Annotated in this window: 48 protein-coding genes, 1 other RNA gene and 1 pseudogene (1 of these 50 running past the window's edge); 19 read left to right on the forward strand and 31 right to left on the reverse strand. The window is 47.5% G+C overall.

The features are described 5' to 3' along the window. Positions 1–915 precede the first annotated feature (915 nt). The 6 genes from MHN33_RS20590 to MHN33_RS20615 all read left to right on the forward strand — a co-directional run bounded on the left by MHN33_RS20590 (position 916) and on the right by MHN33_RS20615 (position 8713). Positions 916–1269, forward strand: coding sequence for a hypothetical protein (locus MHN33_RS20590; protein WP_239400925.1), 354 nt, complete (start codon positions 916–918; stop codon positions 1267–1269). A gap of 383 nt (positions 1270–1652) precedes the next feature. Then, positions 1653–2900, forward strand: coding sequence for an HlyD family efflux transporter periplasmic adaptor subunit (locus tag MHN33_RS20595; RefSeq protein WP_239400927.1), 1248 nt, complete (start codon positions 1653–1655; stop codon positions 2898–2900). A gap of 10 nt (positions 2901–2910) precedes the next feature. After that, positions 2911–3618 carry an ABC transporter ATP-binding protein gene (locus tag MHN33_RS20600; protein WP_239400929.1) on the forward strand — a complete coding sequence of 236 codons (708 nt, stop codon included), beginning with the start codon at positions 2911–2913 and terminating at the stop codon, positions 3616–3618. Next, the gene (locus MHN33_RS20605; protein WP_239400931.1) at positions 3615–6002 is read left to right on the forward strand and encodes an ABC transporter permease; all 2388 of its coding nucleotides are present in this window, start codon (positions 3615–3617) and stop codon (positions 6000–6002) included. Before MHN33_RS20600 ends, MHN33_RS20605 begins: the two co-directional genes overlap by 4 nt. Positions 6003–6062: 60 nt before the next feature. Further along, positions 6063–7427 (forward strand): sigma-54 dependent transcriptional regulator, encoded by a 1365-nt coding sequence (locus MHN33_RS20610; protein ID WP_239400933.1) that lies wholly within the window; start codon positions 6063–6065, stop codon positions 7425–7427. 5 nt (positions 7428–7432) lie between these two features. Further along, positions 7433–8713: an ATP-binding protein gene (locus MHN33_RS20615; protein ID WP_239400935.1), complete on the forward strand. Its 1281-nt coding sequence runs from the start codon at positions 7433–7435 to the stop codon at positions 8711–8713. A 17-nt stretch (positions 8714–8730) separates the two neighbouring features. On the opposite strand, the gene MHN33_RS20620 is transcribed toward MHN33_RS20615, so the two are convergent. The 3 genes from MHN33_RS20620 to MHN33_RS20630 form a co-directional block, all read right to left on the reverse strand. Further along, positions 8731–9243 (reverse strand): lipocalin family protein, encoded by a 513-nt coding sequence (locus MHN33_RS20620; RefSeq protein ID WP_275442951.1) that lies wholly within the window; start codon positions 9241–9243, stop codon positions 8731–8733. 568 nt (positions 9244–9811) lie between these two features. Next, positions 9812–10147: a zinc ribbon domain-containing protein YjdM gene (locus MHN33_RS20625; RefSeq protein ID WP_239400937.1), complete on the reverse strand. Its 336-nt coding sequence runs from the start codon at positions 10145–10147 to the stop codon at positions 9812–9814. 116 nt (positions 10148–10263) lie between these two features. Further along, entirely contained in the window at positions 10264–11133 is an 870-nt protein-coding gene (locus MHN33_RS20630) for a LysR family transcriptional regulator (RefSeq protein ID WP_239401057.1), read from the reverse strand. 94 nt (positions 11134–11227) lie between these two features. On the opposite strand from MHN33_RS20630, the gene MHN33_RS20635 reads away from it, so the two are divergent. Further along, positions 11228–11734: a lactoylglutathione lyase family protein gene (locus tag MHN33_RS20635; RefSeq protein ID WP_046006031.1), complete on the forward strand. Its 507-nt coding sequence runs from the start codon at positions 11228–11230 to the stop codon at positions 11732–11734. A gap of 31 nt (positions 11735–11765) precedes the next feature. Here MHN33_RS20635 and MHN33_RS20640 read toward each other — a convergent pair whose 3' ends face one another. Then, positions 11766–11960 (reverse strand): hypothetical protein, encoded by a 195-nt coding sequence (locus MHN33_RS20640; protein WP_239400939.1) that lies wholly within the window; start codon positions 11958–11960, stop codon positions 11766–11768. A gap of 136 nt (positions 11961–12096) precedes the next feature. Here MHN33_RS20640 and MHN33_RS20645 point away from each other — a divergent pair, with 136 nt between their 5' ends. From MHN33_RS20645 to MHN33_RS20660, 4 genes are all read left to right on the forward strand, one after another. Beyond that, on the forward strand, positions 12097–12780 hold the full coding sequence (locus tag MHN33_RS20645; protein WP_239400941.1) for a response regulator transcription factor: 684 nt from the start codon (positions 12097–12099) through the stop codon (positions 12778–12780). Next, positions 12773–14155, forward strand: coding sequence for a HAMP domain-containing sensor histidine kinase (locus MHN33_RS20650; protein WP_239400943.1), 1383 nt, complete (start codon positions 12773–12775; stop codon positions 14153–14155). The genes MHN33_RS20645 and MHN33_RS20650 overlap by 8 nt, the downstream gene beginning before the upstream one ends. Before the next feature lie 873 nt (positions 14156–15028). Next, positions 15029–16900: a DUF1800 domain-containing protein gene (locus tag MHN33_RS20655; protein ID WP_239400945.1), complete on the forward strand. Its 1872-nt coding sequence runs from the start codon at positions 15029–15031 to the stop codon at positions 16898–16900. Between the two features lie 11 nt (positions 16901–16911). Continuing rightward, positions 16912–18264, forward strand: a complete 1353-nt coding sequence (locus MHN33_RS20660; RefSeq protein ID WP_239400947.1) for a DUF1501 domain-containing protein — start codon at positions 16912–16914, stop codon at positions 18262–18264. Between the two features lie 93 nt (positions 18265–18357). On the opposite strand, the gene MHN33_RS20665 is transcribed toward MHN33_RS20660, so the two are convergent. From MHN33_RS20665 to MHN33_RS20675, 3 genes are all read right to left on the reverse strand, one after another. Next, a complete protein-coding gene (locus tag MHN33_RS20665) occupies positions 18358–19788 on the reverse strand; it encodes a glycerophosphodiester phosphodiesterase family protein (protein WP_239400949.1) in 1431 nt (476 codons plus the stop codon). 145 nt (positions 19789–19933) lie between these two features. After that, on the reverse strand, positions 19934–21277 hold the full coding sequence (locus MHN33_RS20670) for a DUF2254 domain-containing protein (protein WP_239400951.1): 1344 nt from the start codon (positions 21275–21277) through the stop codon (positions 19934–19936). Next, positions 21270–21719: an MgtC/SapB family protein gene (locus MHN33_RS20675; protein WP_239400953.1), complete on the reverse strand. Its 450-nt coding sequence runs from the start codon at positions 21717–21719 to the stop codon at positions 21270–21272. Before MHN33_RS20675 ends, MHN33_RS20670 begins: the two co-directional genes overlap by 8 nt. Before the next feature lie 132 nt (positions 21720–21851). Between MHN33_RS20675 and MHN33_RS20680 the strand changes: the two genes are divergently transcribed. Continuing rightward, positions 21852–22010: a YqaE/Pmp3 family membrane protein gene (locus MHN33_RS20680; RefSeq protein WP_046006022.1), complete on the forward strand. Its 159-nt coding sequence runs from the start codon at positions 21852–21854 to the stop codon at positions 22008–22010. 69 nt (positions 22011–22079) lie between these two features. On the opposite strand, the gene MHN33_RS20685 is transcribed toward MHN33_RS20680, so the two are convergent. After that, entirely contained in the window at positions 22080–22553 is a 474-nt protein-coding gene (locus MHN33_RS20685; protein ID WP_046006021.1) for a DM13 domain-containing protein, read from the reverse strand. A 167-nt stretch (positions 22554–22720) separates the two neighbouring features. After that, on the reverse strand, positions 22721–23329 hold the full coding sequence (locus tag MHN33_RS20690) for a TetR/AcrR family transcriptional regulator (RefSeq protein ID WP_239400955.1): 609 nt from the start codon (positions 23327–23329) through the stop codon (positions 22721–22723). Positions 23330–23546: 217 nt separating this feature from the next. On the opposite strand from MHN33_RS20690, the gene MHN33_RS20695 reads away from it, so the two are divergent. Continuing rightward, positions 23547–24491, forward strand: coding sequence for an endonuclease/exonuclease/phosphatase family protein (locus tag MHN33_RS20695; protein ID WP_239400957.1), 945 nt, complete (start codon positions 23547–23549; stop codon positions 24489–24491). A 38-nt stretch (positions 24492–24529) separates the two neighbouring features. On the opposite strand, the gene MHN33_RS20700 is transcribed toward MHN33_RS20695, so the two are convergent. Together MHN33_RS20700 and MHN33_RS20705 are read right to left on the reverse strand one after the other, a co-directional pair. Continuing rightward, the gene (locus tag MHN33_RS20700; protein WP_239400959.1) at positions 24530–25873 is read right to left on the reverse strand and encodes a serine hydrolase; all 1344 of its coding nucleotides are present in this window, start codon (positions 25871–25873) and stop codon (positions 24530–24532) included. A gap of 63 nt (positions 25874–25936) precedes the next feature. Further along, the gene (locus MHN33_RS20705; RefSeq protein WP_239400961.1) at positions 25937–27364 is read right to left on the reverse strand and encodes an MATE family efflux transporter; all 1428 of its coding nucleotides are present in this window, start codon (positions 27362–27364) and stop codon (positions 25937–25939) included. Positions 27365–27838: 474 nt separating this feature from the next. On the opposite strand from MHN33_RS20705, the gene MHN33_RS20710 reads away from it, so the two are divergent. Further along, entirely contained in the window at positions 27839–29551 is a 1713-nt protein-coding gene (locus tag MHN33_RS20710; RefSeq protein WP_239400963.1) for a S8 family serine peptidase, read from the forward strand. Positions 29552–29845: 294 nt separating this feature from the next. Here MHN33_RS20710 and MHN33_RS20715 read toward each other — a convergent pair whose 3' ends face one another. Both MHN33_RS20715 and MHN33_RS20720 read right to left on the reverse strand, forming a co-directional pair. After that, complete coding sequence (locus tag MHN33_RS20715; protein ID WP_239400965.1) at positions 29846–30883, reverse strand: acyltransferase; 1038 nt, start codon at positions 30881–30883, stop codon at positions 29846–29848. A gap of 57 nt (positions 30884–30940) precedes the next feature. After that, positions 30941–31825 (reverse strand): acyl-CoA thioester hydrolase/BAAT C-terminal domain-containing protein, encoded by an 885-nt coding sequence (locus MHN33_RS20720; RefSeq protein ID WP_239400967.1) that lies wholly within the window; start codon positions 31823–31825, stop codon positions 30941–30943. Positions 31826–32125: 300 nt separating this feature from the next. Here MHN33_RS20720 and MHN33_RS20725 point away from each other — a divergent pair, with 300 nt between their 5' ends. Beyond that, the gene (locus MHN33_RS20725; protein ID WP_239400969.1) at positions 32126–33664 is read left to right on the forward strand and encodes a choice-of-anchor A family protein; all 1539 of its coding nucleotides are present in this window, start codon (positions 32126–32128) and stop codon (positions 33662–33664) included. A 186-nt stretch (positions 33665–33850) separates the two neighbouring features. Continuing rightward, entirely contained in the window at positions 33851–34507 is a 657-nt protein-coding gene (locus MHN33_RS20730) for a VC0807 family protein (RefSeq protein WP_239401059.1), read from the forward strand. 161 nt (positions 34508–34668) lie between these two features. Here the strand turns inward: MHN33_RS20730 and MHN33_RS20735 are convergent, their stop codons facing one another. The 10 genes from MHN33_RS20735 to MHN33_RS20780 all read right to left on the reverse strand — a co-directional run bounded on the left by MHN33_RS20735 (position 34669) and on the right by MHN33_RS20780 (position 42838). After that, positions 34669–35166 carry a hypothetical protein gene (locus MHN33_RS20735; protein WP_239400971.1) on the reverse strand — a complete coding sequence of 166 codons (498 nt, stop codon included), beginning with the start codon at positions 35164–35166 and terminating at the stop codon, positions 34669–34671. Between the two features lie 51 nt (positions 35167–35217). Next, positions 35218–35841, reverse strand: coding sequence for a LysE family translocator (locus tag MHN33_RS20740; protein WP_239400973.1), 624 nt, complete (start codon positions 35839–35841; stop codon positions 35218–35220). Positions 35842–36467: 626 nt separating this feature from the next. Continuing rightward, positions 36468–37565: a hypothetical protein gene (locus MHN33_RS20745; protein WP_239400975.1), complete on the reverse strand. Its 1098-nt coding sequence runs from the start codon at positions 37563–37565 to the stop codon at positions 36468–36470. Between the two features lie 380 nt (positions 37566–37945). Beyond that, complete coding sequence (locus tag MHN33_RS20750; RefSeq protein ID WP_239400977.1) at positions 37946–38356, reverse strand: hypothetical protein; 411 nt, start codon at positions 38354–38356, stop codon at positions 37946–37948. A gap of 201 nt (positions 38357–38557) precedes the next feature. Further along, the gene (locus MHN33_RS20755) at positions 38558–39031 is read right to left on the reverse strand and encodes a GNAT family N-acetyltransferase (protein WP_239400979.1); all 474 of its coding nucleotides are present in this window, start codon (positions 39029–39031) and stop codon (positions 38558–38560) included. A gap of 70 nt (positions 39032–39101) precedes the next feature. Continuing rightward, the gene (locus MHN33_RS20760) at positions 39102–39512 is read right to left on the reverse strand and encodes a hypothetical protein (protein WP_239400981.1); all 411 of its coding nucleotides are present in this window, start codon (positions 39510–39512) and stop codon (positions 39102–39104) included. Between the two features lie 439 nt (positions 39513–39951). Beyond that, the gene (locus MHN33_RS20765) at positions 39952–40797 is read right to left on the reverse strand and encodes a DUF4365 domain-containing protein (protein WP_239400983.1); all 846 of its coding nucleotides are present in this window, start codon (positions 40795–40797) and stop codon (positions 39952–39954) included. A 120-nt stretch (positions 40798–40917) separates the two neighbouring features. Next, positions 40918–41334, reverse strand: a complete 417-nt coding sequence (locus MHN33_RS20770) for a GFA family protein (protein WP_239400985.1) — start codon at positions 41332–41334, stop codon at positions 40918–40920. A 124-nt stretch (positions 41335–41458) separates the two neighbouring features. Continuing rightward, the gene (locus MHN33_RS20775; RefSeq protein ID WP_239400987.1) at positions 41459–41935 is read right to left on the reverse strand and encodes a GNAT family N-acetyltransferase; all 477 of its coding nucleotides are present in this window, start codon (positions 41933–41935) and stop codon (positions 41459–41461) included. Positions 41936–42055: 120 nt separating this feature from the next. Continuing rightward, entirely contained in the window at positions 42056–42838 is a 783-nt protein-coding gene (locus MHN33_RS20780; RefSeq protein ID WP_239400989.1) for an FRG domain-containing protein, read from the reverse strand. Positions 42839–42980: 142 nt separating this feature from the next. Between MHN33_RS20780 and MHN33_RS20785 the strand changes: the two are divergent. After that, positions 42981–44183: pseudogene (locus tag MHN33_RS20785) on the forward strand (IS4 family transposase). Positions 44184–44373: 190 nt separating this feature from the next. Here MHN33_RS20785 and MHN33_RS20790 read toward each other — a convergent pair. From MHN33_RS20790 to MHN33_RS20805, 4 genes are all read right to left on the reverse strand, one after another. Next, on the reverse strand, positions 44374–44709 hold the full coding sequence (locus MHN33_RS20790; RefSeq protein ID WP_239400991.1) for a hypothetical protein: 336 nt from the start codon (positions 44707–44709) through the stop codon (positions 44374–44376). 140 nt (positions 44710–44849) lie between these two features. Next, a complete protein-coding gene (locus MHN33_RS20795) occupies positions 44850–45680 on the reverse strand; it encodes a GIY-YIG nuclease family protein (RefSeq protein ID WP_239400993.1) in 831 nt (276 codons plus the stop codon). A gap of 59 nt (positions 45681–45739) precedes the next feature. Further along, positions 45740–46069 (reverse strand): hypothetical protein, encoded by a 330-nt coding sequence (locus MHN33_RS20800; protein WP_239400995.1) that lies wholly within the window; start codon positions 46067–46069, stop codon positions 45740–45742. 785 nt (positions 46070–46854) lie between these two features. After that, complete coding sequence (locus MHN33_RS20805) at positions 46855–47856, reverse strand: sphingomyelin phosphodiesterase (protein ID WP_239400997.1); 1002 nt, start codon at positions 47854–47856, stop codon at positions 46855–46857. A gap of 351 nt (positions 47857–48207) precedes the next feature. Here MHN33_RS20805 and MHN33_RS20810 point away from each other — a divergent pair, with 351 nt between their 5' ends. After that, complete coding sequence (locus MHN33_RS20810; RefSeq protein WP_239400999.1) at positions 48208–49104, forward strand: hypothetical protein; 897 nt, start codon at positions 48208–48210, stop codon at positions 49102–49104. Positions 49105–49244: 140 nt separating this feature from the next. Here the strand turns inward: MHN33_RS20810 and MHN33_RS20815 are convergent, their stop codons facing one another. The 3 genes from MHN33_RS20815 to MHN33_RS20825 form a co-directional block, all read right to left on the reverse strand. Continuing rightward, complete coding sequence (locus MHN33_RS20815; RefSeq protein WP_239401001.1) at positions 49245–52439, reverse strand: hypothetical protein; 3195 nt, start codon at positions 52437–52439, stop codon at positions 49245–49247. 914 nt (positions 52440–53353) lie between these two features. Continuing rightward, positions 53354–53450: signal recognition particle sRNA small type (gene ffs, locus MHN33_RS20820), an RNA gene on the reverse strand. Positions 53451–53608: 158 nt separating this feature from the next. Beyond that, positions 53609–54508: a DUF3014 domain-containing protein gene (locus tag MHN33_RS20825; RefSeq protein WP_239401003.1), complete on the reverse strand. Its 900-nt coding sequence runs from the start codon at positions 54506–54508 to the stop codon at positions 53609–53611. Between the two features lie 442 nt (positions 54509–54950). Here MHN33_RS20825 and MHN33_RS20830 point away from each other — a divergent pair, with 442 nt between their 5' ends. Continuing rightward, positions 54951–56096: a patatin-like phospholipase family protein gene (locus MHN33_RS20830; protein WP_239401005.1), complete on the forward strand. Its 1146-nt coding sequence runs from the start codon at positions 54951–54953 to the stop codon at positions 56094–56096. Between the two features lie 13 nt (positions 56097–56109). Here MHN33_RS20830 and MHN33_RS20835 read toward each other — a convergent pair whose 3' ends face one another. Then, on the reverse strand, positions 56110–57671 hold the 3' portion of the coding sequence (locus tag MHN33_RS20835; protein ID WP_239401061.1) for a monovalent cation:proton antiporter family protein. Its footprint extends 439 nt past the window's final position; the window shows 1562 of its 2001 coding nt (coding positions 440–2001); the start codon falls outside the window, past its right edge; the stop codon is at positions 56110–56112.

The following is a 57671-nucleotide window of genomic DNA, read 5'->3' on the forward strand; positions in this document are numbered from 1 at the left end:
GGAACTGAGCGAGCATCCAGCACCCAGAATTACGGTAGTATTTTCCTCTTCTTTAAGGTCCCGCAATGCGTAGCTTAATTTTAGAAAAGTGTGTTCCTGATTACCCATAATTCCTAGTTATCCTTACATTGTTAATGACTCTTGCATGAAACACCAAAAAGCAAGCTCAAGCAACAAAAAAAACATTTCATTATCATATGAAACAAATTTCTTCTTCGTGAAATCGCAATTTCAGTTCCACAAGCCGTCGTGTCAACCCCACTCGAATGGGAAATTCAATTAAATATAATGAGTTATAAACATATCGACTTGTACTTCCTGCCCCTAAATGCCATCAAAAGGTTTAGTATGGACACGCTGACAGAACATAAAAAGAACACAAAAGTAAAATCTTTGTGGTTAGGCAGTACCTTTCGTCGGAGGAATTATTGGCTGTCTGGTCGTTCAGGTTACAACGCAAGTGTCCATAGCTGTAGATGATGTCTGGGTTGGTGAAGTCAGGCTGGGGGTACTAGCTCAGACTTGACCTGACAGTTACCCGTGTTTCAATCAGTGACTGTCAGCCTAAATTTGGGTCAAGTTCCTTTCACCCAGGTCAATTTTTCATCTAATTATGTTTCACGTGGCGTTCTGCCATAGCATTTCCTCCTTGATGAGTTCGGTCATCATACAAAGCTACGAATACAACCTTGCACTTCGTGCCTTTGCGCAGATAAGGCATCGCTTATGTGTTTATTTTTACTCGTCTGACCTGATTGCGCATGGCCTCTCTGGCGTTAAACAGGAACCTCATACTTGGCATTATAGGTGTGATGGGCGTAAGTGGTCTGAATCTGGCGCTGTTTTCAGGGCTGTCGCACACCCCAGTAACAAATGGCGCCTTGATCATGGCGCTGCCCTATCGTCACAACCGTTATGGCTGCGCTGCTAAGCAGAACACTGATAGCCCAGATACAGCTTTTGCAACTGGCGGTCGCTTTTGGCGGTGTATTGCTGGTTGTGGTTAACGGCGACCTGAGAAGTCTTTTAAACTTGCAGCTTAACCAGGACAATCTCACCATCATGCTGGGCATGCTTGCCTGGCCGGGTTATACCGTATGCAGGTCAAAGGTATCGGGCTGGCTGCCGCAGCCGGGGTTTTCTTTGCTTACCACAGCAGTTGGTCTGGTTGGACTGTCTGTCGCAAGTATGTTTCAGGCTGAGGTGCACCCTGTGCAGGAGCTGATGGCACTCCCCTGGCCGATACCAAAAGTAATCGAGGTTAGCTGACCACAACAGGCTAAGAGCAGCGATGAAGTGCCACAATCCTGGGTTTATCCCCTTTGATTTAGAACAACGTTAAACAATGGGCTGTGAATACGGCTCAGTGGGATAGCTAAGATTAACATCACTATGGTTACGCAGTTCCCGACTCTCAAGCGTCCGGGATGATAACTGTATGTGAGTATTGGCGCTACTTTGCACTACTGCGTTGTGTTTGAGTAACTTCTGGCCAGGCCAGCCTTCCCATTTCCAAAAATCGCAATTTCATTTCCACAAATCGCCACGCTAAACCCAGACTCAAAAGTCACACAAAATCATATAATACAATAACTTAAAAATTGGCACATGACTTGTAGTGACTATACCTAAATACCCACAGAGGAAATGGTATGGACATACAGGTCGAACAGAAAAAGAGCATAAAAGTAAACTGGTTGTGGCTGGGTGGTGTTGCTTTGTTTGTCATTATGACTGGCTGGCTGCTTGCCCAGCCAACGGCGCAGGCGTCTCTGGCAACGGGTGATGCCTGGATTGGAGACGTCAGGCAGGGGGATTTGACAATTTCGGTGGCCGGATTTGGTCAGCTAAAGTCACGTACGCCGCGTCTGATCAGTGCAGCCAGTGAGGCCACGGTTGAAGAGATTATACTGCGTCCGGGTGCTGAGGTCACACCCGACAGTATCATTATGCGGCTTCAGGATGCCAATCTGGCGCAGGCACTTAAAGATGCAAAACGGGCGCTGCAACAGGCGAAAGATCAGTATTTACAGGCGGATATTAATCAGCAGCGAGAAATGCTGTCGCACCAGGCAAGCCTGGAGATCTTAAAATCTGAGCTGGAAAGCGCTGAGCTGGAGGTCTCTGCCCAGGCGGGTTTAGTTGAAGATGGCGCGGTGTCTAAGCTGGACTTTCAGCGCACGGTTTTGGAGCATCGTCAGCTTAAGCGGCGTATTGAGATTGAGCAGCGCAGAATTACTCAGCTGCAAACACTGCATCAGGCCAATTTGCAGCTGGCAAGCTCGGATATCGACGCCGCCGAAGAGGCCTATGGGCTTATTCAGCACAGGGTGGACCGCCTGACGGTGCGCGCGGGACTCACCGGCGTAGTACAGCAATTACATGTTGAGCTGGGGCAAAGTGTGCCGCTGGGCGCCCAGCTGGTGCTGGTTGGCAGCACAAAAGACTTATATGCACAGCTGCAAATTCCGCAGGCGTATGCCGAGCAAATAAAGCTTGAGCAGTCGGTACAAGTGAATACCCGAACCGACCTGATAGCCGGCACCATTTCGCGCATTAACCCTGTGGTGCAAAACGGCAACATTGAAGTCGAAGTGGCCCTGCCCGCTGCGCTGCCCGACAGCGCCCGGCCCGAGCTGAATATTGAAGGCACCATTCATATCAACACGCTTAAAGATGCGCTTTATATCGACAAGCCCGTTGGCGCCAAAGCGTTCAGCACCGCCACTTTATATCGCATCGAGCCCAATACCCAACAAGCACAGGCCATTGAGGTACACTATGGCGCCCAGACCGCACAGCATATTCAGTTGCTCAGTGGCGCACAGCCAAAGCAGCGCTTTATTCTGTCGGATATGGCATCCTACCAAGGTGAGCCGGTCGTGTACCTGAGTAAATAAGGAAACAACAATGAACAACAAATGCGTTATTGAACTCAACGATATCACCAAACACTTCCTGCTCAGCGGTATGGAAACCCAGGCCTTACGGGGCGTGAACATGAGTATTAACGAGGGCGAGTATGTGTCTATCTCCGGCCCTTCCGGTTGTGGTAAGTCGACCTTACTTAATATTTTGGGCCTGCTGGATACGCCCAGCAGCGGCCGCTATCAAATAGCCGGTAACGATGTCAGCCAACTCAGTGTTAATCAGCGAGCATCGCTCAGGAACAAGCATATTGGCTTTGTCTTTCAGTCGTTTAACCTCATCGATGAGCTAAGCGTGTTCGACAACCTGGCGCTGCCAGTGAAGTACAGTGAGCAGCCTTTAACTGGTACGCAACTCAAAGAGCGGGTGATGCACTGCCTGGAGCTGGTGCAGATGACCCACCGGGTTGACCACCAGCCCAATCAGCTCTCGGGTGGTCAGCAGCAGCGCATCGCCATTGCCCGGGCGCTGGTTAACCGGCCGGATATTCTGCTCATCGACGAGCCTACCGGTAACCTGGATTCCAAAAATGGTGATGCCGTCATGCAGATGCTGCACGATCTGAATGCGCAAGGCACTACGATGTGTATGGTGACGCACGACCCCAGATATGCCGATATGGCTGGTCGTAAACTCTTCCTGCTTGACGGTGTGATGGTCGACGAGGTGAAACTGGAGATGGCGGGATGATGAAAGAAGAACTCAAACTGGCCGCAGCCAACCTGAAAAAACTGCCTGGCTTCAGCATAACCGTGGTCCTCACACTGGCGCTGACACTGGCGGCACTGTGTGTGGTGATCAACATTAATCATCGGCTGCTGACCAAGCCCTTACCCTACCCCAACGCCGATACTCTGTGGGTGACCGATCAGAGCGAAACCATAAATGGCGAAACACAATACGGTTTTCAGATGCTGCCCACGCAGCTACTGATCTATCAGGATCAACAGTTTATTGACCAAATGGCTATGCTGCACCACACCTCGCCCCGGCTGATGGATGTAGATAACCGCCCCACCGTGGATGTGCTGCGCGTATCACCGGAATTTTTCTCGTTACTGGGTGTGCCCATGCACCTGGGCCGGGCACTGAACGCCAACGAAGGCGTCAGCGATGAGCAAAAGGTGCTGGTGCTGAGCTATCAGGCTTGGCAGGACAACTTTAACGCCGACCCTAAGGTGGTAGGCTCCTTTACCCAGCTTAACCGGGTGGCCTATCAAATCATAGGCGTCGCGGCCGCCGAGTTTGAAGTGCCGGAAATCTTTCGCAGCTTTGCTATCAGCGGATTCAGCAGTTTTCCAGAGGCGCTCAGCACCACCAACAACTGGAACAGCATCAGCAGTCAGTTTAATGGTATTGCCCGCCTCAAGCCGGGAGTAAACCCAGAGCAGGCCAATCACGCGCTGGGCGAGCAGATCAATGCGTTGTATCAATCCCAGGAGAACGTGGCACCCGATACCGCGATCGGCGCACACTTTACACCACTGCGCAGCAGGATCATCGCCGAGAGCGATAGCCTTGCCCTGAGCTTACTATTTTCGGCTGCGGTACTGGTGCTCATTGCCCTGACCAATGTCACTAACCTGTTTTTATCTCGCGGTGCGCAAAAACAACGCACTATGGCCATCCAGGCGGCGCTGGGTGCCAAGCCCCGGCACATCTTTATCAGTATGTTTTGTGAATGCGCGTTACTGATTGGCGCAGCAACGATATTAGGCCTACTTGCCGCGCAGTGGCTGAATGTGTTGCTGGCTGAAGATCTCAGCTACCTGTTTACCCGCATGCAGGCCTTATCGCTCGATGCACCCACCATTGTAGTTGCACTTGTGCTGGCTTTGCTGATCACTCTGCTAGTTGCGGCCATCACCAGCAGCCAGGTTAACTATCAGGCCCTCACCGACGCCCTGCACGCGAGCGGCAAAGGCACTGGCGCGCAAATCTCTGCCAGAACCCGCCATATCCTGGTGGCACTGCAAGTGATGTTTGCCAGTTTACTGCTGTTTCTGGCCGCCAATAAACTGTTGCCCGCCTATCAGGAAATGACCCACCCAACCGGCTTTGAAACTGAATACCTGTACTACGTGCGTGTCGATGGCAGCGCCACTGAAATTGACCAGTTTGAACTGACCCGTCAGGTTAAAAATACCTTAAGTGCGCAAACGGGCATCAACTCTGTGGCTGCCAGCATGACCTCTCCACTGGTGATGGGCTGGAAAAATTACCTGTACGACGAAAACATCGCCCTGCTAGGGATCATGAGCTTTGCGTTTTTAGATGAAGATGCCTTTACCACCTTAGCGTTGCCACTCAGACAAGGGCGCAGCTTTTCCCCCATTGCGGCGTCCGGTGAAGACAACAACGAAATTGTGCTTTCCGAATCACTGGCAAAGCGTCTGTATGGCGAAGCAAGTCCCGTAGGGCAGACGTTATACATAGACCAGCAAACACCCAGAAAAGTGGTGGGCGTCGTCGGTGATGTTTACGTGCCCACCGGCCCGCTTGGTTATGAGCTGGAGCGTTACTATGTGCCGCTCACCGAAGGCAGCAACGCGTTCATTATCAAAGCCGGCGGGCCCTTGTCTCAGTCTCAGCTCAGTGAAGTACTGAGGGACATTCACCCGACCTTAAACTTCTCGGCTTTCAGGAAAGTGGATGATATGCTCAGTCAGCGACTCAGACAAACCTGGCTTCAGGCCATGCTGACTGTGGCTTTGCTAACCCTGACGCTCAGTCTGGCCGGTGCGGGCATTTATGGGGTACTCAGCTACAGTGTGCAGATGCGTCGCTACGAGCTGGGCATTCATTTGTCTTTGGGTGCGCATACCCATAAACTGACCGCCATGATTGTAAAGCAGAGCTTTGTGCCTATTTTTACCGGGCTAGCCGTGAGCCTGTTGTTTACCACGCTGGGCTACCTGCTGTGGTCACGCATTGGCGAAGGACCTGTCGAGGTGAACTGGCTGGCCGTGTTGAGCAGTATTCCAGTTATGTTACTGGTCGCCTTTATTGCCAGCTATCTGCCGGTGCAAAAGGTGATCCGTCAGGATCCTATTCGGGCCCTGAGAAATGAATAATAAATCAAACAATAATCAATGAGGAAATGCAGGCGCACGTTCGCGCCTGCCTGTTACACCATGCAAGGCACCCTACTTATCGTTGACGACAAGGCCGATATTCGCCTCAGTCTGCACCTGTTGCTGAAAAACAGTGGCTTTACCACCATTCAATGCAGCTCGCTGAGTGCGGCTGCACAAACACTCGCAGAACAACCCATTGACCTGGTATTGCTCGACATGAATTATGAGCTGGACACCACCTCAGGTCAGGAAGGGCTTAATTTTTTGTCTGAGCATGCCGTACCTGACCCATCCAGCCCGGCTTTTATTGCCATGACCGCCTGGTCCAGCGTGAACCTGGCGGTAGAAGCCATGCAGCGTGGCGCGGTGGATTTTTTCGCCAAACCCTGGGACAACCACGCCGTGCTGATGATGATTAAAAAACATCTGGGGCTGCGACAGATGACGCGAACTCAGCAAAGCGCTGTACCTGCAAGCAAGCAAACGCTCGATAAAGGACTGCTGTGGCTGAGCCCGCAAATGCAGACACTGAAAAAACAACTAGACCGGGTTGCCCCGACCGGGGCCAATATTTTGCTGCGCGGTGAGAACGGCACGGGTAAATCGCACATTGCACAGTACCTGCACCAGCACAGCGCACGCGCAGGTAAACTGGTCAGTGTTAACATGGCAGCCATCCCCGAAACCTTGTTCGAGAGTGAGCTGTTTGGCCATCTCAAAGGGGCATTCACCGATGCCAGACAGAACCGCGAAGGCCGCTTCAGCCAGGCCAGCGGCGGCACCCTGTTTTTAGATGAAATAGCCACCCTGAGCGAGTCGCAACAAGCCAAGCTGTTGCGGGTACTGGAAAGTGGCGAATATGAACCGGTTGGCTCCGACAAAACCCGCCATGCGGATTGTCGTCTGATCAGCGCCACTAATGCGGATTTAGAGGCACGGCAGGCACAGGGCGCATTTCGCCAGGACCTGTATTTCAGGCTCAATACCATAGAGCTCACAGTGCCGCCACTCAGGCAGCGCGGTGATGAAATCATCCCGCTGGCCAGGCACTTTATTGCGCAGCATGCGCGGCGCTATGATTTACCGCAGCCGGCTTTGTCAGCCTGTGCCTGTAACGCCCTGCAAGCCTACCACTGGCCGGGCAATGTGCGGGAGCTCAGCCATATTATGGAGCGTGCCGTGCTGATGTGTGATGAGGCCGAGCTCAGCGCCCGTCAGTTACCAGTCAAGACGGCCAGTACCGAAGTCGACAGCCCGGTATCGGAGCTGATCACTCTGGAGCAGGCAGAGCAAAAACTCATAAAAATGGCACTGGCTCAGTGCCTCGACAATGTGGAGGATGCCTCGGTTTTACTGGGAATAAGTAAAAGTGCGCTATACCGGCGCATGGATAAGTTCAACATCAAAACCCGACAGCCCTGAACCTGATGTCTCTGAACTACGAGCGATTCACAACGCTATTTTTAACGCTTGTCTGGCTGCTGCTGGCCAGTCTCAGCACCGGGTTACTGCTGAGCCTGGGCAGCGGCTGGCTGGGTGTTGTTACCCTGTGGGTGCTGGTATTGTGCCCGGCGGCATTGCTGCTACAGAGCATAAAACAGCGCCTTGTGCAGCCCTTTTACCACCTGACCACCACAATCGAAGCCATGCGCCTTGAGGATTATGGCCAGCGTTTTTACAGCGCCGACCAAAGCGGGATCCTGGCACAATTACAGGCTGAAACCAGCCAGCTGTGCACGCACTTGCAGGCGTATAAATCGGCACGGGATCATCAGGCTATTTTACTGTTTCGGCTGATTGAGCAGCTGCCCAGTCCGATTGCCATTTTCGACCAAAGCAATGTGCTGGTGCATGCCAACGACGCGTTCTCGAACTGGACCGGCAAGCCCTGGCAAACGCAAAGGCTGACTAAGGCACACCATTTCAGCCTGGTTCAGTCCAGTGGCCAGTGGCAGTTCAGCCACCCGTCGCTTGCGCAGCAATGGCAACTTAGGCAAAGCCGGATCCCCATTAATGACAGCCATGCCCATTTGTTGATCCTCACCGATGTGCAGTCGGTGGTCAGTCAGGCGCAGCGCGACGCCTGGCAAAAAATGATCCGCATTCTGAGCCATGAGATCCACAACTCGCTCTCCCCCATCAAGTCGCTGGCACAAACGCTGCAGATGCTGCAACCCGGCGCGGATACGCAAGCCGATTTTGATCAGGCGCTTGCGGTCATTGTGCAGCGCAGCGATGGGCTGATGTCGTTCGTCAATCGCTATGCGAGCGTTGCAAGACAACACCAGTTGCATTTGGAGGAAGTCACCACAGATACCCTACTGCGCCCAATGCAGGCGCTTTATGGCACGCAGCTCACCTGCTCAGTCACAGCATCTTTTACGCTGCATGTGGATGTCAGCCTGATGGAGCAAGTGTTGGTTAACCTGCTCACCAATGCGCTGGAGGCCAGTGAAAAGCCTGACTGTGTTGAGATTGTCATCAGCAAAACCTCTCAGTATGCCTTTATCGACATCCTGGATCAGGGGCCTGGCGTCAGTAATCCAGACAATCTGTTTGTGCCTTTTTACACCACAAAAGAAAATGGCAAAGGCATTGGCCTGGTGCTGTGTAAGAATATTGTGGAGCAGCACAATGGCCAGCTAACGCTGGTCAATCGTACTGATCAGCGCGGTGCCAGGGCCAGGATACAGTTGCCGCTCGGTTAGTGTTGTGGAGTGCGGTATTACTGGTCTACAAAAATCAGTGAATCGGTATCAAAGCCCCGCTCGGCCGCCATACGCACAAACTTGTCGATAATACCCTGGTCGACTTGCGGGGTTCTTGAAAGCAGCCACAAATAATCTGTGTCCGGGCCTGAAACAAAGGCATACTGGTAGTTGTCATGATCCAGTTCAAACACCACGTAGGCACCATAAAACGGACCAAAGAATGACACTTTCAGATAAGCTTCATTATCCTGATTGACAAAAAATGCTTTGCCCTCGGCTTCTCGCCACTGGTTTTCCTCGGCATTAAAACCACGATTGATGACCTTTACGCCACCATCATCGCGCATGCTGTACTGGGCCGTGACTTTGCTCAGCCCGCGCTCAAAAGAGTGATCAAGCCGGGCAATTTCATACCACTTACCCAGATAGCGATTAAGCTCAAAATTCCCCACGGGCTGCACACCCTGCGGCATGCCCAGACAGCTGCTAAGGACCAGCGTCATCATAATAATTAACAGTGTTTTCAATGTGTGCCCCTTCTAAACCGACAGACTCTATTACGGCTAAGAAAACGCGCCGGTTCACTGTTTGGTGAATTTACCTTAACACAGATATATATCAGTCATATCACGGCGCACCAAACGCCGTCATCCTGGCCTGCGAGCCGGGAACCACCAAGCGTAGCGTTAATGCCAAAGGGAACGAAAGTGGTGTCGGTAAGCAGATCCCGTGTCGGAGCACGGGATGACCGAGGGGGCATTGAGCACAGAATCGCTCTAAACACCGTCATCCCGGCCTGCGAGCCGGGAACCACTAAGCGTAGCGTTAATGCCAAAGGGAACGAAAGTGGTGTCGGTAAGCAGATCCCGTGTCGGAGCTCGGGATGACCGAGGGGGCATTGAGCACAGAATCGCTCTAAACACCGACATCCCGGCCTGCGAGCCGGGAACCACCAAGCGTAGCGTTAATGCCAAAGGGAACGAAAGTGGTGTCGGTAAGCAGATCCCGTGTCGGAGCACGGGATGACCGAAGGAGGTGTTGGGAAGAGACTCGCTCTAAACGCCGTCGCCCCGGCCTGCGAGCCCAATAGTTCAATCAGGCTTTTTTAACGAATTTGGCTGTGACCATCATTTCGCCCACGCCATCGACCTTACAATCCAGTTCATGATCTTTTTTGTCCAGCACACGGCGGACCAGGGCCTTGGTGCCAATTTTGATCACCTGAGAGCTGCCTTTGATTTTCAGATCTTTGATAACCGTCACCTTGTCGCCGTCGGCCAGCAATGCGCCGTTGGCATCTTTTACCTGGATCAGATCGTCTTCATTGACTTCATGTGGGTTCCACTCATAAGCACACTCAGGGCAAACCAGATTACTCTGGTCCTGATAAACATATTCAGAGTTACATTTTGGGCAAGGAGGTAAAGACATAATTACTTACTACATATTGATTCATTTGGTCTGCATAGTAATGGCTCAGCCCCGGATGTGCCAGTGCTAAGCCTATATTTATTGATTTAGTGCAGGTGAGCATAAACGCGTCACGATTATAGGCCGCTTTTGGCCTGCGCTATCACAGTGTGTACTCTGGCTGGCAAGCGGCCCCGCCGCGCTGTGCACAGGTAAATAGTTTCACTCACGGGGTGTTCCAGCGAATGAACGCGTATTTGTTCCTGCCGGGCAAAGGCCTCAACCGCAAAAGCAGGCAACACAGTAAACCCGATCCCCCGGCTAACGGGCTCGAGGATCAGGTTGATCTGGTTAGAAAAGCCTTTGCGTGCAAACTGAGCACAGTGCTGAAACTGCGCAAAATTGGCACTGAGCAACAGTTCGCTGTGATGTGCGCCATCGGGATGGTCGATAAACCCCAGCGATTCCAGATTTTCCCAGCTTGGCGTATGTACCTTTGCTGGTGTTACCAATAACAAAGGCTCTGTGGCGATTGCCTCGCACCTGACCTCGGCCGATTTAGCCTTTAACGTGGTCAGGCCAAGTTCTGCGCTACCCTGTGCCACCGCCTTGATGATTGTCTCATTCGGTGCAAAGCGGTGATCAATGACAAGCTCAGGGTGGCGCGTCTGCAGTGCCAGCAAGTGCGGATATAACCTGAGTCCGACACTGCCGGGTGACATCACCCTGACTGCGCCTTCAAACGGCGGATCCTCGCCGATACTGGACTCAAGGTCCGACAAACTTTGCAGAATTTGCTTTGCCTGCGTGCGCAACCGTTGCCCGGCCTCCGTCAGCACAACCTGCTTGCCGTCGCGCAGCAGCAAAGCAACGCCAAAGTGCGCCTCTAACTTTTGCACATGCTGGCTCACACCCGATTGTGTCATATGCAGCTGCTCAGCCGTGCGGGTAAAGTGCCCAATTCGAGCCAGGGCGCAAAATGTTCGTAGCCAGGTGTTATTAACCATCACAAAATATACTTATTTTGATTATTTTTAATAATTTTACTTGATAGTTGAGTCTTTGTAACCTGCACAGTATTCAAACAGAGGAGAGCATTCTATGAGCCAGGTTTATCCACGTAATTTTTCGCATATTGGCATCTCAGTCCCCGACCTGGAAAAGGCCGTTGAGTTTTACACTCAGGTAATGGGCTGGTATGTCATTATGGCCCCCACCGACATTGTTGAAGACGACAGCGCCATCGGAGAAATGTGCACCGACGTATTTGGCGCGGGCTGGAAGCGCTTTCGCATTGCGCACTTGTCTACCGGCGATCGCATTGGCGTAGAGCTGTTTCAGTTCGATAACCAGACCAACCCCGATAATAATTTTGAATACTGGAAAACCGGTGTCTTTCATTTTTGTGTGCAAGATCCGGATGTGGAAGGTCTGGCAGATAAAATCGTGGCCGCAGGTGGTAAAAGGCGAATGGAAAAGCCGCGCTATTACTACCCCGGCGAAAAACCCTATCGGATGATTTATATGGAAGACCCGTTTGGCAACATCGTTGAGATTTACAGCCACAGTTATGAGCTAATTTACAGCGCAGGCGCCTATCAGGAATAACACCGCACGGGGCTGAACATATCGGCCCCGCTTATTTACCGACTTGCTTGTTAGCGCCCCACAGCGCAACACCCAGGGCTATGCCAGCGCTGGCACACGGAGCAATGGAAAAAGCCAGGATATCAAAGGTTACCCCAGCTATTACGCCAATGGCAGTCCCGATACCTGCACCAATTCCAATATACAAGCCCGGATTAGGTCCGGCCTCAGCTTGCTTGTCTGTCATGTTTATTTCCTTATGCCCATCATAAATTGGCTTAATCTTATACACAGGCGCAAAAAAAGCACAATACAAAATTGTATGCCAAAGCGGTGCGAAAATACGATATGCTTTAACGCAGTGACGCTAGCCTCAGGTTTGTATGCATATTTTATTAGTTGAAGATGACCCGGATACGGCCGAGTTTATCTGCGCCGGGCTGGCGCAGCACAATGCCCGCGTGCAGCATTGCAATAATGCTGAGCAGGCTATGCTCAGCGCCTCTGCCACTGCCTTTGATGTGATTATTTTTGACCGCCTGTTGCCCAACATGGACGGTCTGGACGCTGTCAGGGTGTTGCGCGCCAGTAAAGTCAGGACACCCATCATCATGCTCACCGCACTGAGTGATACCGCCGATCGGGTCGCCGGGCTTGAAGCCGGCGCCGACGATTATCTGGTCAAACCCTTTGCCTTTGCCGAGCTGTATGCCCGTTTAAAGGCCCTTGCCAGGCGTCAGCCGCTCAGAGCAGATACACTGGAGCTGGTGATTGGCGAGCTGCGGCTCAACCGCACTTCGCGCCGGGTATACAGGGCCGGACAAGAAATTGAGCTGATGCCCAAGGAATATCAGATCCTGGAATACATGATGCAAAACCCCGAGCAGCTGATCACCAAAACCATGTTACTGGAACAAGTCTGGGGGTTTAGTTTCGACCCCAAAACCAGCCTGGTGCAAACCCATGTCAGCCGCCTGCGCAATAAGCTGGATAAGCCCTTTGCCTTTGACATGATCAAAACCATTCGTGGCAGCGGTTATCTGCTGACGGGCAGTCACTATGATTAACCGTTATCATCTTAAGCACACAGCACTGCTTGGCGGCACGCTCTGGGCCACCCTGCTGTTGCTGTTGTGGTTCACAGGTCAGCTGTTGGTGTGGCAGGATAAACAAGCGCAGCAACATGAGTTTGAGGAGTTTCTGGGCGAGATTGAGAGCGCGCTGGAAGAGCATGGCCTGGAACACGTGTTACAGGAATTTGAGCTGGAGGAAGATGAAGTCTGGCCCGATAGCGAAGCGCAAACCCATTTGTTCGACGAAGGCTGGCTGGTTGCACTGTTTAAGCAAGAGCGGCTACTTTTGGGCGCCAATACCAGGCTGACCGTGGCCTCAACGCCGCAGTGGCAAAGCGTATCACTTGGCGAGGAAGGCAATGTAGAACTGCTGTCAGCTTCGGTGAACTTACCCGACGACCTGCAACTGCATTACTGGCAAAAGCGAGACGAACTGCACACCCACAGAGCCGAGTTTTATACGCAAATAACACACTGGTTTGCGCTGCTCAGCCTGCCACTGATTTTAGCAGCCATTGCCTGGTTGCAGTACAAGCGCACCCGCACTTTGCAGGCACTCTCTGATCAACTCGCTCAGGTGGCCCACTCGCCGGATTCAAAGCGCACTGACGTCAGCACCTCAAACCCGGACATAGTTGCGCTCAGCCTTGCCATTAACCGCATGCTGGATGAAATCACCCGGCTGCATGGCAACCTGAAAACCATGTCGGTGGGGATCGCCCACGATCTGAAAACCCCTTTATCGCGCATTTCAAATCGCCTGCAAAGTATGGTTCAGGACGTCGACAACCCGGCAATCCTGGAAGGCCATATCGACAAAGCCAACAATGAACTGGCGCAGGTCATCAATACCTTTAACAACCTGGTGCGTCTCAATGCCATCGAATCGGGTAAGCATATTCAGGGCTTTAAAACCTTTGATTTATCAGCCCTGATCGACGAACTGGCACAAAGCTATCAGCCCGTCTTTGAAGACAGCGGCCGACGCTTTGAGGTGTCGATTGTGCCCGCCGTGCATTGTCATGGCGACCGCGACTTACTGGGCCAGTTGATCTGCAACTTACTGGAAAATGCATTGGAACACAGCCACAGTGATGCCCATGTCTGGCTGCGGCTACAAAATCATACCGACAGCGCCCTGCTGCAAGTTGGTGACGATGGCCCCGGGATCCCTCTGGGCGACCAGCCAAAAGTCTTTGATAAGTTCTATCGTGCCGATATCAGCCGCGGCCGCCCTGGCAATGGCCTTGGACTCAGCATAGTGCGGGCCATTTGCGACGTACATAAAGCGCATCTATGCCTACTTGAACAACAGCCTGGTGCCGTATTTAATATTGAGATCCCCATACGCTCTGCACGGAGTGATTAGTGCTAGCTGGTGTGGCTCTATTATTTATCTCCTAGGCACACTTCTCGATTTCGGCACCCCGGCCTGCGAGCCGGGTACTGCCAAGCGCAGCGAAAAAATCTCTTTGAACTAAGGTATTGTCGGCAAATCGATCCCGTGTCGGAGCACGGGATGACCGAGGGGCGTTGGGCACAGAGTCACTCTAAACACCGTCATCCCGGCCTGCGAACCGGGAACCACCAAGCGTAGCGTTAATACCACCAGGAACAAAAGAGGTGTCGGTAAGCAGATCCCGTGTCGGGGCACGGGATGACCGAGCGGGCGTTGGGAGCAGAGTCGCTATGAACACCGTCATCTAGGCCTGCGAGCCGGGAACCACCAAGCGTAATATTAATGCCAGAGAGAACGAAAGAGGTGCCGGTAAGCAGGTCCCGTGTCGGAGCACGGGATGACCCTGGGGGCGTTAGGAGCAGAGCCGCTCTAAACACCGTCATCCCGGCCTGCGAGCCGGGAACCACTTAACGTAGCGTTCATGCCAAAGGGAACGAATGAGATGTCGGTAAACAGATCCCGTGTCGGAGCACGGATGAACGAGGGGGCGTTGGGAGCAGAGCCGCTCAAAACACCGTCATCCCGGCCTGCGAGCCGGGAACCACTTAGCGTAGCGTTCATGCCAAAGGGAACGAATGAGATGTCGGTAAACAGATCCCGTGTCGGAGCACGGATGAACGAGGGGGCGTTGGGAGCAGAGCCGCTCAAAACACCGTCATCCCGGCCTGCGAGCCGGGAACCACCAAGCATACAATTTTGTATTAAAGCCGTATGGCAACTGTATAACCTTTCCAAGCGGTTTCGCTCTAGACTTAATGCATCCCTAAGTAAGAGAGTGAAACCATGTTTAGACTAACCCCGCTTAACATACTGCTGCTCAGCGTTTGCCTGGGCCTGGCCGGGTGTGGTGGCAGTGATACCAATCACAGCGCCCAGGACAATACAAACAATGACGCAAACCCCACGGCCCCCGTACAACCCGATCCGGGTGGTTCAGGCGGAAATAATTCCGACTCAGATGGTGGCAGCACGGGAGAGGTACCCGACGACACGGTATCCGAAGCCGATCCGACCTTTGCCACCGCCGTCAGTACCTCACGGTTTTTGCAACAGGCCACCTTTGGGACCCGGCCACAGGACTTGGACACACTGACGGGAAAAAGCGCATCAAGCTGGTTTAAAGCACAACTTAAAGTACCGCCCAGCCTGATCATGCCGGTGGTGAGCGAGTTTACCCCACCGCCCACTGCAGAAGATGATTTTAATGCGCTGTACATCGAATCGACCAGTGTCGCCTTCTGGCGCCATGCCATTGCCGGTGAAGACCAGCTGCGTCAGCGCATGGCGTTTGCCCTGTCTGAGCTTTTGGTGGTCTCCAATGCGGGCGGCGAAGAGCTGACCGACATACCAGAGGCCGTCGCCTCGTATCAGGATATCCTGATCCGGCATGCCTTTGGTAACTACCGGGAACTGCTCGAAGCGGTCACCTACTCTCCCGCGATGGGCTTTTACCTCACCTATATGGGCAACCTCAAAGGCGATGAGGTTACCGGCAGAATGCCCGACGAAAACTACGCCCGCGAGTTACTGCAATTGTTCACCATTGGCGTGGTTGCTCTGAACCCGGACGGCACCGAGCAAAAAGATGACAATGGCGCAACAAAAGAGCTTTACACCAACCAGGACATCACCGGACTGGCACGGGTATTTACCGGCCTGGATATGGACTATGACACCTCAGATGCACAGGAAATAAACGAATTTGCGCTGCCCATGGCCGTCTACCCGGAGCATCACAGCGAAAAAAGCAAGACCTTTCTGGGCACCACCATCGCCGCAGGTACAGGACCCAAAGCATCGGTAACACAAGCGCTGGACCATATTTTTGCTCACCCGAATGTGCCGCCGTTTGTGTCAAAGCAGCTGATCCAGCGACTGGTCACGTCTAACCCCTCACCCGCTTACGTCGCTCGCGTTTCCGGGGCTTTCAGCGATGGTCAGGCCACTTTGCCCGATGGTAGCGCTGTGGGAGACGGTCGCCGTGGCGATTTAATCGCAACCCTGGCCGCCATTTTGTTTGACCCAGAAGCCAGAGCAGATGCCACTGAACGCGGCGGCAAGATCCGCGAACCCATAGTACGCTTTACCCAGTGGGCGCGGGCATTCGCGGTCAAAAATATCACCCCCGAGTATCAGGGAATGCTCTGGGATACCCGAGACGCCAGCATGCTGGGCCAGCACCCGTACCGCTCTCCCAGTGTGTTCAATTTCTTCCGCCCGGGTTACACCGCGCCGGGCAGCCTGAGTGCGGCCAGTGGCATGGTGGCGCCCGAGTTGCAGATCACCAACGCCAGCACTATTACCGGCTACGCCAACTTTATGACTTACTATATTACCGGGTTACAGCAGGAAGTGGATGTTGAAGACTTGCAGGCCAGCTATGACGAAGAAAACATTCCGCTCAATGCCGAAAACGCCGTGGAGAGCTTTCTGGCAAGCTACGATGCCGAACAGGCACTTGCGGGCGACCCGGAAGCCTTAATCAATCATCTGGATCTGCTACTCTGCGCCGGACAGCTCAGTGCCACCAGCAAACAGCAGATCACACAAATCTTGCAAACGGTGGCGCAAAACGACGAAGCGGAGCCACTGAGACTGGTGCACCTGGCCGTTTTACTGGTGATGACCTCACCTGATTATTTAGTCCAGAAATAGGAGCAAAGCCCATGAACAGACGTGATTTTATCAAACTCGGTGGTGCCTCCTTAATGGCGTCTTCTATGTTTCGGTTAGGTCAGGCACTGGCAAACAGTCCGGCTCAAGACAGCGATTACAAAGCCCTGGTATGCGTGTTTTTATACGGCGGCATGGACAACCACGACACCATTATTCCTTACGATGACCCCAGTTATACGCAGTGGGCCGGTCACCGACAAAGCTTGCTGGGCAAGTATACGAGACCGCGCACGCAGGCAAATCTGTTACCCATTGCAACGCCGGGTCGATTTGACTCACGCCGTTTCGCTCTGCCCCCGGAGTTAGCCGGGTTGGCAGGCCTGTATCAGCAAAATAAAGTGGCTGTGGTGGGCAACGTCGGGCCCTTGTTGCGCCCGGTGACCGCCAGCATGATTGCCCAGGACACCGCCAGATTGCCGGCCCGCTTGTTCTCACACAACGATCAGCAGTCAACCTGGATGTCCGGTGCTGCCGAGGGCGCTCAATTTGGCTGGGGAGGATTAATGAATGACGCCCTGATGACTCAGGGATTGACGGGCAACACGCCGTTTAATGCCATCACCACCGCCGACGGCGCCCTGTGGCTGACCGGCAAACAAACTGCCCCGTATCATGTCAGTGATGGTCAGGCTGCCACCATAGAGGCACTGGAAGAATTTGACCATCATCCTGAGTTGATTGCTCATTTCAGTAACCAGGCACAGAATGCACAGAGCCTGCTGCAACAGGACCTGACCAATGCCATCAACAGTGCCTATGAGGCAAACAGTCAGTTTAATGCCGCCCAGGCCAACACCACAGTGACCCTGCCAGTGTTTCCCGCCACGGGTTTGGGCAGACAACTGCAAACGGTGGGCAAAAGCATTGCCGCGCGCCAGCAGCTGGGCGCATCAAGGCAGGTTTATGTGGTCGCCATGGGCGGATTCGACACCCATTCGGGACAGGCGCAAAACCTGCCTAAGTTGCAGACCACGCTCGACAGCGCGCTGGTGGCTTTTAATAACGCAATGGAAAGTCTCGGCCTCAGTGAGCAGGTTACCCTGTTTACGGCGTCGGACTTTGGCCGTACGCTGGCGATCAACGGCGATGGTACCGACCATGGCTGGGCGGGGCATCATTTTGTGATGGGCGGCGCAGTCAATGGCGGCACAATCTTTGGCGATATTCCTAAGTCGGAGCTCAACCATGAGCTGGACGCCGGTGGCGGACGCCTTATTCCAACCACCTCAGTGGATCAGTATGCCGCCAGCCTGGGGCAATGGATGGGCCTGGACACAGGCACACTCAACGGTATCTTTCCCAACCTGGTGCACTTCAACGGTCCGCTTTCTTTGTTTAAGTGACATCAAGACTAAACGTTTCTTGTCTTTTAAACACAAAAAAGCCGCAGCTCAGACTGAAAGCTGCGGCCTTTACATTAGATTCAATTTGTCGGATCAGATGCTCGCAGGCATACCCATGCAGCTTGCATAGTAAGTAGTTGTGGCCGGCCAGTCAGAGAATACGCCCATCACACCCACGTCTTTAGCCAGTACGTCCAGTAGCTTAAAGGTGTCGCCGTCGTTATTGATCATGCCATCGCCACGGTGTGCGCCATTAACACTCTGATAGTACCAGCCACCACCTTCTGTAAGATGACCAGAGCGCTCCAGAGTCCAGGTGATGATCCCAAGTCCCGCCTCACGGGCAGCCCTGGCATAGGCCGATGGCACCATTTCACCGTTTTCTTCGGTGACCAGCACCCACATAGGGGGTGCAATGATCTTCACGCCGTCGGCTGCTAACTCGGCCATGGTCGGTACAAGCAATTCAGGATTGTTGACCAGCTGCTGAGCGGTCACGCCCTGCTCGTTCGCCACGTTTTGCGCGTCATAGCGGTCATCCAGATACACGGCCTGCGCACCAAACTCCGGGTTTTGAGCAATCCAGTAGTTGATGTCGTCACGGTTAAATGACTGCGCCCAGACATGCGTAGGGTCAACACCCGCGGCCTTATATTCGTCAATCATCTTCTGTGCATAATCCTGCTGCGTGAAGCCATCGAACGGCATAGTTACGGAAGGCGACTTCAGTTCCGGCGTCATTTTTACGCCCAGCGCTTTAAATAAATCAATACTTTCGGCATGGGTCATCAATGTGCCGCGACTGGCATACAGGTCGGTGCGCCAGTTAGACGTACCATTCATGTACTCCGCCACGGTGGTCCCATTTGGGTTCGATGCATCCATTTTGCCTTCCAGCGTTTTAAATTCCGCCAGAGTAATGTCGCTGGTACAGCACTTAGCCTGCGCCACAACGCCATTCTCAGGGTCAGCCGGTACAAACGGGATTGAACATTTCTCAGCTAAGTCGGTTTCAAGAATGTTGGTGGTGGTGTGCAAGTCGCACTGAGAGTGGCGGCACACCAGTTCTTTGTCCTTGGTGAAGGTCACGTCACATTCCAAAATACCCGCGCCCATTTTGGCCGCCGCCAGGTAAGACTCTTTGGTGTGTTCAGGGAACTGCATTGGCGCACCACGGTGACCAATCGAGAAGTCGGTTTTGTAAAACGGGCCATTTGCACATTGGGCCAGTTTGTCTTTCAGCTCACCTTCATCCATATCCTGTACCAGAAAATCCGGACGCGTACCCACTTGCATGTTGTTGGCACCACCAGCCGGTACTTCAACAACCACTGGTACTTCTACTGTTTTGATTTCCGTCACTGTGTCGGTGACGACCACCGTTTTTTCGACTTCCACCACCTGAGTTTTGGTGTCTGTGGTCACGACCGCTTTTTCTACCTCAACCACTTCAGTGTTGTCATCATCACAGCCAGTTAACAGCAAAGCCGCAATAACAGCAGAGAGATACGTTATTTTTTTCATTGTTATTCCTAAGTTTACGCCAAAAGAAAACGTTTTTATTGTTAAGGAAAACAACCATAGAGCGGCTCTATTACCGAAGTGGGAACAGTGGATGATCGTTTTATTACTGCCCGCTTTTACCTATGTGCATTGTCAGCACCGTGGTTCAGGCTAACCCCTTGAGCAGCTGCTCAGCGTATTCGGGATCTGTGCTCTGCACCTCTTTCAGGGCGCTGATAATTTTTGCTTTATCAAATTGGTTATCTAACGCTGCGCTGGCATCACACACAATAGACTGCATGTACAGGAACAACACCTCCTGCTTCTGGGGATCATCAACAGATATCAGTACCCTGTGCACCGAGCGGATCAGCTTGCACACCACAAACACATCACTTTTAGCATAGGACTTTATCTGTACCAGATTATCGAAAACGATACGTTCAAAGGAAGGTTCACAACAAAACATGGCAGGCTGTTCACCGTCTTCATCGCCGATGCTGGTATAGCCTGCCAGGGGTAATGCGCGGATCAGCAACACACATAATATGTCGATGGCTTTTGCAGCGGTGCCCGGGTCATTGATCCCCGGGCTGAGCGCCTTCACCGCGATTTCTGAGATTTGTTTGAGTCCATAGCTGTAGTGATCGCTCACGTATTCTTCGACATAGAAAATGATGCAGGCATTGATCTCCTGATACAGTTCATCCTGTGTGCTAATGTCTTCATTACACAGCAAAATGGTTTGCCCTTTAAAAACAAAATCAGATTGGGCAATGGTGATGTACAAAGTCAGGTTGTGCTTTTTTACCACCTTAAGCAACCTGGATTTATCCATGCCTTTGTAATAGCCATCGGACAAGCTGGTCAGGGGATACCAGTGGCTCACATCTGGTAAATTGTACACTTTGCTCTGTGCCTGCTGTGTAATCACTTCGGTAATGCCCTGCTTGGTTTTACGGAACAAACGGTCGAGTACATTGTCGACCTGTACCTCACGCGAAATAGAGTGAATAAAATACACGAATAAAATCAGTGAGACTAACCCCATCAACAGCGCAAACAAGATCCCCAGAGAGGGGATCTTGGCCACATCAGAGACAGATCCTTGCTTATCCACATTGATCAACATAATCGTTGAAAAGATGATCGTGCCCAGATAGCAGCCCAGTACCAGCTGGTGCGGTTTTCTGGTAACCAATCCGGGGATCAAACGCGGCGATAGATTTGAGCCCGCAGTATTGAGTACCACCATCACCATCGAAAAACTAAATACGGTAAGAGAAATAACACTGCCTATTAGCACCGTCAGTATTGCTCTGGCATTTTCTTCTGTGTCCACCAGGAAAAAGGCTATGCGTGCTTTTAAAGCCTGGGTAAGACTCAGATACTCTACAGAAATAAAAGCAAACGACAAAACCATAAAGATGACAACCAAAAGCGCCGGGTAAAATCCGATGCTATTGATCACCCTAAGGTATACGCCTCTAAGCTGAATGGACTCAAACATGATCACTCCCCTGAACAGGCTGCGCTTTTACTTTGTAATGCTCGAGTAACTTAAAGACACAATAGCTGGTCAGACTCAGCACAATGGCAATTTCGTAACGGCTGTAGGCTACGGAGATCCCGATTGCCCCGGTCAACCAAATCCCTGCGGCCGTTGCCGTCCCTTCTATGTGACGGTCGCATTTGTAAATCGCCCCACCACCGATAAAACCAATTCCGGTGATCACGCCATAGACTACTCTAGCCTGGGCATCGCCCTGCTCAAAAACATCAATACCAACCAGTACAAAGGCGCAGCACGCAATGGTGACGAGTGGAAAAGTTCTGAGCCCGGCACTGTCTGACTTTTTTTCACGATTTACGGCCATGGGCAAAGTCAGTATAAACGCCACGCCTATCTTAAAAAGATGATAGATAATTAGATCAAAATCTACGCCCGACATATCTGCTCGCTTATCCGTTACTGGGTCCTTGCAAAGTAAGGAGCAATTTTCAGTCCACCCTGTAACTGGTATAAGTCCTGCTTAAGTCAGGTGGCCAATCGCATACTGCTTCATTCAATATTAGGAGGAATTATGGATATTCTCAGAGTGATTATTGCAATCCTGCTGCCGCCACTGGGTGTATTTTTGCAAGTGGGTCTGGGCGCATCATTTTGGCTCAACTTGCTTCTGACGCTATTGGGCTATTTCCCGGGCGTGCTTCATGCAGTCTGGGTGATTGCGAAAAAGTAACAATTCAAATGGGAAAAGTTTACGCTGGAACGAGTAAACTTTTCCCGGCTTTTATTCAACAAAAGCAGTCTACTGATACTGTGCCGCCGTAATAAACTCGCCAAAAGCTTCGCACCAGACAATCACCGTATTGTAATCTGCCGGATTGATTTGCTCAGGTACATCAACCACAAAGTTACTAAAGGTTTTAATGTCGCCCACCTCCACCATGCTGGCTTTGAGACGATTAAATTCCGCCTCAGTTTCAACAAACTGAGGTGACAAATACAAACGATAGTCGGGTCCCGGGGCAAGCTCGCCGAGCAAGGTGATGTGATCTTTGCTGATAGACACCATACCCTCACCCCAGTGCAATGCATCGCTGTCTTGCAGAGATTTGCGAAATTGTGCTGAGAAGTCGGCCCCCAGAGAGGCCGCCATAACAGCCCCCTCATTCGGCGCTGGGGGCGCTGTTAAAATAGGCAGCATATATACGCCGCCCGCAAAGCCGGCAAAGCCAACCAGGCCGTGTGTAATTATGAGAGTGAGCGCGCGTAATGTCATTATGTCTTTTCCTTAATGGCAGATGAGCTAAAGTGTAGTACAACTGGGCGCACACCCGGATAATACACAAGGTGTTTTGACTGGAATGCTTAATGGGCTTAGACAAACTGGTTACATCCCTTCTGTCTTTGGCTCTGTGCAAACTACCAATACAGGCGCTTATGTAATTAAGCTCGGTAATAGGCCAAAAAGAAGGCCACGGTTTCAGCTGCGAGCGTGTCTATTTGGTCACTGTTCAGCACGGGCTGTTGATGCAAAATCTGCGGCCAGAACGCTTGCCCCTTCAGCAAGCTGATCAGCTGCGCATGTGCCACCTGAGGGTCGGCCTGACGCAGGCGGTCTTGCGACATGGCCTGTTTGATCCAGCGGATCAACGCTGTTTCCTGGTCAAAAAACTCGCTCATTTCAGCCGTAAAAATATCGGGGTTAAACAGACAATACCCGATTGCAACACGGATGAGCTCCTGCAAATTTTGGTTACTCAGAAAATCCAACTCATTTTTAAGTAACGCTGTCAGCTGTGTGTCCAGTGCAATGTCAGCATCATATTGGATATCACACGTGAGTATGTTCTGTTGCCAGATCTCTTTAATGATATGCGTCACTAACTGCTCTTTGCTCTCAAAGTGATTGTAAACGGTGCGCTTTGAAACCTGAGCTGTTTCGGCAATTTTGTCCATGCTGGTATCACTGACACCATATTGCTGAAAGGCGCTCAGGGCACCATCAATAATAGCCTGGCGTTTCAGCATGCTGCGGGTAACTTTAACGGTCATTGTGCTGGTTCATATTATCTCACTGTCCTTTGGGTATTTTTGCACTAACCAGTTTACTTTTCAATAAAGCGCTGTTTGTGCTCAGGCTAAAACCATTAACAGCTAAGTTAACGTCATTTTGAGTACATTCAACACAAAAGCGCCCGGCACTATCATCAAATGGCAATAATCTTGATACACTATATCACTATTGCAATTTTATGAATTTAGACGCTTTATGACTCCCTCAATTCTAAAACCTGCTGCGGCATTGTGTGCACTGCTTTGTACAGCACCTGCACTGTCGCATTCTCATCAGGAACAGACAACATCGAAACAAACACTGCGCGTTGCCACCTGGAATATTGAACACCTTTCTGCATCAGGCAACACAGGTTGTAAACCCAGAAGTACTAAAGACATCCATGCCCTTAAACAGTATGCACAGTCCCTCAATGCCGATATTGTCGCACTACAGGAAGTCGCTTCTGCCGAAGCGCTTCGTCAGGTGTTCAGCGAACAACACTGGCAGATTGTGATGTCGGACAGGGCCGACAGCAAAACGTATACCTGTCGTAAAAGTGGTAATAAGTCGACACAGCAAAAAATCGCCTTTGTGGTCAAAAAGCCGCTGAGCATTGATAAAACAGTTCAGCACAGCGCTTTTTCAGCTGTGAAACCCGGGCTCAGAAACGCTCTGGAGATCCAGCTGACTTATCAGGGTGAGGTGCTACACCTTTTGAATGTTCACCTCAAGAGCGGCTGTTTTGTCGATGACTACCAGCGTTCGGACAAGGAAGCATGTAAACTGCTCTCACAGCAGGTCCCCATTTTAGATAACTGGGTAGAGGAAAAAGCCAAAGCAAAAGCAGACTTTATTGTTTTAGGCGACTTTAATCACCGCCTGACGGCCCCATACAACCGCCTCAGCCGGGATTTGTATTTTCCGCAGGGCGCGGCAAATGCACAGCCTAACAATGTAGACAAGGCGCCAGTATTTAACGCCAACCAGATGCTGACCGGTTGCCACCCCTACTACCCGGCGCCTATCGACCATATTCTTGTTGCCAAAACCATGCAAGACCATTATCAGTCGGGCAGTGCTCAGTTCCACTATTTTGCCGATATGGACCCAGACAAAATGCTGGCAGATCACTGCGCCTTGAGTATCGACCTAAAATAACATGGCATTGACGGGCCAGGTCCGCCTGGCTCAATAACCTACTTTTCCAGTTGTTCTATTAAATCAACCACAGACTGAAATACTCGCCTGTTTGCCAGTCCTATGTGTTTATTTACGGCCGAGCCATAGGCACCAAAACGAGCCACAACAAGTTGCTTTGAAGGTATGATCACCACATATTGCCCCCGGTGACCGCGCAATGACACTGTGTCTTTGGGCAACTTTGGCATCAACCAGCCCATATCATTGAGCCATAACTGACCACCATAGTGTTTGGCAACACCGGGAGACATCATTACGTCAACAACCCAACTGCGCGGCACGACTTGTTGGCCCTGCCAACTGCCCTGCTCAATAAACAACTGACCTATCTTAAGCCAGTCGTGCACGCTAAGAAACATCCGAGCCCCGCCCCTTAAGTTCCCGGCTTCATCATACTCAGCAATGGCATTATTGATCCCCAGCGGCTTAAATAGCCCGTCATGATAAAGGTTGAGCAGAGACTGCAAGTCACCACCTGACGCTGTTTTTAGTGCATCACTTAACAGTTGAGTAGTCCCGGTAGAATATTCAAACCGACTTCCCGGTTCATACTCATTAGGCAATTGAGTAACATACTGAACTGAGTCAGGCGTGTGATACCACATAGGAGCCAAATCCTGATAGCCATGAATATCGGCCGTTTCAGACCATTTTATGCCTGAACTCATATGCATCAGGTTTGCGATTGTCATAGAATGCGAACCAGCCACAACATCTTGATCTAAAGCCAGTTTACCCTGTTGAACCAAAATACCTGTCAACAGACCTGTCAGCGTCTTAGCCATTGACCAGCTCAGCATCCGTGTATCACCATCATGGTGTTCATCGTAGTGCTCAGCCACCAACTTCCCCTGATACATGACAGCCACAGCAAACGTATTATCACTGTGTGCGTAATTACTCGTGTTATGAGCGAAAAAACCATCCAGAGACACATCCCGACGAATAGCTTGCTCTAGCGGGGTACTGGGAGTAGGTACAGGTAAGTTAACATGCTTAATTTGTGCGTGTAGTTGCTCAGGGGTCATGTCAAACAAGAGGGTACAACCTAAGCCAGCCCGAAAAACAGATGTTCTTGTCATTATGGTGCCATCAACCTGCGCACTCACACTCACCGTCTTTAGCTTTGTATCAACGCCAATCTCAGGCCTGTCAGGTAGTGCCGCCAACGCCTCCGGAACCACATTTTTAGTAATAAATTCAATGGGTTCATTAGAAATAAAATGTCTGGAGCACAGTTGATTGGCGCTGTAACCCAGTAACTCCTGAGGATCAGATTGACATCCTGATAACAGTGCAGCAGATATAATGGCCGCGGCACTCATGGAAAGGTGTTTCATAGTTATCCTTACATAGCGTTTTTAATTACTGCTATGACGAATAACTAATCAATAAATAAACGACTATGACATAGTGAGCACCTGTGGTCTGCGCTGCACATTCAATGCCCTAAACAACAACCAGGCCCCCACCAAAAAATTAGCCAGTGCCAGTGCCCAGACAATGCCCTGAAACCCATTCAGCTGAGCGCCAATATAAGCACCTGGCAATGAACACACAAACAAGCGCACTAAGGTCACATTCAGCGCCAGAGCACTTCGGCCAATCGCGTTACAGCAACTCACATACAGCATAACGCCTGCGAGCGCCGCATAGGACACAGGTAAAATACACATGGCCAGCTCAATGGACTGACTAACAAAAGACTGTTTACAGAACCCCACCCCCAGCATGTCTGCGCCCCAAAATAGCGCTAGCGCGATAACACCTTGCCAAACCAGACAAGCGGCCAGTGCCTGTTTGATCCCCCTGCGCACCCGCAGTGATTTATTCGCCGCCCAGTTTTGACCAACAAAGATAGGTAATGACGTGGTCAGCACCATGGGTAGCAACAAGGCAAGTGGCTCTATTCGCATCACCACGCCAAAGGCAGCAACCGCATCACTGCCCTGCGAGGCCACAATCATCATCAATAGCGACTGGGCCAGTGGCGTGAGCAGCTGCATAGCCACAACTGGCACAAACAGCCTGAACAAGCGGCGAAATGCCTGCCGACTGCGTTGTGATAGTAAGCGCACTTTGAGCGAAATATTTTCTTTGATACGCAATAAATAGAGCGCATATAAGCTGGCACTCACCGCCGCAATAACGTGTGCAACGCCAAGGCGCTCCAAGCTGCTGAGCGATAACGCGGATTGTGCCCAGGGTGTGAACAAACCGGCGCTAATAACAATTTGCAATCCGGCAAAAGTAACCAGCAACTGCGCCGCACCGCGCATATTGCCAAATGCCCGCAGCACCCCAAACACCACCATCACAATAAAGAAGAACACGACGGCGCCCAGGCGATACTGCATATAACGCTCAAGCGTCGGCCAGACTTGCTCTCGCGCAGCAAATTCGGCAAACCCAAGTAAAGTCAACAGAGGCTGTAAACCCAGCCAGATGACAGCCGCAAGCGTGGCGCCGACCAGTACCGTAAAAATCAGACTAACCGCTGCCAGCTGCTCTACCTCTTTTGCCTGCGTCAGTCGGGTAGCCACGACAATACCCAGGCCAATGGCAAAAGCGAACAAGGTCGCCTGAATAGGTAAGGTAAAACTCATCGCCGTCAGCTCTTCAACCCCTAAACGCGAGGCAAAATAGAGTTCAATCAAGTCCGCGCTGAATAAGGCCAGGATCGCCCACAGCATAGGTAAGGTCAGCTGCTTTAAAACCGCGCTGGTGGAGCCGGTTAAGATCCAGCGCTTGCGCACCGCCCGCTTTCTTTGTTTATCACACACCTGGAGCGGTTCGCCCAGGCTCAATGCCGGTGAATTATCAGATCCCATAGTGGGTGGTTTACTCCCTGAATAACGCGATTTTTAATCGATAATGAGTCTCTTCGACAGCTCTATCACCAAGTTGCCTTTATTCCTGACCCGGATACAGGACAAGAGTTCACAAAAATATCGAAGAATTCGATTAACGGACAAGATTGGGGGATGAATGGGCCAATGTCGCGCACCGAACCTGAATCACAAACAACCAACCTTACAACCAGCTGATTAATAAGTTTTTTATACTTTCACTGTACAGCATTAGCACACTATTGACATATGGCCTTACCGGTATTTCAAGCATGTATAATTTAATAAGTATTTATGAACTTTCGTATGCCCGCTGTGCTGCGTAATTTCTTCAACTTACCTTAATGTTCCGATATTATACTATGGTCCTGCTTGTTCCAGATTGCGGCAATTCACTAAGCCTCTGAACTTGCACAAAGGAAACACACTTTAATCAGAAAAATATTAAGGATATGTATGTATAAAAAATTATGTGTGGTTGCGCTTTCTTGTCTTTTTACGACGCAAGCCATTGCTGTACAGGAGTCCGATAGCATAACGCTATCTCCTCAGCTCAATAAAAGCTACCAGACACTAAAGTCTAAAACGCAACAAGGAAAACAAGTAAGTGTGATAGCCAGGTTAAAACCATCACAAGAATCAACCTACGTCTATCGTTCTGCAGAATTCGCAAAACAAGCTCAGATGCAACCTCGTATCTCAGAAGCGAGTTCAGAACTACAAATGCTCGGCGTCAACGTTAACAGAAGCTTTTCTCGCTGGGGATATATCACAATGGAAGTCAGCGACATCGAACTGGATGCAGTGATGAGCAGCGGACTGTTCGACATGGTTTCAGAAAACATCCCCTTAACGGCAAATATTGCCGAATCATCGCAACACATAAACGCACCCCAGACTTTTGACATGGGTTATACTGGCGCAGGTCAGACGGTGGTTATATTTGATTCAGGCATTGAGGTTGACCACCCTTTTCTGGGCGGCCGGGTTATTCAGGAAGCATGTTTTTCATCAAATACCCCTAACCACAACACTAGTTTATGTCCTAACGGTGCCACCTCGCTAGTGGGGCCAGGCGCTGCGAGCTTTTGTGAAAATAGAGACCTCGACGTTTGTCGCCATGGCACACATGTTGCCGGTATAGCTGCAGGCGACTTTAGCGTTTCAATTCGTGGCATTGCACCTGATGCGAATATCGTGGGCGTACAAGTGTTCACTCAAATTGAAGATACAGCTACCTGTGGCAACGAAAATCCATGCATGAGCGCCTACTCCAGCGAACTATTGGCTGCATTTAACTGGGTCTTAGATGAGATTGAACGCGGCGCTTTAAACAATGTCGCTGCGCTCAACCTCAGCCTGGGCGGCGGCGAGTTCGATACCGCGTGTGATGATGACATACTTGCACAACCAATTGAGGATTTGCGCAGGATGGGGATTGCAACAGTTATCGCGGCAGGTAATGAATACTTAAATCGCGCAGTAAGTTATCCTGGATGTATCAGTGATGCAATTACAGTCGGCGGCACATTACGCACAGACGATAGCCTGATCATCGTCAGGGATCCTGCTGGCAATATTCGTTGGGGAACCAATATGTCAGAACAGGTCGACTTACTTGCACCAGGGTTAAATATTACATCGTCTGTGCCAGGTCCAGCCTTTGCTTCATCGTCTGGCACGTCAATGTCTGCCCCCCATGTTGCAGGCGCGATTGCCGTTCTCAAACAGATCAATCCAGATGCCAGTGTAGCTCGTATCCAGCAGGTGCTAGAGCTAACGGGCGTGAACGTAACAGACGAGCGTAATAACATCACTCGTCCCAGAATTGATCTGCACGCCGCCGCTTTGTCTTTAGAAGCGAAACCAATCGCGGCACTGGACCAGCCCTCCTATTCAGTCAAGGTAGGAACTCAACACACATTTACCGCAAATTCATCGTCTGATCCCAATGGTCGGACACTCAGCTATGGCTGGGACTTTGATGGCGATGGTGTAGTCGATGAGGAAACCAGCAGTCCCGTAGTCCAGCATACATATCACAATATGGGCAGCTATCAGCTGCAGCTAACGGTGAGTAATAACGAAAAATCCCAGACCACACAAGCCAGTGTGACAGCCTATGACCCTGTTATAATTTCTATCATTGTTAACTCAATTTTAGATTAATACCAATGTGCCTAATTAAGAGTTCTATTTTAAGGCGAGTAAATAGGGTCGATAACACCGCTCACGCGTCCAGCTATCGCTGAGGTACCTACACCCCATGTAGACGAGGCAAATTTTGCTATTTAATTGCTTTAAATAGCAAAATTTTAACGCCGTTAGTGTCATATTTACGCCTTCAAATTGAACAAGGTATTAAATGAAATTGGTATAAGTCGCAGACACAAGAACCAGCTTGTGTCTGCAAGCTCCTGTACTAATAATTCACTGCTCGCATATAACCAGGCCCCCGGGCTCTTAATTCAGACATCCCCGTCGCTCGGCTGTACACGCGTACCGCGCTCCTCTGATATACCTGGCAAGAGGTTTTTCTATACAAACAAAAGACACACATGCAATCGCAGAACTCAATGCAAATGAAACAATAAGTTTAACCTCAACAGCCCAGTCAAACTGATGAATAAAAGTGATCACAGGCATGTGCAACAAGTACAGGGAATATGAGATCTTACCGAAGAAGTCCCCAACCTTGTTAGCCAGCAGGATATTGTTATTGGGTACAAGGAACACCACACAGAAAAACATGGTGCTCATTACCAGCAACACCTCGTAACTCAGCCACATGCGGTTTTTGGCGTCCGATGTAACGGGCGACAATTCAGGATACATCAGGGGAATTAAACACAGTACAAACACAAACCGGTGTTTTTTCAGATACGGTGGAATTATCAGGGTGTTGTAATGCAGCCCAAATAGCACGCCAATAAAGAAATATGGCAAACTGCGCAGCACTGTGAACTGGTTATAAGGTACACCGTAAATGTCGCCATAGATACGTGGAAAATTAGTAAAAAACAATAGCAACAGACACCCGACGATCAGCAGGTAGATATAGCCGCGCCTGTTTGCTGCGAGCGACCATAACAGCACAAATAAAATGTAAAACTGCACTTCGGGCGGTATAGACCAGAGCACGCTGTCGCCAAATAAAAACAAAAAATGCGCCAGCAGAGCTTGGTGATCGGGAATATGATAGAGTAAATCGCTCCCTGTCAGGGTCAGCGCATAAGAGCCTAATACCACCAGCAAATAAAGCGGCATTACACGTGCAAAGCGTGCCACAAGATAAAGCTTCACACCATGAGGGGTATAGTCTTTGTCCAGATATAGATACGACATCAAAAAGCCGCTCAGCAGGAAAAATAGCATGACTCCGTATGCCCCGGCCCCCCCTCCCAGCGCGCCGTCCAGCCACTGTGTGATATCACTGAAATGTGTTACAAACACGATTATCGAAGCAAGGCCCCTCAGTGAATTGAGTTTTCTGATCTCCATAATCCGCACTATCCTAACTTATATTCTGGCTAAACGAATGATTGAATTGACACGCAACTACTCTGAGCTGATGCTGCGACAGCGAGGTTTGAAATGCTGATCTAAAAACGCGACTACCTCATCATGATAATCACGCTGCGGTTGAATATGATTCCCTCCGTGCACCACTATATGCCGAACAGGATAGCGAAACCCTTTGCGTGACAATCTGTCGACCACAGCATTCGACATCTCTGTTGAAGGCCACACCGGATCTAGCTCCCCCGATACAAGCAATACCGGTCCGGCGATGTTTTCTACGGCAATTGTAGCCTTGTTCACAGCCTCTGAGTCTTCAAGTGTGACCTCATATGCACGTCTAAAATCTCCAACCAGCATGTGTGGTACTGCTTTGACTGGAACCGTAACATAAGGTACAGGCGCTTCGTTAAAATTAAAAGAAGGCGTACGGCCATCAGCCCCAATCGAGATACTGCTGAACGAAACATGAGTGCCAGCCAGAGAGACTGCAGCATCGATATCTGAATACCGAGATGCCAAAGCAAGGGCAAGCTCCGCGCCTTTGGAGCCTCCCATGACCGCAACACAATTTGCATTGATTTGGGGCAGCGCCTGTACTGCTTTGATCTCCTCATAAATAGCATCAAGGGAGATCCTATCTAACTCTGCAGGTAAACCCGGCATGTCAAAATAACCAATTGAGAGCATTGCATAACCATGTTCCAAATACTGCGCCCGCTCTTCAACAGAACGTTCAGAAGCCATCCCATTCCCACCTTCACTACCACCAAAATACACCAGCAAAGGCTGATTTTTGATATCAGATGCAAATAACTGGGGATCTGTTTTGCCATAGTGTTTTGGCAATGTTTCGATATCAAAGGTGAGTTGTGCATACAGAATATACACCAAGGGAATAGAAATTATACAAACTAGTAACATGGACAAGAACTTAATCGATCTTTTCACCTGTAAAACCTGTTTATGGGTGGGTTGTGCTCGGACTATACTCAAAATGAACAATAACCACCATGCTCAATGTATATAAACTGTAACAAATTGAGTAATAATGACATTAAATCTTACACCCGGCAACATATACTCTTTCTTACTTGATATACCTTCGACCATAGAAAAGAAGAAAAATAGAGACAAATTAGTATAAAAGAACTAGAATAGGCGAATTTTTGACAAGGCAGCTGCGCAAAAGCACATGTGCAGGCCTAACTCGTGGAGAACTTAATGAAGAAAAAGCTGTTCGCAAGCGCATTAGTTGCTTGTGCATTTTCGGTGAACGCGTCATCGGCGCATGACCTGGATAAAGGCTATGCCGCATTGGTATTTGATGACTTTTATTCAACATCAGGGAATGCACTGGGTGCCGTGTTCGCAGGCGATGACGTCAGCCTCAATGGCTATTCTATCGGGTATGGCCATAACAGTGCGCTGAATGCACATTATCTGGTTGCTGGTGGGGACATTCAGTATATTAATGGTCGACAGTATGTTGGTAACATCATTGCAGGTGGCCAGACAGATAAGGTAAGCGACGCCGTGCGTTTAGGTCTGGAAACTGGTGCCCGGGTAATAGCCAACGCAACCTCACTGCCTGTCGATTTTGCCGATGCTCAGTCTGATATGCTGGCTCTGTCTGCAAGCCTGGCTGACTTGTCACAAACTGGTGAAACCCTCAAACAATGGGGCGGCCTTTACCTGACCGGCGACAATACCAGCGAGCTGCAAGTATTTAACTTATCTGGGCAAGACGTTCAGTCTAGCCATACGTTTGATGTGTCGGGTATTCCGGACAACGCCACTCTTGTGTTCAATATCTCAGGTAGTGAAGCGAATTTTGCGCCACTAAATAACAAAAGCTACGCAACATTGAGCGCCCACAGGCAGCGTACTATTTTTAACTTTCCTGATGCGACAACGCTTAACCTGGCTGGCTTGCAAACTGAAGGTGTGATTTTAGCACCCAAAGCAGATATCACTGCGCCACACGGCACCGCGACCATGCCGGTCGTCGCAAACAGCTTCACGGGCTCCATGGAATTGCGCGGTGGTACTTTCATTGGTCAGCTGCCAAATGACAGCGCTGTATGTAATGGCGGCTTATATGCCATTAACTATTACGGTGATACCGAACAGGGCTATGTTCATCAGATAGACCTGAGTTCAGGCCAGTCGGATAAAGTGATCAACCTGAACAACACGGCATCAAATATTGCAGCACATAACGGTAAACTGTATTTCATTGATCAGCAGAGTTCCAAAACCCGTGCTTCACATATTTACAGCTACGACCTGACCACACAAACACAAACACTGGAATCGGTCACCGATGGCTATAAAATCATTCGCCTTGCCTATGATATCTCGGGCGACGTACTGAAGGCTACCAGCCGTACTTATGCTTATGACTACGATGTCAGCACAGGTGAAAAGCACGTACTGGGTAAAATGAAGGCTGTTAACGAAGACTTCAAGAACGGTGATATTGCCTACTCAGCTGACGGTAACACTCTTTACGTACTCACCGGCACAGCTTTGTATACTGCAGACGCAAACCTGGAGCTGACGCTGATCGGCAAACACGGGGTTAATTGGGCATCCGGTCTGGCTGTCTCACCAGAAGGTACCTTGTATGTATCGGGTCGCGAACGTAATGCCGATGCCGCAATCTACGAGCTTGACCCGCAAACGGCTCAAGCAACTAAACTATTCCATGTTTCACACCGCGTGAATGACCTGACATGGGTGAAGAGTTTCTGTAACTAACCTTTAGTGGCAGACAAGGTAAAAAAGAAACTGCCAGGTGCAGCTTCTTTTTTACCGAATACTCGCTCTGAGCCCAGAGTTGCCCTTCCCCCCCGGTTTGCCGTAAACTCAGGCCATTCGTTGATTAGAACTACAGGGGACAAAGTGTCGTCGTCCAATAAGAAACAAAGTGGCTTTTTCAGCCAAATGATTTTTAATATTATTATTCCGGTGGTTATCCTGACTAAGTTTTCAGGGGAGCAGCATTTGGGTCCGGCACTCGGCGTTGTGGTCGCGCTTGCCTTTCCGCTGGGGTTTGGACTTTGGGAGCGCAAGAACACGGGTAAGTTCAGTTTTATTTCTGGTCTGGGTATTGTCTCTGTATTGCTCACAGGCGGGATCAGTCTGCTGGAGCTGGATGCCAAATACATCGCTATCAAAGAAGCACTGATCCCCGGTCTTATTGGCATTGGGATTATCATCAGCCAATACACTAAGTACCCCTTGCTGAAAACCCTGATGTTCAACGATACCGTAATGGACATTGAAGGTATAGAAAAGGCATTGGCCGACAAGGGCAATAGCGATAAACTCAACAAGGTCCAGCTGGTCGCCTCTAAAATCCTCGCCAGTGCGTTTTTCTTATCTTCTGCTCTGAATTATATTCTGGCTAAAATGATAGTGGTCAGCCCCGCGGGTACAGAAGCCTATAATAATGAACTGGGCCGCATGACCGCACTGAGCTATCCGGTGATCATGGTACCCACCATGATTGTTTTTTTTATCGCACTGTATTACCTACTGAACTCGTTGAAAAAGCTCACCGGGCTTAAGCTTGAAGAGATGTTTCACGATCAAGAGTGATCACCGCTTTACCTGGTGTTTCACAAAACATGTGCACGGGATGCTGACTAATGGCATCCCTTTTTTGATCTCACTGATCTTGCTGTCTGCTGTGTGAGCCGGCATATCTGCATGTTTCGCTTCCTCGATTTCTCAGGCCCTGCAATAACCACCAAGTTCCGTTAAGAATCATGTTTACGGATCTCCAGAGCCCAGTCTTGCCACGACATCGTTCTGCCTGGAAAAACAACGTTATTAAAGGGCCAGCTCGCCTGTAGCCAGGACTGAACACTTAGATACAGTACTTCATCAAGTTCCTGACTATCTGCTCGGATCCACAAGTAGACCTCACAGTCATATCGGGGAGAGCGGCTGGGATCAATATACACAGAACCCAGACACCTGCTCAGCATACAGTCAAAAATGCTGTAGGCAAACGCCGCTCGGGAGTCGAATTCATGCCTATGTACTTTCAGACTTCTTGTACTTTCTTCCAGCGTCATATCGGCTCTTGGCCAGTCAAACTCAGGGCCGAAGATCCCCTGCAAACTTTGCTGGCTCGACATGACTGCCTCGTAATCAGGCTCGGCGACGCGGGTGTCCAATACCCTGAAGTGGAAATGTTCGGTTACATGACTGACAGGGGGTTCAAATGACTCCGGAATAAAACACTTATTCATCTGTATATCCTACACTCAGCTGAGAAAAACCGCTGGATTATCCGTTACGTATTACCTGGAAGTGGTGGCAAGGAAACACCCTGCCCCAATAAAGGATGAGCCAAACAGTTTGCCCAGCCACGTACCCGAGTTTGCATTTTGTGTTTTATATTTCGCACTTTGAGCCATCAAAGCATAACTACATAAACACATCACAGACAAAGACATAAAGCTAAAAACAAGTACAGAAAATTGAACGACTAACGGCACTGAAACATCAATAAACTGAGGGAAGAGTGCTGTGGTAAATACAATCGCCTTGGGGTTGGTAAGCGCGACAAGTACACCCTGACAGTACAAATTGAGCACGTGACTATTGGAGCGGTTAGAGTCATGAACGTCTACTGTCCCTAGCCCATGCCGCCAAAGTTTTACGCCTAAATATATCAGGTATAGCGCGCCCAATACTTTTATGACCGTAAAGGCCACAGCAGAATGGAGCACAATCGTACTCAAGCCAAGGACAGACAACCCGGACATGGCAAATAAACCTGTGACATTGCCCAGTACAGTAAACAGCGACTTTTTAAAACCAAAGGTTAAGCTGTGCACAGACACCAGCAAAGCTGCGGGCCCAGGCGTTGCGGTCGCCAATAATGCGATTGAACAAAAGGTTATCCAACTTTCAAATTGCACTCAATTCTCCTTGTAAGTGATAGCCCGGATAGGAAACAAAAACCCCACTTACCAAACATTGATTATTCACGCTTATTGACAAGCAGGCACCTCAATTCTCACTCTAACACATATCAGTCAGTGTTGAACAAAAGTTGCGCGCATTCAAAGCTATCAGAGATTAAAACTTCAACCAGTCTGATACAGCTAGACTGGATATGAAGGTATCCGTCATTTTTTCTTGGCGCCTTAGCTCACCGAAGCCAATTTGCGTCATGAGTTAGTAAATAGTTCTGTAGGTTCAGAAAACATAACCGTAAAGGGAAAGTCGAGAAAATAGCAAATTAAACCACGGCATAAAACATTGAAATTAATAATTAAATTTATTTCTAGAACCTAATTCAAGAAATAAAAATATCATTTTCGCATTGATTTTCCCATAAAGAAACCAGAGTTTCACCACTTCAGGGATAGATCTGGCGCATGTAAACCAATCACAATTAAAAACTCAAAATTACCAAACCAAAGAGTCGTATACAGTCTAGACACCTATAAAAATCCTTCATAAAGTAATCTTAAAAAGCAACATAAGCCATCATTTACTTTACCCAGGAATATTTCTTTATTTAAACCAGATAAATATCACTTCACTCGCTTTTTGGCTTACCAAATATAACAGACAAATCTACAGAAATTGTCTTATTCTTATTCAAAGGCTGAATTCGATCAACACTCACAAAACCATTAAAAAGCTTATACTTTTCAACTTTACCTTTGCTTTCAACGCTATCTAGCAAAATAGCTCTTTCACTTTCCAAATCATTAATTTTATTCAACTGTTTTGAGTTAACTCCTGCGTAGTAGGAGATTATATCATCTTTTATTCTTATCTTTCTTTTGAAATCCTCAACCTGTTGCTTAATTGATTTGATAAAGTAACGTTGCTCTCTAGTGCAACCATGATCGCTATAGCACACATCAATATAAGGTAACTGTATATATTGATAAAATATTCTTTCTATATTTTCAAATAAGTCAGGCTCTTTACGACAGGAAACCAAAAGCTTTGTTGACTCACCATCAATTTCGGTCCGCACATCTGCATCAAGGCTTAGATTGGAGAGTAATTCACCAAACCATTGTAAATACTGTGTACATAACACATTATAGCCTTTGGGAAATTTAAACGTACTAACAAAGATGTCTTCAATGCTTTTATCGACATAATTAAGACAAATATAGCTGTCAATGTCTTTAATCGAATTGAGGTTACAGCGTAAACAGTCAAAAATATTATTGTAAACACTGGAAGGTTCACCTCCTAAAGATATATTGAGTTGTTTATGAAAAATTCGATGTTCAATGTAAAAATTTTCACCTAACCCTAACCCATCAATTTCATCTAAAAAATGACCAAAATTCCCAGTAGTGAGCCTATCTAAAGCATAGTTTATTTCATAATTAATTGACACTTCCCCCCCATTGATCTCGACCAGAACACTTCGTTCAAGACAATCCACCTCTTGAACAATTTCACCTTCATATACAAATGAATCTGGGAAAAATCTCAAAGGAAGATTAAATAAACACTCCAAATCCCGTGCACCTAACGCCTTTTCACCTTCTGAAAAAACTTTGAAATCATCACCTTTATTCGCAACACGACTATAAACGACTCTCCCATCCAAAATAATCGAATATTCATCACGATTCTCATCAAATTCTGAAACAATAAATTCCATCATTGCACTTAACCTTTTCTTTCATATCAAACTTAAAGCAAAAATTTAAAAACTAAATTCATAGTCAAGCTTCATCCCCAAGCCTAAAAACTTGGCAATTCCAATTAAATAAAAGAAAACTCCAAATACTACTTAAATCAAACCGCCTCAGAAAAAACTTGTTAAATATAAAACAAAATATAATTACTGTTTTTATATCTTTTCCCGCCGAGTGGAACATAATTATCTAACTATTCTCGGAGTCACTTTAATTACCATGATGGATTAGCCTAAATAGAAAAAACGTCGTTAAAAACATGAAATTGTTAATACCCCACTAAAAGCCGAAATCTTTTCCGTCGGACAATCAACTCCTGAGCGTGCTCTGTCACCTTTATTCGATGCTATAAGGCTGCGGCACAGCTTTGATCATCGAATTCATATTCGTATACGGCGTGGACGCTTTCCAGCAAGACTTTATTCTCACCTGACACTCTAAAGTCTATGTTATATTTTGCGAGTATTAGGAGCAGCGCTTCACAATTTTTGAGATTCTCTGGCTTTGGTAAAGCTTGCATGTCCATAATCGCCTGCACAGGACTGGCTGACTTACTCTTCTTTAACTTCATAGCAAGGCTCGGCCCTGGTGGCAGATCTGATTTCTTTACCGGTGTTCCTGTAACTGTAATCTTCTGGTTCGCGTGTTGCTGTGTTACTGATTTCTCGGCGACAGGCTTATTTGAGCACGCAGCCAGGAAAAACGGGAGTATCACAATGGATAGGCTTTTAAGTCTGGCTCTAACTATAATATTCATCTTATTTATTCCGTTTTTAACAGGTTTACTGATTTCCGTCAGGCATACTGTCACTTTCTCTCTCGTTATTAGTAATCCCGCAGGGGCTTCGGGCATTATCAAGCAAGATAAAAACCAACACAATGATCGCGCCAATGACCGGCAAAGTCCATACAATGATTGACAGAGAAAGTTTTGAAATAACTCCAAACCTTCATAAATTTAGGCCAGCACTTGCCTCATTTTACGGCCACCAACGGCTATCAAGCCGTTTTTTTGGTAAAACTTTAAAGTTCGCTCAAACTCAGGTAGAGGTGGCGTACACAATTCGATGCATGACCACTCATGCTCTTTCCCGTATCTGTTAACTTGTTCGAGTAACTTTGCGCCTAACCCGGCTTTTCTGAATTCAGGCACAACATAAAACTCCTGGATAACACCAATTTTACCACCCGCATATAAGGCATACGTTTCTGTTATCGTGGCAATTGCAACCGGATGGTGCTCATGCATGCCAATTATTGCTGAATACTTACCATCAATAATTAGCTTTCTACATCTTTGGCTGGTTTCCCTGAGATCAATGTTAAAATGTTGAGCCTTTGTCTTTTCACAAATTTCAGTGGTAAGCGCCACGACCAAAGTGCTTATTATTGCTGAGTCTTCTGGTTTTGCTTCTCTAAACTCGAATTCCATAATTAAACTCGATTATTCCTGGCGTCGCACATCCATGACGCAGCTCTGCCGCGCCCGTCGCATGCATTTGCTATATATTTACAGATATTACCCCTGCAACAAACAAAATTGTTGCAATGAGCACTCCATTAAAGGGCGTTTTAAACCAATACTTTTTAGCAAGTATTAAATAGGACAACCCCACAACTACAGGTAGATACAAAAACCAGATTGAGTGTTGGATCACCTCAAAATGAAAAACAGTAAGGGGAATATAAATTCCTGCGAATATCATCGCTCCCAGGCTGTGGCTCGCATTGAACCCGACCCACGCATTCCATATCGTGGTTTGTCTCGTAAGTAGTGGTGATGTGCTTTTCATCGATTCTTTAACAGAGGGATCAACCGTATCGAACCTGTTGGTGAAGAACGTGAACAACAAATGAATCGTGCCTAAAACTCCAAATATCAGGGCGCCGGAAACAATAAAAACCTTTGCCATTAGCAGTTACTCCTTAAACATATAATGCCTTATAAGGCGTGAAATGTTTGGCTAAAACTAACCACTAAAGGAGCAAAAGCCAAACAGTATGAAAACGTGCTTTAGCTTATATGAATACGTAAATAAATCAAAGTATTAACATTGGCGAGACACAAGTTTGCTAACCGCTCATTACTTTCAGTCCGTTCAATTGAAACACTTTTCCGGCACAATCGTTTAATGCGCTACAACCGGCAAGCTTGGCATATACTGTTGCGGTGCAATCAAGCCCGCTCGGTCAAAACCAGTAATCTTGCAGCTTATAAGCGCTTTGCTGCGAGAAATTGTGACTGTTAAAGGTGATAATGGCCGAGTCAAAGTGACGCTAAACCTACCTGGTGATACTCACCAGGTCAGAACTGTTTTTGTTGAATTCAAATATGGTCTCTTATCAATCAATTCAATATTCGGGGTATTTTTCTTCAAATATACTGTATAAGGTCCGGTTTGTACCTGAGACCATCCATTGCTTTCGGATCTCAAAACCATAATCGACATCAATATCTTTAACGACACCGATAAAACAAGATATATACATTTTCACAACATTAAATTTATATTTAGTGTTAGCATATTGAGTTGAAAGGTTTTTAACTTCCGTTCCATATGCATATTCAATAGCATCGAATTTACCAAAGAAGCTGTCAAAGCGTGAGATGTAATCTTCTAAATCACAAAGATCTATTTGCAGAGATACAGGATCTGCTTCAATCTCACCATCGACAAGAAACTTGCTACTTAACGTGTCACACTCGATATTAAAGTTGATACACATTGCATCTAGCACTGAAGCTTGCTTCATGTATATCAGACTCTTAAACTTGGCTTTGTCAGTGACATCAATCTCATTGTCAGGTGAAAAGGAAATTTGTACTTTCCCACTCGCGTTAGACTTTGCTTTATCAATATAACCAGAAATACTTCCGTCGTTGATTAACTTCCAATATATTTTGGGTTCTTCATCTAAAGTAATTGACACCAGAATGACAGGATCTTCAATCGAAGCCCAATACTCAAGGTTATTAAGTTTAACCTGAACATTGGGCTCATTACCCTGGCTGGTTTTCACCTGAGCACCGATAAACATCCCCAGTGAATGATTTTTTTCGTCAAAGAGTTCAATTTGAGCATCAATTCCTACATCAATGTCCAAAAGTCTACAGGGCCATCCAAAGAAATTACAAATCCAGTATGAGAAATAAAATTCACCAGCTTTGCCATGGGATGCTTTAATATCAAACTTCATTATTATCCTACTTCATATATTGTCAGCGTGTTGGGGTTGACCTGCACAAACCGATTAACCTAAGCAAATAATAAGATCATGGGTAATCGCGACATTCTACACAATGTGCTTTAAGTTTGGTCACACCTTATGTGCAAAGTAAGCCATGATCTCTTCTGTGGTCATTTCCTTTGTCTCGTTGGCAAAACAATAGTAGGGCGGGCGCATATCACTAAAATACTGCATATCCATCTCCAACCCGGCCAGATTTGGAAATAAACCCACCGGCATATTGTACTCACCTGTTTCTTTGAACTTAAAAAATAGGTGTGTACCACACTCAATACAGAAACCACGTGAAGCCCAGGAAGACGACTCGTACATTTTGACCTTATCTTCCCCCTCCAGTGTCACGTCAGTACCACATTTCAAAGCAAAGAAAGGCGCACCACCCCAGGTTCGACAAGACTGACAGTGGCAAACCGTAAACTTAGGATTAATGTTTTGTGCCGTAATTTTCACGGCACCACACAGGCAATTAGCCTCTGAGCAGGACATGGAATAACTCCTTTTTTAAATACATATAACGCCGAATACAAACAGCGGAAAATAACAGGACAAAATTAACAAAAATGAGCACCAGCTATATATTTTTCCTCAATGCCATAATTGCTTGTTAGGTTTAGAGTTTTCGCCACATCAATTGCGCATCAGTACCATAACTTTTGCACACGCTTTCTGACAACGGTTTAAAACCTTGCCTTTGCCAAAACAAACTTGAATTCTGGACTGAAACCAATCTTATTTCTCTGAAACCCGAACCAGTTGCAGCCTCAATCAGATGCTTCATCAGCATTGAGCCGATGCCTTGACCAAATGAGGAGCTGGAAACTGCCAAGTCATGAAGAAACAAGATGTCCCCTTCAGTATCTGCAGGTAAGGCGTTAAACAGCTTCGGGGGCTGCTCTTTATTCCAGGAGTGTGCTAATAAATAACCCTTTAGCTCTTGCCTGTCTCGATAGATAAAACAACAATTGGGGGTTCGATTCCATTTATCCTTTAACACGTCAACACTTTCAGGTTCAACAAGCAGATAGACCTCTGCTTGTAGTGCCAGTATGTCAGGCCACGCTGATTCCCTGATTATTTCTATCGACATACTCAACTCTAAAATACTCTTGGTCTAATGCCTTAGCATGGGGAAAATATAGCTTTCTAGAATAAGCAACAAAGGAGCGAAACCTAACTGTACCTTTCCTTATTTAACACCTTGCTAGATTTAATATTTAGCTGTTATCAAATGCTTATTACAATATTCAGATGCACCCGTTAAATCTGGAAACAAAGTAGAGTGATTGATGTTCATCCTATTTAAATATCTCAAACAATCTTGAACACCTTCTGATGGTATATTTATTTTTAATAGCTCTAACACATTTTTTTGTCCGGGGTGTGACTTTATCCACGTTTCTAGATCAATGTTGTTAGGACCTCTAGTAAATAGACCTCTTTGGTTAACTAAGCGACTATTTTCATCTGATAACGGTCTAACTATTTTTACAGTTGGCTTTTTATTGTTAACCAGCTTCACGTCATTTTCTCGTATGTATTGATTGTTTTTATTGATAATCCCTTGTGACAATGAAAAAACTGAAAAGAGTTCATGGTTCTCCTTATGAGCAACAGAGGCAGCAAAGTATAATGCTACAAAAGGAGACTCAGTCCAATCTAACAAAGGTGTTGCTAAACCATGGTGTTGTCCTAATGCCCACCAGTCATTATCAGTTTTTAAGTCTGGCGGGTTTGCTCCTCGTCTTCCTCGAGTTTCATATTTAAAGTTTTTAAGGTGTTTTTTTCTTTTTGACGAAGTTGGACTTTTAACAATACGATCTAGTGTGGGTTCAAGCTTCCATTCACTGCTACCGTGCCCTCTATAAACATAGCTTGTATAATCCAACATTTCTTGGTTTATATAATCAGAGAAATATTTCCAAGAGCTTAAATTAATTTCTATAAACCCTTTATCAAAATTCTCTTCGATCCATCTTGGTTTTCTAGCCATCAATTACTCCAAACTTCAAATTAAACCTAATGCCCTACACTGAGGGATCCCCTGGCAATTATATTTTAAATCAATATGATGGACACACTCGGCATTGTTTTATCTAATCTATTTCGCCAAAGACCAAATAGATAACAATACCATGCGTGATATCACCATCCTACACGATATGCTCAGAAAAAACTGCCCCCAAATTCATGCCCGGCGCCTGGATTCATTAATGCCAGCAACTGAGACTTTGCTCGATAGCAAGCAGCTCTCATTTACAGAGCTGGGCCGAAATACGAAAGGCCCTGTCGCTGCCAAGTACAACAATAAACATATGAACCGACTGCTTGGCAACACCGCTATGCATAACGATCGACTTGCTATTTACCGCTTCCATGCGCGCCTGATATGTGGCGCTAATCCCATGCCTATCTTGCTGGTCGACTGGGCCGATGTGCGAGAACAACTGCGGCTGATGACGTTGCGTGCTTCCGTCAGCATTCAAGGGCGCTGAATGATCGTGTATGAACGCACTTTCACCTTTGCTCAATACAATTCGCCTAAGTCCCATCAATTGTTCCTTGATGAACTCGCCAGTATCCTGCCTGATAAATGTATTCCACTCATCGTGACCGATGCCGGCTATCGAAATACCTGGTTTCGACAGGTCGATAAAAAAGGTTGGTTCTGGCTCGGGCGGGTGCGTGGTAAAGTCACTTATCAGAATGATAACAGCGAAGATTGGCATTTAAATCAGGCACTTTATCCATCAGCAACTCCTCGTGGACGTTATATTGGAGAAGTAAAGCTTGGGCGAAAAAGCCCAATTAGCTGCCATCTTCATTTATATAAAGCCAAACAACAAGGCCGTACTGACAGGCGCTCTTCAAAGGCTGGCAGGCATCATACCGCACAAAAAAGTTATCGGACTGGCAGTAAGGAGCCTTGGCTATTAGCCACTAACCTGCCCGCAGAATTGTTCAAACCCAAACGTGTCGTCTCACTTTACGCCAAACGCATGCAAATCGAAGAAAGCTTTCGAGATCTGAAAAGCCTCCAATACGGTATGGGCCTGAGACGTAGTAAAAGCCGATACCCCAGCCGGCTCGATATACTGCTATTACTCACCTTGCTAGCGACGATTACTCTCTGGTGGACCGGCCTGTATGCTCAGCACTCAAATTGGCAACGAAAGTTCCAGGCAAATACAATCAGAGATCGTGCTGCGCTGTCGACTGTCAAGCTTGGTAAAGAGGTTAGGCGACGAAGCGATCATGTTATGATCAGGAAGCAGTTACACTGGGCTATACGTGAATACGTGCGCTTGATACATCAACTAGGGAGGCCTGAATTATGAGGGGTTCCCCCAGCAGCTCAACTAAACGGAAAAACTTGTTGAGCTATAATCGCGAAGTGATGGCCCAATGAGTTTTTTCCGCTTTGAGTTGTTTTGTTGTGTTTCATTCATGTAAAACTTTAACTTTTTCACAACGTTGCCACCCTTGACCTGTAGGGTTATTTTCCCTACAGCCACCGACCTGTGCATGCTATCCTTTTCCTGACCACCCACAATTTGGGTTTTTCCAGTCTCCAAATTTGATTGCGGAAGTTTCTAGCTTTTTATCCACATTTTCTGGTGAATCCGGACCGTGCAACCATTCGATGTCTTTACTTATTTGACTTCTTCCTTTTTTGTCGACATCGTGAGCTACTTTACACATAACTGGAGTTCCTTGACAAAGGTCATTTTCATTACATTCAACTAATAATTTAGGTTTATAACGTAACAAATCATAAATATATCCACCAATAATTGAAGCGATTACACCCCATATAAGAATGCCAATCAGGTGTGATCTAAAAAAAGTTGAATCAATCTTCATTACTCAAATTTCCCAATGCAACATAACACCTTGCTCACCGGCACATACTGCGGAGAGCGTTTTTGTGTAAAATGGAGCGCAGCGACAACACAAAAACGAGCGTAGCAGTATGTGTCCGCGTGCAGCAATTTGCTAGGTGCTTAGTTTTCATTTAAACCAAAAGCCCGAGAGCCGAGCTTGTTTTTATAGAAGTTTTCATATTCGACAACTTCTTTCTGTGTAAGAGACTTTGGCAAAGTACGCAATATTGAAAATCTGAACTCACGATGCATATCATTACCGTTGCCACAGATTTGCTTTAACAGCTTATTACCGCAATGGCCAGTTATTGCGTAATTTTGCCACCTGCCATAGATGCCTTGCGAGCCACATGCGGAGCCAACGTATTGCGCCCCTGTACTAGGCTGCAATATTAAATATATGCCTGCTACATTTGACAACGCAGACTGCCATTCTCGGTTTGCCTCTGGATGATTGAAAATACGGCTTAGCTCATCAAAATTTAGAACAAAATCGAGATAACCAGGGAATGGCCTCGCATAGCCGGCGGGCAAAATTTCGACAACTTCTTTTTCCGTAATCCATTGGTGCCAAGACCTTGTAGATTGCCCCCAGTCTATAACTACTCTTTCTTCTAAATCCTCAAACCCACTGACTTTTTCAAGTTGGTAAAACCAACTATCTGGATCTTCAGGCATTGTGTAATTATTGGGAAGGCATATTTCCCGAATACGACAACGCTTGCCTACTTTGTAGACTCCATACAACCTTGCCTTACTGTAGGGCAACCCAATAAATGAAACCATGTATTCACAATCTAAAATTGGTCTAGATTGGCATGCTTGATATGTTTCAAGTTGACCTGTAGTCATCAACTCATAAAGATCATAGCGTTGATCTTGATGGCGAACGAGCTTGATTTTTTTGCTCGTATCCATGCCTCTTAATTTTAGTAGTTCTACGATATTCATGATGAGCTATGCGAGCACCTAACGCTTGCGTCCTTTGGTTTAGGCACTTGTTAGGTGCTTTATGCACATACCCATGTACCATTAGGGTTTTGTTTAGCTCCTGAGTATTCTCCGCCAACAACCCACGTACCATTTGGATTTTGTTTAGCACCTGAGTATGCGCCACCACAGACCCAAGTACCATTCGGATTTTGTTTAGCACCTGAATATGCACCACCAACAACCCAAGTACCATTCGGATTTTGTTTAGCGCCTGAATATGCACCACCAACAACCCAAGTACCATTCGGATTTTGCTTAGCACCTGAATATGCACCACCAACAACCCAAGTACCGTCTGGGTTTTGCTTTGCTCCAGAATATCCTTTGTATTTCACTACATCTGACATGTTGACTCCTTAATTTGAAAATCACTTAACAGTGTATTAGCGTGAATACCGGTTAAACCCCGCTCCCAGAGCCTCACCAACCCACCACTAAAAGTATTTATTCATAATAAGAAAAATAACCTACCACCAAGTCTCCCACTGCTCAAGCCAAATTGGCTTTGTTGAAACCGAGCCTTGTTCATAGCGAGACTTGGGGTCTCGTTATGTAAATCTACTAACCTTTTGAATCTATTCAACTTAAATCATAACTTCACTTATACGAGACCTTCAGGCGCGGAGAAAACGAGAAATTTGACATGGAAGCCGACGGTATTCACTTACACCTGAATAAATACACAGTACTTAATATTAAAGGTGCTCTTTACCATTTGGAATAGTGATCTGGTTAGGTTTATCCCGGCTCGGACGCGCCAGAAGTGATAGCGGGGTCTGCTAGGTTCATCATTATCACGGTACTGATGCGTTGTATTTAGGTGGACCCCGACCGCAAGCGTCCGGGATGACAGTGGGCCTGTTCGATTCATCAGTACCACGGCGCAGCTACGTTGTATTTAAGTAGCTCCCGGCTCGCAAGCGTCCGGGATGACAGTGGAGTCTGTTAGGTACGTCAATATCACGGCGCTGCTACGTTGTATTTAAGTAGACCCCGGCTCGCAAGCGTCCGGGAAGACATCCGGATCTGTTAGGTTCACCGATACCACGACACTACTGCGTGGTATTTAAGTCAATCCCGGCGCGCAAGCATCCGGGATGACTACGGGGCCCATTCAGCAAGTGAGCGACACTTATCTAAACTCAAAGTTAACCTGTACCGGGTAGTGATCAGATAGCTCGTTGTAGTAGCCGTTGTGATAATAGCGGCCGCTGCTTAGGTTCCAGTTGCCGCGCAGGTAGCTCCAGTACCAGTTTTGCTGTGCTTTGGGATAACGTACTTTCATGCTGGGTGTGTTGCTTGGCTGTTTATGGTCGCGGTGCCAGAAAACGTAATCGAGTGTGTCGTTGTAATCCAGGCTGTAGTCAAAGTAGTAGGCGTTAGCTTTGGTGAACCAGTTGTATTTTGCCGGAAATGAGCCTATCTGCGGCGTCTCGAAGTTCAGCACTGCGCGTGATGTTGCAAGCATATCGGCCACTTCATCTTGCTTACTCCATTCTACGTTCATATCGCCACCAATAATAACCGGCTCGCTGGCAGGAATATTTTCGGTGCTAATAAACGACTGAATCTCACTCAGCTGGCCCATGCGCACACGGTGCTCCTGAGCGGTGTCGCCGTCGTGAGTTGCCTGCAAGTGCGTGCCTACCAGGTGATAACGTTGATTGTCTTTTTCAATTTCTACGTAAGCAAACCCTTTGTTTGACAGATAGTCCCAGCTGCCGTTCAGGCTGTTTTCAAACACATGAGCCTTTTGTGTGATGATTGGGTATTTAGACAAAATAACCACGCCACCACGGATCACAAAAGGACTGTTCGAACAGTTGCCCGTTAGTTTGTCCCAGCCGCTGCCACTACAGTCCTGACCAACGTTAGGTGTCTGATGAGGGTAAATTGCCGAAAGCGCATCCAGCGCCTGCTCGGCATCGCTGTTAAAGGCTTCACTGATCAGGATCACATCCGGGCGGTCGCTCATAGACGCCAGCACCGAGGGCAAACGTTCAGCCCGGTTCTCCTGATCCCAATCCTGTACGTTAAGTTGCATAATATTGTATGCCATCACTTTCAGCGAATCGGCCATACTGTGGGTGCTCATCAGCATTAGTGCACAAAGCAGCGCGTGCTTAGCTTTCATTTTACGTCTCCGAAATCTCATTGTTATTTTTGTGTTGTTAATAATTTTTTACACCTGAGCTCTGCACGGCATTACCTGTGAGTAAAAAATTTCGCAGCACACATTAGTCACAAAAAGTGACACTCAGATTTCTACAAACCGTTATTTTTATTAAACTTTAATTGTATTGGCATGACGTTTTTAAGGCTTTTTAATGATCACAGGATAAAACCCCGAAGCCAGACAAGAGGTAGATTAGCTTTACACTAAAACCACGGTTAACTTTGCATTTACGCAAGCGCTTGGATTGATCCTCACAGAAAAAAACAATACAATAATGATTCTCATTTGCATAAAAGGAAACATTACAAAATGAAAATACTCTCTGTCCTGCTGCTTTTGCTGTGCTCACTGCCGGCTTTTGCAAAAAAGCCCATCCGTGTTGTTGATGTTGGTGTGATGGGGCTCGCCTCGCACGATTTGTTCCAGTGGAATACCCAGGCCCGCGAAAATGAAGAAAACGGTCGTTTTGACCTGAGTACGATTTTTGACTACGCCGACGGCACCCGAATTCATCAGGGCGGTAACCCTAAAAACTCATCAAATGCAGCGGTGTATTCAATCACTCAGAATCTGGTGAGCTTCTATGCGGGTAAAAAAGCCGCGTTGTTGATGTCCAGAACAGTTACTGAAGAGCAGGCTCACATCATCGCGCGCCAGCAAACGGTTGCCTTCTTTATGGGTATGGTCAAAGAGTCTTACGAGCGCTTTACCAATGCCAGATTCCCAGACTATGCGCTGGCGCAACATGTAACGGACGATGAGCAAGGCGTTATGCGCGCACTGCATGACATCCTGCCTGGCAAAATCTACGTGAACCGTAACCTGACGCGCGAAGTGTTTGAAGTCACTGACTTCAGACTGGCCATGACTCAGCTGTCACCAACTGAAATGATGAAGCCAGTGAAGTTTTACGACGGTAAATACGATGAAGAATACCTGCATGTCGTCGTCCCTGGCTTCCCGGATCCAACCATCATCAACCTGCAAGCCATTGACCAAAGCTTTATTGCAGAGCAAACGAATTATAACCTCGACGACATGCTCGCCGAACTACAATTCTATGGCCAGTTTCCCTTCTTCGGCAACCTGGTGCACTTCACCAGCTTCGGTTACCACCTGGAAAACCTGTTTGCCAAAGGCATTTGTAACAAGTACGTCGATGGTAGCCCAAATACCTGGAATACCGTTGCGGTAGAGTGTTATTGATCCACTTGATTGATATGCTGCTAAATGGCGCACTTGTTCTTTAGAGGGCAAGTGCGTTTTTTGTAACTAACGACGGCATAAGAAAGTGGATTGCTATTTATGGAATAATTTACATCTTAGTCTAATCAAAGTATTCAATGCTAAACTTTTTCACCATCTTTTGTTACCAATTCAAATTTAAGGCATGGTGTATTCTCAGTAAAAGTAACCTTCATCCAATATTTAAAGGTCAACTTACCAACAGTATCACTACCGTTATTCAGTTTGAAATCCACATCGACATATTGGTCATCAGCTATCTTACGAAAGCATACTTTGTGAAATAGCTCTTTACTAGTAAGCAAGCTATAACCAACATCACTATAGTTTAATGAATAGACCTCACAATTGCCAACATGGCAAATATACTCATTGTCAAAACCATCTTGGCGGCTAATATTGTGTCTGTCTGCGATTTCTAGCTCATAAGATGATTTTCGTAACATGCTTTTTAATTCTCGATCCCCGACAAACAGCACCGGACACGCCATTGACTTTGAAGTTCTTTGAATATCTGAAAGGAGGCAATCTTTATCAGTATAGTAGTATGATGCAAATTTTGGATATTCGAGTAACGACATTAATATGTTTTCTTTAAGGTTATTTGAAACACAGTCAAGCATCCAGGTTTCTTCATTAATCGGCCGATTCGTATCAATTCCTAGGGCAACTCGTTCTTTTGCATAGTCCGAGATATTCACATCAAAAGAAAAATTGTCGTCAAGATCAACTCCCAGTTCAATATGCTCAAAAAGCACTAGAGGGAACTCAGGCTCGTTTTTATCACTTAAGATGGCCGAGCTAGCTACACCAAAACTCGCAAGCCTCTCAGTGTCTATCTCAGCATCCACAACAAGCTGACTCTGAACATTACTAATGCTCGTAATGATACCTTCTACTGATTCAATAAAGTTGGCCTTTAAAGTTTCTAAACTATCAGGATCGACCAGAAGATAATCGCAATCCTCATTGGCAATTTTTATCCAATCATTAAGATCTGATATGAGTGCCTTCTGATCCATATGTCTGAAATACCCTGAGAATATGGCTTCGTTCCAATCGTTTGGTAGTTTCCATATTGATTTCGACATGGAAATAGCAATCTCGACATAGGCTCTTTTCATACTTTGTGGACTACTTGCTCCCCACCCTGTATAAATACGCCCAGAAACTCGTCTTTCTTTGTAAATGCGACCAAAGGACTCTAATATTGTTGATATCCAAGTTCCATAGGTATGCTGTCCATAATCACGATGTCGAATGTATGCACCCAACAAATTACCTGCATTGGAAATAACATAGGGACGCTGCACTCCCGAGCTTGATGGGTGGATACGTGCTCCTGACAATAGAGCGTTAACATATTTAGCCAAAAGATCAGGTTGCTCATTGCCTGGTTTCAAGAGCATGTAGCAAGCTGTAATGACTCTTAAATCGACATGAGCATTTTTAAAAGAGAGAGCAGACGCAGCACTATAATCATAATCGTCTCCTCTGAGGATTAACTGCCAAATGTCACTAGTCGGTTCCAATGCCAGGAAATAATGATTAATCAGCACGGAGTGCCAACCGAACTCTGCATTCCAATGCTCATCATGCGACAGCTTATCAAGCCAATTCAGAAGCATATCAACGCCCCAACCAGCAGCCTCAAAGTTACCGAACCGAAGAGCAGAAATTGCCGTTGACGCTGTAAACTCCAAATGCGTGATATAAGCTGGATATGACTTATTGAAATCCCAAGTTCGCCTTGAAATTGGTTCGATGTACATTATCCAACTTTCCCAGGCACCAACAAAATCATAGAGAATATCCTCGTACTTGCTAGCTATCCTTAAATCACTCGACTCAGAGTTATACGAACGCCATTCGACCAGCATATACCACATATAGTAGCTGCCCTGTATAAGCGATCTCATTTCTTGTTCGATTAAAGCATCTCGACTCGAAAATATGCGCTTATGAAAGTACAGCATGTCTGTATAAAAACGTGAATTATCTGGAATTCGCTCAACAGTCTCTTGTGCTAGACGGTAATACTCCCCCATAAGTTCATCAAGGTAACTTCTACTCAAGAAGCCACTAGCTGGTAATACTAGCCAGTTATCCAAGTTTCCCTCTCCGTTTTTAAACGAAAGGGCTTCTGCAAGCTCGGTGTGCCAAAGAGCTAAGCTTTCAAGAGCGTCCGAGAATTCTCTGGCATCACCATCTCTAATGGCGTCATTTGCGGGACCAATAACAGCATTTAGGACAGATGATAAACCGATACCTACTCTAGGAAATTCCTTTTCGAAGGAGAAAGACAATTTTATTAGAGCTTTTACTAACGGATTAATTTTAAAGCCATCATATAGAGCTAATATCATGGTGTCGCCAGTTACACTCCCTCGCATAGGTTGCACCACTAACTTCGCTCCCTTTATTTTTTTTAATTTCAAGATATTCAATTGAACTCGAATAGCAGAGTTCAGAAGCCACAGTCTGACATCTTTTAAAGATCTTTCCCGTTTCACCTTTCGGGTTATATCTTTATATCCATCGTTAAAATAACTATATGAAAGAACTTCCATAACATTTTCGTCTGGGTTATCTATCAGCTTGTTGCAGACAGAGTTTTCTATAAGTACACCTTTAATTCGGTTGCGAACATCAAGCTCACATGCTTCATGAAGGGAATACCGAAAAATGATCGCCTCACGAGAAGACTCATCCAGCATTCGGAATGTTTTGACAAAAAACCAAGCGGTCAATAGTAAATTTGACGAGAACCACAACGCTGAGGTAAGACAGATAGCTACATATGCATGCTCACTTATTGTCGATCTAAGGAAGTAACCAAAAACAATAAATACTGACAATGTAAGGCCACTTAAGCCCGCAAACATAAACCCGGAGTATTTTTGGTACAAAGGAAAAATTACCTTTTTGGCTGACTTATTCTGAAAAAGAACACTTATAAGACCAACAACTAACGGGTAGACGACCCCTATAATAGTTAATTGACCTCCTAGAAAAACCCCCTGCCATTCAAGAAGCTCCCTCCAGAAAGGAGCATGTTGGATAACATAGGGTTTAACCCACGGTTGCCAAAAAATGAGATTACAAGTTACTAAGGCAGCCAACACCAACGCTTGAAAAATATACATTTTATAGTAGGTCGACCATCGGAAAACACCCTTTTCTAAAAAGCTCCACTGACTATTTAAAAAAGCTTTATTTTTATAAATCGACTCTTTAATTTCTTTATTGACTTGAGATGAAAGAGTCCTAAAAAAACGTCCGATTAAAATTTTCATTGATCGTTGTCTACTATACTATTAATGGTTTTTCTTTATTCTCTGATGGTGTTAACGGCTATTAGCTTTACAAAAGATAACGGTTACGCATACCTATATCATCAGAACATAAATGTTTCTAGGTCTGTAGTTTCTGGATAAAAGTTCGGCTCTAGCTCTGAGGTTAAGCAACAATGTGTCGTCATTCACTTCCATTTAATCCAATGATGTTGAGCTATTTCAAAGAGCTAAGCCTTGTCGATAGGCTAAAATTCCCGGGGCAGGCCCGTCCAAGCTTTCACATCAATATTTTTAAAACATCAGAATAGTCTGTCAAGAGCTCCCTATAACTTCTCACTACTGCATACTCAATCCATAAGCATGTTGAGATAATAAAATTCGATTAAGCTGCCAGATACATTGGTTTCAAAAAACCTGTAACTTTTCCATAATAACTCGCAATGTATGACCAGCGTCAACCCAGACATAAAATATATGTTTCAAAAATCATGATTCGAGCAAAAGTAAGCGTGGTTGTGTACTAAGCTACTTTCGACGGCCACATATCACTATACCGAGTAGTTTTCTATCTCTATTTTTCAAATATCCGTGCGATAATAGCATCTGTTTAGGTTTAGAAAATGAATAGCTGGCTCGGTTAAAGTACCATTTACTCATGGGCTATGATAGCAGAGCAATAGGCTACTAATTCGCTTAGATTAGAATTTGCTAATGATTAAGTAAAACGTCACTACATCAGCTTTGTTTCACAAGATAATTCGGTGTAAAAATATGTCAAATTTTAAGTACAACAAAAGGCAATAGAGAACACATAGAAAGTCTGATAGCTTAAATGGAAAGTACTTTTTAGCTTTAGAAGATTTTTGATTTTGAAGTGAAATTTGACACCGCAAACTCTGGAGTTTGGGTGGCAGTCTTACCAGCCACATCCCGGCACACGAGTCATTCGCTGTGGCTGCTTCCTTCCGGACCTGACCAGGTTCACGAACTATCGTTGCGAGAGGACCAATAAGACTACCATTGAGGGCCTTGTTTGGCGCGGGATGAATTATCGCGAGTTTCACGCCGGGTTGCAAGGGTAAATGTGAAAAAGCCCGACTAACTGCTTAGTGAGTATACAATTAGACGGGCTTTGCTGTTTTGGTTGGTTTTTTCTTGGGTTTTTTAGCTTACTTTGCCAGCGCGACTTTTAGGTCTTGCAGGCGCTTTTTCATTTTCTTCATGTTTTCCGGGCCCATGCGCAGGAATAGCTTTTGCGCATCAGACAGTTGCTCCCACTCGGCATAGGCGTATTTGTAGGTCACAGACTCTTGCAGCAACGGCAAGCTGGTTTCCGGGATAGGCGTTTCCAGCAGCTCGCCAATGGCTTCTTGCAAAGTCAGATCGAATTCGCCGCCGTCGTAGCCAATTTCTTCGTAAGCTTCACGAATTAACGGCTTGAACTTGTCGTACGTGCGTACCAGCTGGGCTGTGCTCATCGCATTGAGCATGTTGACGTACGGCGTGTAACGCTCAAAACTGTTCGGATCGGTGATAATGATATCGTCTTCGATCACCATAAAGCTGTCTTTTGGTTTACTGACGGGGAAGTGGTTTTTAGCCACTTTGCCTTGTGCCAGGTTGTCGACGAATACCACGCTGCGGCGGATCATGTCGTCAGTGACCACCAGATCCATAGCAGTGTCATTCAGATAGTTACCAATTTGCTCGCTCAGAGCCACGTCGCTGTCATCCAGAGAAGGAAGCGGTGCAGCAACTGGTTGCTCGGGCTCGCGCTGTGGCAGCGGCTCTGGTTCTATAACGGGTTCTGGCTCTGCAATTGGCTCTGGCGCTAAAGGCTCTTCAACCTCAGTCGCAGGCTCCGGTCGTGCGGTATTGACCACTTCAGTTGGTGTTTTTTCAGGTACTACAACATCCTGTTTGAACTTTGTGTTTTCCTGCTGATTGTCTCGGTTTGAAAGCACAAATATGGCCACAATAACGAGGACCACGACCACGCTTACGGCAAGCAATAAGTGGCTGTTAGACGGCTTGCTGTTCCTTGATTCTGCTGAGTTGTGCTCTGACATGGAAGCTCCATTAAATTTGCTAAACGAATTAGTTGCACTTACGGTAACTAAAGTACCAGATTGGGCGTTTGGCCGCTTATCAGGCAACAAAAATAATCTATAATATACAAAAGATTATAGCCCATCGCAGGTCCCTTTGACGACACTTGCGTCTGCAACCTATGGCATTTTTAGTCTCTTTAAACGCGTATACTCACAAATGCATCCAATATTGGTGAGTATTCATTAAAAGATATCGCATCCGTGACAAGGTGCAATATCAATTACCGCTTAGTGAGCATATGGGCGCAATATGAATCGTCAATGAATTTGTTTCTGATCCGCGATATATTGCGGTTTTACTAAGTTAAACAAATCGTTATAGTAGGTATAGTCGGCTTATCAAGGCCTAAAATTATTTCTCAAATCAACCTCTGTTAATTTGCGCGGTTTAAGGAAGCATATGAGTCAGCATCACAGTTCGCGTTCATGTCCTCGTTCAGCACTGCTGCTAACCGGTGGTGGGGCCCGGGCTGCCTACCAGGTTGGCGTGCTAAAAGCGCTGGCTCACAGCCTGCCCAGAACCGCCCCGCTGCCCTTTCGGATTATTAACGGCACATCGGCTGGGGCCATCAACTCCGCCGGTCTGGCTTGTTATGCCTCGAATATGCATCTGGCGATCCGTAAAATAGAGACAATCTGGAAGAACTTTCATACCGATATGGTTTACGAGAGTGGCTTTGTCGGTGCGTTTGGCCACATTCTGGGTAATATGATGCGCAGTTTTCAGGCTGAATACATCAATCAGCCACCGGCCAGTTTGCTGGATAACACACCACTGCGCCACCTGCTGCGCGAGGTGCTCGACCTGTCGAGGATCGATCGCAACATTCAGCGCGGCTATCTGGATGCCTTGTCGGTGACCGTATCAAGTTACTCAACCGGCCGCTCTGTGGCGTTTTATCAGGCTAAGGACGCGCGCCCGTGGCAACGCGCCAAGCGCATTGGTGTGCCCGATCATATCACTCTGGATCACCTGATGGCCTCCAGTGCCATTCCTATGGTGTTTCCCAGTGTGCGGGTCAGGCATCATTATTACGGTGATGGTTCAATCCACCAGCTGTCGCCACTAAGCCCGTCGATCCATCTGGGTGCCGAGAAGATTTTCGTCATTGGTGTTGAGCAACCAAAAATCCCGACCCCACTTGGCTACGAGCCGCACTTTCCCGGCATGTCGGTAGTTGCCGGTCATCTACTCGATAGTGTGTTCAGCGATACCTTACAATCGGATCTGGAACGACTGGAGCGGGTAAACCGCACGGTCGGGTTACTACCCGCCAGAGATAAACACAAAGAGCTGAAACACATTAAAACTCTGGTGGTCAATCCCACTCATAATTTCAATGAGCTGGCTTTACATTATTACGATGAGCTGCCGATGGCCATTAAGCTCTTGCTGCGTTCTATCGGGGTAAGGCGGCACTCGCCATCGAGTTTGACCAGTTACTTGTTGTTCGAAAAAGCCTATACCCGGGAGTTGATCGAGTATGGTTATCAGGACGGGCTTGCGCGGCTGGACGAAATTCGTGCATTTCTGGAGCTGGATTAACCCATACCAATCGTTATGGCAGGCCGTCTAGCAGGAATTGCTCGGCCCGCTCCACCCGCCGCGGCTTGCCTTTAAGCAACAATACATCGCTGGCACATAAGGTGATTTCTTCATCCGGCATGGAGATTTCTTCACCATTGCGTCGCAGTGCTTTTACCACAACCTTATGCCTTGCCAGGTCCAGCTCCGCAATCGATTTATCGACTGCAAAGGCATCATCCGGTAGCGCTATTGCATGCAGATATTCCAACCGGTCTGTGCTGTAGTTAGCGCCTTCTGCGCCCGCGTATTCTTTCATTTCCTGGCTGTCGCCGGTGAAAAAGCCGTGTAAATACTCGTAGCGGTTTTGTCTTTCAATACTTACCCGTTTAAGGATCCGCCGCATCGGCACACCCGACATGTACAACACGTGCGATACCATCATCAGGCTGGCTTCCAGTGACTCAGGCACAACCTCAGTGGCGCCGAGTTCTTTGAGTGCTTCAAGGTGTGTATCGTCCTTCATTCTGACCAGAATTTTTACCTCAGGGGCAAAGCGCTTAACCGCATCTATCACGGCCTGCGCTTTGTCGAAGTCGTTCAGCGACACAATCACCAGGCGAGCTTCACTGACATTGGCCGACTTGAGCACCTCCTGCTGGGTTGGGTCGCCAAACACTACAGGTTCGCCGGCGGTTAAGGCTTCCTGAACAATCGCCGGGTTACGCTCTACAGCAATATAAGGAATGGCTTCCGGGCGCAAAAAACGGGCGATTGTCTGGCCTACCCGCGCATAACCAAAAATCACCACATGATTTTTGATTTTGCTGGAGGTTATGAAACCCTGCTCGTGCGGCTCGGGTCGTCCTTCGCTGTCAATTCCAAGCAGTTTGATCAGCCTGTCTGTTTCGCTGATCAAATATGGCGTTAGTGCCATAGACAAGACCCCTAACGCTATCAGGAACGAGGCAACTTCTGCGCTAAGTAATTGATGTTTGCCGGCCAGCGCCACCAACACAAAGCCGAACTCTCCCATCTGCCACAGTAATATCCCGGCTGCAAAGGCATCTTTGCGACGCTCACCCATTAGCTGAGCCAGCAGAAAAATAATGGCCAGTTTAAGCACAATGAGCAGCGCCAGAACCAGTACAATGTAAATAAACGACTGGATCACATAAGACACATCGAGTTGCGTGCCAACGGTGACAAAAAACAGTCCCATCAGAATATCGCGAAATGGCCGGATCTCGGCTTCCAGCTGGTGCCTGAACTGACTTTCACCCAGCATCATCCCCGCCAAAAACGCCCCCAGTGCCATCGATAGGCCAAACGCATAGGTCAGCGCTCCCGCACACAACGCCACCACCAGGGTAGTCAGTACAAAGAGTTCATCGGTTCGGGCCATCGCAACTTCATTGAAGACTTTGGGTAACACCCACTTGCCAATGGCCCACAATAACATACACACAAACGCGCCTTTGGCGAGCGCAAGGATGAGTGCGCCTACCAGGACCTGGTTATCAGACTGGCTTAATAAAGGAATGGTGATCAGCAGTGGCACCACGGCAATGTCCTGGAACAGTAAAACCCCCACCG

It is taken from the genome of Pseudoalteromonas sp. OOF1S-7 (assembly GCF_022347765.1).
Classification (GTDB): Bacteria; Pseudomonadota; Gammaproteobacteria; order Enterobacterales; family Alteromonadaceae; genus Pseudoalteromonas.

What these genes read in the sequence shown, in the direction of transcription:
- MHN33_RS20825 (WP_239401003.1), bottom strand. Translation starts at nt 54,508, where the DNA reads ATGTCAGAGCACAACTCAGCAGAATCAAGGAACAGCAAGCCGTCTAAC.
- MHN33_RS20830 (WP_239401005.1), top strand. Translation starts at nt 54,951, where the DNA reads ATGAGTCAGCATCACAGTTCGCGTTCATGTCCTCGTTCAGCACTGCTG.
- MHN33_RS20650 (WP_239400943.1), top strand. Translation starts at nt 12,773, where the DNA reads ATGATTAACCGTTATCATCTTAAGCACACAGCACTGCTTGGCGGCACG.
- MHN33_RS20645 (WP_239400941.1), top strand. Translation starts at nt 12,097, where the DNA reads ATGCATATTTTATTAGTTGAAGATGACCCGGATACGGCCGAGTTTATC.
- MHN33_RS20790 (WP_239400991.1), bottom strand. Translation starts at nt 44,709, where the DNA reads ATGAAGATTGATTCAACTTTTTTTAGATCACACCTGATTGGCATTCTT.
- MHN33_RS20680 (WP_046006022.1), top strand. Translation starts at nt 21,852, where the DNA reads ATGGATATTCTCAGAGTGATTATTGCAATCCTGCTGCCGCCACTGGGT.
- MHN33_RS20755 (WP_239400979.1), bottom strand. Translation starts at nt 39,031, where the DNA reads ATGGAATTCGAGTTTAGAGAAGCAAAACCAGAAGACTCAGCAATAATA.
- MHN33_RS20635 (WP_046006031.1), top strand. Translation starts at nt 11,228, where the DNA reads ATGAGCCAGGTTTATCCACGTAATTTTTCGCATATTGGCATCTCAGTC.
- MHN33_RS20695 (WP_239400957.1), top strand. Translation starts at nt 23,547, where the DNA reads ATGACTCCCTCAATTCTAAAACCTGCTGCGGCATTGTGTGCACTGCTT.
- MHN33_RS20590 (WP_239400925.1), top strand. Translation starts at nt 916, where the DNA reads ATGGCTGCGCTGCTAAGCAGAACACTGATAGCCCAGATACAGCTTTTG.
- MHN33_RS20735 (WP_239400971.1), bottom strand. Translation starts at nt 35,166, where the DNA reads ATGAATAAGTGTTTTATTCCGGAGTCATTTGAACCCCCTGTCAGTCAT.
- MHN33_RS20780 (WP_239400989.1), bottom strand. Translation starts at nt 42,838, where the DNA reads ATGGCTAGAAAACCAAGATGGATCGAAGAGAATTTTGATAAAGGGTTT.
- MHN33_RS20760 (WP_239400981.1), bottom strand. Translation starts at nt 39,512, where the DNA reads ATGGCAAAGGTTTTTATTGTTTCCGGCGCCCTGATATTTGGAGTTTTA.
- MHN33_RS20670 (WP_239400951.1), bottom strand. Translation starts at nt 21,277, where the DNA reads ATGTTTGAGTCCATTCAGCTTAGAGGCGTATACCTTAGGGTGATCAAT.
- MHN33_RS20765 (WP_239400983.1), bottom strand. Translation starts at nt 40,797, where the DNA reads ATGAAGTTTGATATTAAAGCATCCCATGGCAAAGCTGGTGAATTTTAT.
- MHN33_RS20685 (WP_046006021.1), bottom strand. Translation starts at nt 22,553, where the DNA reads ATGACATTACGCGCGCTCACTCTCATAATTACACACGGCCTGGTTGGC.
- MHN33_RS20615 (WP_239400935.1), top strand. Translation starts at nt 7,433, where the DNA reads ATGTCTCTGAACTACGAGCGATTCACAACGCTATTTTTAACGCTTGTC.
- MHN33_RS20810 (WP_239400999.1), top strand. Translation starts at nt 48,208, where the DNA reads ATGAAAATACTCTCTGTCCTGCTGCTTTTGCTGTGCTCACTGCCGGCT.
- MHN33_RS20750 (WP_239400977.1), bottom strand. Translation starts at nt 38,356, where the DNA reads ATGAATATTATAGTTAGAGCCAGACTTAAAAGCCTATCCATTGTGATA.
- MHN33_RS20700 (WP_239400959.1), bottom strand. Translation starts at nt 25,873, where the DNA reads ATGAAACACCTTTCCATGAGTGCCGCGGCCATTATATCTGCTGCACTG.
- MHN33_RS20745 (WP_239400975.1), bottom strand. Translation starts at nt 37,565, where the DNA reads ATGATGGAATTTATTGTTTCAGAATTTGATGAGAATCGTGATGAATAT.
- MHN33_RS20600 (WP_239400929.1), top strand. Translation starts at nt 2,911, where the DNA reads ATGAACAACAAATGCGTTATTGAACTCAACGATATCACCAAACACTTC.
- MHN33_RS20640 (WP_239400939.1), bottom strand. Translation starts at nt 11,960, where the DNA reads ATGACAGACAAGCAAGCTGAGGCCGGACCTAATCCGGGCTTGTATATT.
- MHN33_RS20690 (WP_239400955.1), bottom strand. Translation starts at nt 23,329, where the DNA reads ATGACCGTTAAAGTTACCCGCAGCATGCTGAAACGCCAGGCTATTATT.
- MHN33_RS20630 (WP_239401057.1), bottom strand. Translation starts at nt 11,133, where the DNA reads ATGGTTAATAACACCTGGCTACGAACATTTTGCGCCCTGGCTCGAATT.
- MHN33_RS20800 (WP_239400995.1), bottom strand. Translation starts at nt 46,069, where the DNA reads ATGTCAGATGTAGTGAAATACAAAGGATATTCTGGAGCAAAGCAAAAC.
- MHN33_RS20705 (WP_239400961.1), bottom strand. Translation starts at nt 27,364, where the DNA reads ATGGGATCTGATAATTCACCGGCATTGAGCCTGGGCGAACCGCTCCAG.
- MHN33_RS20660 (WP_239400947.1), top strand. Translation starts at nt 16,912, where the DNA reads ATGAACAGACGTGATTTTATCAAACTCGGTGGTGCCTCCTTAATGGCG.
- MHN33_RS20775 (WP_239400987.1), bottom strand. Translation starts at nt 41,935, where the DNA reads ATGTCGATAGAAATAATCAGGGAATCAGCGTGGCCTGACATACTGGCA.
- MHN33_RS20665 (WP_239400949.1), bottom strand. Translation starts at nt 19,788, where the DNA reads ATGAAAAAAATAACGTATCTCTCTGCTGTTATTGCGGCTTTGCTGTTA.
- MHN33_RS20710 (WP_239400963.1), top strand. Translation starts at nt 27,839, where the DNA reads ATGTATAAAAAATTATGTGTGGTTGCGCTTTCTTGTCTTTTTACGACG.
- MHN33_RS20730 (WP_239401059.1), top strand. Translation starts at nt 33,851, where the DNA reads ATGATTTTTAATATTATTATTCCGGTGGTTATCCTGACTAAGTTTTCA.
- MHN33_RS20610 (WP_239400933.1), top strand. Translation starts at nt 6,063, where the DNA reads ATGCAAGGCACCCTACTTATCGTTGACGACAAGGCCGATATTCGCCTC.
- MHN33_RS20795 (WP_239400993.1), bottom strand. Translation starts at nt 45,680, where the DNA reads ATGAATATCGTAGAACTACTAAAATTAAGAGGCATGGATACGAGCAAA.
- MHN33_RS20770 (WP_239400985.1), bottom strand. Translation starts at nt 41,334, where the DNA reads ATGTCCTGCTCAGAGGCTAATTGCCTGTGTGGTGCCGTGAAAATTACG.
- MHN33_RS20815 (WP_239401001.1), bottom strand. Translation starts at nt 52,439, where the DNA reads ATGAAAATTTTAATCGGACGTTTTTTTAGGACTCTTTCATCTCAAGTC.
- MHN33_RS20625 (WP_239400937.1), bottom strand. Translation starts at nt 10,147, where the DNA reads ATGTCTTTACCTCCTTGCCCAAAATGTAACTCTGAATATGTTTATCAG.
- MHN33_RS20720 (WP_239400967.1), bottom strand. Translation starts at nt 31,825, where the DNA reads ATGTTACTAGTTTGTATAATTTCTATTCCCTTGGTGTATATTCTGTAT.
- MHN33_RS20655 (WP_239400945.1), top strand. Translation starts at nt 15,029, where the DNA reads ATGTTTAGACTAACCCCGCTTAACATACTGCTGCTCAGCGTTTGCCTG.
- MHN33_RS20675 (WP_239400953.1), bottom strand. Translation starts at nt 21,719, where the DNA reads ATGTCGGGCGTAGATTTTGATCTAATTATCTATCATCTTTTTAAGATA.
- MHN33_RS20595 (WP_239400927.1), top strand. Translation starts at nt 1,653, where the DNA reads ATGGACATACAGGTCGAACAGAAAAAGAGCATAAAAGTAAACTGGTTG.
- MHN33_RS20605 (WP_239400931.1), top strand. Translation starts at nt 3,615, where the DNA reads ATGATGAAAGAAGAACTCAAACTGGCCGCAGCCAACCTGAAAAAACTG.
- MHN33_RS20715 (WP_239400965.1), bottom strand. Translation starts at nt 30,883, where the DNA reads ATGGAGATCAGAAAACTCAATTCACTGAGGGGCCTTGCTTCGATAATC.
- MHN33_RS20725 (WP_239400969.1), top strand. Translation starts at nt 32,126, where the DNA reads ATGAAGAAAAAGCTGTTCGCAAGCGCATTAGTTGCTTGTGCATTTTCG.
- MHN33_RS20805 (WP_239400997.1), bottom strand. Translation starts at nt 47,856, where the DNA reads ATGAAAGCTAAGCACGCGCTGCTTTGTGCACTAATGCTGATGAGCACC.